Origin of the sequence: Methylocystis sp. (genome assembly GCF_051061225.1) — a bacterium.
Lineage (GTDB): Bacteria > Pseudomonadota > Alphaproteobacteria > Rhizobiales > Beijerinckiaceae > Methylocystis.
In genome coordinates, this window is record NZ_JBPFEB010000045.1 from 57,179 (window position 1) to 114,849 (window position 57,671).

At 63.2% G+C, this 57,671-nt stretch carries 48 protein-coding genes (2 of these 48 running past the window's edge); 24 read left to right on the forward strand and 24 right to left on the reverse strand.

Going from position 1 to position 57,671, the window contains the following annotated elements:
- Together ACR652_RS09150 and ACR652_RS09155 are read right to left on the reverse strand one after the other, a co-directional pair.
- Positions 1-505 carry the 5' portion of a cytochrome b/b6 domain-containing protein gene (locus ACR652_RS09150; RefSeq protein ID WP_434506198.1) on the reverse strand. It extends 143 nt beyond the left edge of the window, so the window shows 505 of its 648 coding nt (coding positions 1-505); it begins with the start codon at positions 503-505; its stop codon lies beyond the left edge, outside the window.
- A gap of 165 nt (positions 506-670) precedes the next feature.
- The gene (locus tag ACR652_RS09155; protein WP_434506199.1) at positions 671-868 is read right to left on the reverse strand and encodes a hypothetical protein; all 198 of its coding nucleotides are present in this window, start codon (positions 866-868) and stop codon (positions 671-673) included.
- A gap of 525 nt (positions 869-1,393) precedes the next feature.
- Here ACR652_RS09155 and ACR652_RS09160 point away from each other — a divergent pair.
- Genes ACR652_RS09160 through ACR652_RS09170 form a run of 3 tightly spaced genes read left to right on the forward strand, consistent with a single transcriptional unit; the run spans position 1,394 to position 7,545 of the window.
- Positions 1,394-4,717 (forward strand): efflux RND transporter permease subunit, encoded by a 3,324-nt coding sequence (locus ACR652_RS09160; protein WP_434506200.1) that lies wholly within the window; start codon positions 1,394-1,396, stop codon positions 4,715-4,717.
- Complete coding sequence (locus ACR652_RS09165; protein ID WP_434506201.1) at positions 4,717-5,919, forward strand: efflux RND transporter periplasmic adaptor subunit; 1,203 nt, start codon at positions 4,717-4,719, stop codon at positions 5,917-5,919. The genes ACR652_RS09160 and ACR652_RS09165 overlap by 1 nt, the downstream gene beginning before the upstream one ends.
- 48 nt (positions 5,920-5,967) lie before the next feature.
- Positions 5,968-7,545: an efflux transporter outer membrane subunit gene (locus tag ACR652_RS09170; protein ID WP_434506202.1), complete on the forward strand. Its 1,578-nt coding sequence runs from the start codon at positions 5,968-5,970 to the stop codon at positions 7,543-7,545.
- Between the two features lie 13 nt (positions 7,546-7,558).
- On the opposite strand, the gene ACR652_RS09175 is transcribed toward ACR652_RS09170, so the two are convergent.
- The 4 genes from ACR652_RS09175 to ACR652_RS09190 all read right to left on the reverse strand — a co-directional run bounded on the left by ACR652_RS09175 (position 7,559) and on the right by ACR652_RS09190 (position 10,679).
- On the reverse strand, positions 7,559-8,392 hold the full coding sequence (locus tag ACR652_RS09175; RefSeq protein WP_434506203.1) for a molybdenum storage protein subunit alpha: 834 nt from the start codon (positions 8,390-8,392) through the stop codon (positions 7,559-7,561).
- Between the two features lie 12 nt (positions 8,393-8,404).
- Entirely contained in the window at positions 8,405-9,217 is an 813-nt protein-coding gene (locus ACR652_RS09180) for a uridine kinase (protein ID WP_434506204.1), read from the reverse strand.
- Positions 9,218-9,785: 568 nt separating this feature from the next.
- Complete coding sequence (locus ACR652_RS09185) at positions 9,786-10,235, reverse strand: hypothetical protein (protein WP_434506205.1); 450 nt, start codon at positions 10,233-10,235, stop codon at positions 9,786-9,788.
- Positions 10,236-10,424: 189 nt separating this feature from the next.
- Positions 10,425-10,679, reverse strand: coding sequence for a hypothetical protein (locus ACR652_RS09190; protein ID WP_434506206.1), 255 nt, complete (start codon positions 10,677-10,679; stop codon positions 10,425-10,427).
- Positions 10,680-10,895: 216 nt separating this feature from the next.
- On the opposite strand from ACR652_RS09190, the gene ACR652_RS09195 reads away from it, so the two are divergent.
- Positions 10,896-11,168, forward strand: a complete 273-nt coding sequence (locus ACR652_RS09195) for a DUF2845 domain-containing protein (protein WP_434506207.1) — start codon at positions 10,896-10,898, stop codon at positions 11,166-11,168.
- A gap of 44 nt (positions 11,169-11,212) precedes the next feature.
- Here the strand turns inward: ACR652_RS09195 and ACR652_RS09200 are convergent, their stop codons facing one another.
- From ACR652_RS09200 to ACR652_RS09215, 4 genes are all read right to left on the reverse strand, one after another.
- Positions 11,213-11,995: a hypothetical protein gene (locus tag ACR652_RS09200; RefSeq protein ID WP_434506208.1), complete on the reverse strand. Its 783-nt coding sequence runs from the start codon at positions 11,993-11,995 to the stop codon at positions 11,213-11,215.
- A 3-nt stretch (positions 11,996-11,998) separates the two neighbouring features.
- Positions 11,999-13,876, reverse strand: coding sequence for a patatin-like phospholipase family protein (locus tag ACR652_RS09205; protein WP_434506209.1), 1,878 nt, complete (start codon positions 13,874-13,876; stop codon positions 11,999-12,001).
- A 231-nt stretch (positions 13,877-14,107) separates the two neighbouring features.
- Positions 14,108-14,770 (reverse strand): YcbK family protein, encoded by a 663-nt coding sequence (locus ACR652_RS09210; protein WP_434506210.1) that lies wholly within the window; start codon positions 14,768-14,770, stop codon positions 14,108-14,110.
- On the reverse strand, positions 14,767-15,459 hold the full coding sequence (locus ACR652_RS09215; protein WP_434506211.1) for a glycoside hydrolase domain-containing protein: 693 nt from the start codon (positions 15,457-15,459) through the stop codon (positions 14,767-14,769). Before ACR652_RS09215 ends, ACR652_RS09210 begins: the two co-directional genes overlap by 4 nt.
- Positions 15,460-15,737: 278 nt before the next feature.
- Here ACR652_RS09215 and ACR652_RS09220 point away from each other — a divergent pair, with 278 nt between their 5' ends.
- The 13 genes from ACR652_RS09220 to ACR652_RS09280 all read left to right on the forward strand — a co-directional run bounded on the left by ACR652_RS09220 (position 15,738) and on the right by ACR652_RS09280 (position 31,915).
- Complete coding sequence (locus tag ACR652_RS09220; protein ID WP_434506212.1) at positions 15,738-16,760, forward strand: DUF1236 domain-containing protein; 1,023 nt, start codon at positions 15,738-15,740, stop codon at positions 16,758-16,760.
- A 105-nt stretch (positions 16,761-16,865) separates the two neighbouring features.
- On the forward strand, positions 16,866-17,222 hold the full coding sequence (locus ACR652_RS09225; RefSeq protein ID WP_434506213.1) for a copper resistance CopC family protein: 357 nt from the start codon (positions 16,866-16,868) through the stop codon (positions 17,220-17,222).
- A 4-nt stretch (positions 17,223-17,226) separates the two neighbouring features.
- Positions 17,227-18,834, forward strand: coding sequence for a copper resistance D family protein (locus ACR652_RS09230; protein WP_434506214.1), 1,608 nt, complete (start codon positions 17,227-17,229; stop codon positions 18,832-18,834).
- A gap of 112 nt (positions 18,835-18,946) precedes the next feature.
- Positions 18,947-19,837 carry a polyphosphate kinase 2 family protein gene (locus ACR652_RS09235; RefSeq protein ID WP_434506215.1) on the forward strand — a complete coding sequence of 297 codons (891 nt, stop codon included), beginning with the start codon at positions 18,947-18,949 and terminating at the stop codon, positions 19,835-19,837.
- Positions 19,834-21,264 (forward strand): MFS transporter, encoded by a 1,431-nt coding sequence (locus tag ACR652_RS09240; protein ID WP_434506216.1) that lies wholly within the window; start codon positions 19,834-19,836, stop codon positions 21,262-21,264. The genes ACR652_RS09235 and ACR652_RS09240 overlap by 4 nt, the downstream gene beginning before the upstream one ends.
- 93 nt (positions 21,265-21,357) lie before the next feature.
- Entirely contained in the window at positions 21,358-24,399 is a 3,042-nt protein-coding gene (locus ACR652_RS09245; RefSeq protein ID WP_434506217.1) for a plasma-membrane proton-efflux P-type ATPase, read from the forward strand.
- Positions 24,400-24,516: 117 nt separating this feature from the next.
- Positions 24,517-25,410: a DnaJ C-terminal domain-containing protein gene (locus ACR652_RS09250; RefSeq protein ID WP_434506302.1), complete on the forward strand. Its 894-nt coding sequence runs from the start codon at positions 24,517-24,519 to the stop codon at positions 25,408-25,410.
- Between the two features lie 5 nt (positions 25,411-25,415).
- Positions 25,416-25,706 carry a chaperone modulator CbpM gene (locus tag ACR652_RS09255; RefSeq protein WP_434506218.1) on the forward strand — a complete coding sequence of 97 codons (291 nt, stop codon included), beginning with the start codon at positions 25,416-25,418 and terminating at the stop codon, positions 25,704-25,706.
- A 187-nt stretch (positions 25,707-25,893) separates the two neighbouring features.
- Positions 25,894-26,178, forward strand: coding sequence for a hypothetical protein (locus tag ACR652_RS09260; protein WP_434506219.1), 285 nt, complete (start codon positions 25,894-25,896; stop codon positions 26,176-26,178).
- A gap of 100 nt (positions 26,179-26,278) precedes the next feature.
- Positions 26,279-27,967: an AI-2E family transporter gene (locus tag ACR652_RS09265; protein ID WP_434506220.1), complete on the forward strand. Its 1,689-nt coding sequence runs from the start codon at positions 26,279-26,281 to the stop codon at positions 27,965-27,967.
- 42 nt (positions 27,968-28,009) lie between these two features.
- Positions 28,010-29,287: a hypothetical protein gene (locus ACR652_RS09270; protein WP_434506221.1), complete on the forward strand. Its 1,278-nt coding sequence runs from the start codon at positions 28,010-28,012 to the stop codon at positions 29,285-29,287.
- Between the two features lie 822 nt (positions 29,288-30,109).
- Entirely contained in the window at positions 30,110-30,475 is a 366-nt protein-coding gene (locus ACR652_RS09275) for an MscL family protein (protein WP_434506222.1), read from the forward strand.
- Between the two features lie 30 nt (positions 30,476-30,505).
- A complete protein-coding gene (locus tag ACR652_RS09280; protein WP_434506223.1) occupies positions 30,506-31,915 on the forward strand; it encodes a TAXI family TRAP transporter solute-binding subunit in 1,410 nt (469 codons plus the stop codon).
- Positions 31,916-31,939: 24 nt separating this feature from the next.
- Here the strand turns inward: ACR652_RS09280 and ACR652_RS09285 are convergent, their stop codons facing one another.
- The 6 genes from ACR652_RS09285 to ACR652_RS09310 form a co-directional block, all read right to left on the reverse strand.
- Entirely contained in the window at positions 31,940-33,037 is a 1,098-nt protein-coding gene (locus ACR652_RS09285; protein WP_434506224.1) for an AI-2E family transporter, read from the reverse strand.
- A gap of 252 nt (positions 33,038-33,289) precedes the next feature.
- On the reverse strand, positions 33,290-35,653 hold the full coding sequence (locus ACR652_RS09290) for a fatty acid cis/trans isomerase (RefSeq protein ID WP_434506225.1): 2,364 nt from the start codon (positions 35,651-35,653) through the stop codon (positions 33,290-33,292).
- A gap of 1,883 nt (positions 35,654-37,536) precedes the next feature.
- The gene (locus ACR652_RS09295; RefSeq protein WP_434506226.1) at positions 37,537-37,803 is read right to left on the reverse strand and encodes a hypothetical protein; all 267 of its coding nucleotides are present in this window, start codon (positions 37,801-37,803) and stop codon (positions 37,537-37,539) included.
- 339 nt (positions 37,804-38,142) lie between these two features.
- A complete protein-coding gene (locus tag ACR652_RS09300) occupies positions 38,143-38,664 on the reverse strand; it encodes a hypothetical protein (RefSeq protein WP_434506227.1) in 522 nt (173 codons plus the stop codon).
- A gap of 390 nt (positions 38,665-39,054) precedes the next feature.
- The gene (locus tag ACR652_RS09305) at positions 39,055-39,396 is read right to left on the reverse strand and encodes a hypothetical protein (protein ID WP_434506228.1); all 342 of its coding nucleotides are present in this window, start codon (positions 39,394-39,396) and stop codon (positions 39,055-39,057) included.
- Positions 39,329-41,779: an RCC1 domain-containing protein gene (locus tag ACR652_RS09310; RefSeq protein ID WP_434506229.1), complete on the reverse strand. Its 2,451-nt coding sequence runs from the start codon at positions 41,777-41,779 to the stop codon at positions 39,329-39,331. The genes ACR652_RS09305 and ACR652_RS09310 overlap by 68 nt, the downstream gene beginning before the upstream one ends.
- Before the next feature lie 334 nt (positions 41,780-42,113).
- Between ACR652_RS09310 and ACR652_RS09315 the strand changes: the two genes are divergently transcribed.
- On the forward strand, positions 42,114-42,485 hold the full coding sequence (locus tag ACR652_RS09315) for a hypothetical protein (protein WP_434506230.1): 372 nt from the start codon (positions 42,114-42,116) through the stop codon (positions 42,483-42,485).
- Positions 42,486-42,712: 227 nt separating this feature from the next.
- Here ACR652_RS09315 and ACR652_RS09320 read toward each other — a convergent pair whose 3' ends face one another.
- Together ACR652_RS09320 and ACR652_RS09325 are read right to left on the reverse strand one after the other, a co-directional pair.
- Entirely contained in the window at positions 42,713-43,207 is a 495-nt protein-coding gene (locus ACR652_RS09320) for a hypothetical protein (protein WP_434506231.1), read from the reverse strand.
- 248 nt (positions 43,208-43,455) lie between these two features.
- Positions 43,456-46,968 carry a PAS domain S-box protein gene (locus ACR652_RS09325; protein WP_434506232.1) on the reverse strand — a complete coding sequence of 1,171 codons (3,513 nt, stop codon included), beginning with the start codon at positions 46,966-46,968 and terminating at the stop codon, positions 43,456-43,458.
- An 86-nt stretch (positions 46,969-47,054) separates the two neighbouring features.
- Here ACR652_RS09325 and ACR652_RS09330 point away from each other — a divergent pair, with 86 nt between their 5' ends.
- From ACR652_RS09330 to ACR652_RS09350, 5 genes are all read left to right on the forward strand, one after another.
- Positions 47,055-47,507, forward strand: a complete 453-nt coding sequence (locus ACR652_RS09330) for a hypothetical protein (protein WP_434506233.1) — start codon at positions 47,055-47,057, stop codon at positions 47,505-47,507.
- Entirely contained in the window at positions 47,504-48,133 is a 630-nt protein-coding gene (gene fixJ / locus ACR652_RS09335; protein WP_434506234.1) for a response regulator FixJ, read from the forward strand. Before ACR652_RS09330 ends, fixJ begins: the two co-directional genes overlap by 4 nt.
- An 86-nt stretch (positions 48,134-48,219) precedes the next feature.
- Positions 48,220-48,381: a hypothetical protein gene (locus tag ACR652_RS09340; protein WP_434506235.1), complete on the forward strand. Its 162-nt coding sequence runs from the start codon at positions 48,220-48,222 to the stop codon at positions 48,379-48,381.
- On the forward strand, positions 48,378-49,895 hold the full coding sequence (locus ACR652_RS09345; protein WP_434506236.1) for an FAD-dependent oxidoreductase: 1,518 nt from the start codon (positions 48,378-48,380) through the stop codon (positions 49,893-49,895). The genes ACR652_RS09340 and ACR652_RS09345 overlap by 4 nt, the downstream gene beginning before the upstream one ends.
- Complete coding sequence (locus tag ACR652_RS09350; RefSeq protein ID WP_434506237.1) at positions 49,896-50,462, forward strand: diguanylate cyclase; 567 nt, start codon at positions 49,896-49,898, stop codon at positions 50,460-50,462.
- A gap of 37 nt (positions 50,463-50,499) precedes the next feature.
- On the opposite strand, the gene ACR652_RS09355 is transcribed toward ACR652_RS09350, so the two are convergent.
- The 6 genes from ACR652_RS09355 to pdhA all read right to left on the reverse strand — a co-directional run bounded on the left by ACR652_RS09355 (position 50,500) and on the right by pdhA (position 56,997).
- Positions 50,500-51,375 carry a manganese catalase family protein gene (locus ACR652_RS09355; protein ID WP_434506238.1) on the reverse strand — a complete coding sequence of 292 codons (876 nt, stop codon included), beginning with the start codon at positions 51,373-51,375 and terminating at the stop codon, positions 50,500-50,502.
- Positions 51,376-51,438: 63 nt separating this feature from the next.
- On the reverse strand, positions 51,439-52,578 hold the full coding sequence (glf, locus tag ACR652_RS09360) for a UDP-galactopyranose mutase (protein ID WP_434506239.1): 1,140 nt from the start codon (positions 52,576-52,578) through the stop codon (positions 51,439-51,441).
- A complete protein-coding gene (locus tag ACR652_RS09365; protein ID WP_434506240.1) occupies positions 52,571-53,728 on the reverse strand; it encodes a glycosyltransferase family 1 protein in 1,158 nt (385 codons plus the stop codon). The genes glf and ACR652_RS09365 overlap by 8 nt, the downstream gene beginning before the upstream one ends.
- A 106-nt stretch (positions 53,729-53,834) precedes the next feature.
- Complete coding sequence (locus tag ACR652_RS09370) at positions 53,835-54,935, reverse strand: dihydrolipoamide acetyltransferase family protein (protein ID WP_434506241.1); 1,101 nt, start codon at positions 54,933-54,935, stop codon at positions 53,835-53,837.
- Positions 54,932-55,912: an alpha-ketoacid dehydrogenase subunit beta gene (locus ACR652_RS09375; RefSeq protein WP_434506242.1), complete on the reverse strand. Its 981-nt coding sequence runs from the start codon at positions 55,910-55,912 to the stop codon at positions 54,932-54,934. Before ACR652_RS09375 ends, ACR652_RS09370 begins: the two co-directional genes overlap by 4 nt.
- Before the next feature lie 8 nt (positions 55,913-55,920).
- Entirely contained in the window at positions 55,921-56,997 is a 1,077-nt protein-coding gene (gene pdhA, locus ACR652_RS09380; protein ID WP_434506243.1) for a pyruvate dehydrogenase (acetyl-transferring) E1 component subunit alpha, read from the reverse strand.
- Between the two features lie 196 nt (positions 56,998-57,193).
- Here pdhA and ACR652_RS09385 point away from each other — a divergent pair, with 196 nt between their 5' ends.
- Positions 57,194-57,671: the beginning of a Glu/Leu/Phe/Val family dehydrogenase gene (locus ACR652_RS09385; protein WP_434506244.1), read on the forward strand. It continues 644 nt past the right edge of the window; only the first 478 of its 1,122 coding nucleotides appear in the window; the start codon lies at positions 57,194-57,196; its stop codon lies off the right edge, out of view.

Sequence of the window (57,671 nt, forward strand, 5' to 3'; positions counted from 1 at the left end):
GGTCGTAGCCGCCGAAAAGCGTCGCCAGTTCCTGAAACTGAACCGGCTTCCATAGTGCGAGGCCGGAGAAGAACAAAAGGATCACGTCGCAAATGACAAGGACGTACAGGCCGCGCTGCATGAGGTTATATTCACCACTGCCGTGCAGGAGCAGATGCCTCATCTCAACCCTGATGTTACGGTAAGCCGACATCGCGCCGATGTTCAGGATCTTCCGGACGAAATGGCCGGACAAAACGCCGTAGGCCAGATAAGCAAGACCATTTACAACCAGAAGCCACATGATCGCGAAATGCCACGCGAGTGCGCCAGCAAGCCAGCCCCCAAGTGTAATGTCGGGCGGAAACCGGAAGTCGTAGAGCGGCGCCGCATTGTAGATCCGCAGCCCGCTCATCAGCATGGCGATCGTGGCGAAGGCGTTGAGCCAGTGCGTGATCCGAACGAAAAGCGGGTGAACGATTCGACCAGGTTTGGCCTGAACGCGATTCTCGACCTTTTGAAGCAAGCCTCATGCCCTCCCCCTTTCCTGATATATCAGGAGGCGTTCTCAGGGAGGGACGTCTGAGACAAAATGCAGACGAAATCCGCCAGGCTCAAAAGAGAGAGGGATAAAGGCGGCCTTTGTCGCTTCCGCGTCATTCTCAAACGCCGAAACAACCGCCGGCAAATCTCAGACGCCGGGCCTGCGCCGGCCCTTGGCGCGAGGCTTGAGCGTCACAAACCAGTGCGCAAGAGAAAGACTCGCAGAGAGGAGGGCAGAGCCGTAAACCAGACTGCCGAGACCTTCGTCCCTTATTGCATAGCTTAGCACGGCCAAAGACAGCCCCATGATCGTGACTGCCAAGGAAATCGTGCTCTGCTCGCTCATCTTGCCTCGCTTCACTCGCCTGGGAGTTTTCGGAAAAATCCACTCGAAGCCCGATTTTCCGGTCAAACAAAGGCATGATTTAGGCAAGCGCGTGCCCCCCTCCAGCCATGACCAGGAGCGGGCCCTGCATACTCCCACGGCGCATCCGCGAGCCAAGATCCCTTTGGAATGGGTGACTGCGATTCCGGGGCTGGCCGAACCCCATCCCGGCCCTCGTCTCCAGGCGATCGGGAGGTGTCCAGCATCGGCAGTTATCTCGATTTCCGCATCACGCGGGCCTGGCTTCACGACATTGTCTCACTCTGAGACAGATTTCCTCCTTCGCCACAATAGCGAAACAGCGAGACACACATTCTGATATTGCGAGACACATCGACGCAACACCCGTCTGATACCTGATCCCACATGAGTGAAAGATCGACATCTTAGACAAAAGGCGCGATGCCCCGCTGGACCAACTGACCCGGGCGCATTTGCATCAGGCCACATCGGCTCTGTCTCACCCACAAAACATGGACGTGTTCAATGAATGGCGTAGTGGTGCTTGCGCTTCGGAGACCCTACACGTTTGTCGTCTTATCGATCTGCATTGTAATATTCGGCGTCATGGCGGTATTCAAAACGCCAACGGACGTCTTTCCTAACATCAAGATTCCCGTCGTGGCGGTTGTTTGGGCGTATGCAGGACTGCTGCCGACAGAGGTCTCCGGTCGCATCACCTATCTTTACGAGCGTCAGCTGACTTCGAATGTCGAGGGCATCGAGCATATCGAGAGTCATTCCTATTACGGCAGCAGCATTATCAAGATTTTCCTGCAACCCGGCGTCGACCTGGCCGCCGCCGAGGCGGATATTGATTCCATCTCTCAAACTGTGACCAAGCAGCTTCCACCCGACATCTCGCCGCCGATGGTCATGCGGCTGGAGGCGTCCTCCGTGCCTGTCGCGATGCTGAAAGTGACGGCCGAGAATCTCACGCCTGCGGATCTCTACAACCTCGCGAAAAACAAGATTCGTCCGTTTCTCGTCACCATTCCGGGGGCCATCCTCCCACATCCCTATGGCGGACAGGACAAACAGCTTCTTGTTTCACTCGATCAGCAGAAACTCAAGGCGCGGCGCCTGACAGCCGCGGATGTGCACAATGCGCTCGGACGGCAGAGTATCGTGCTCCCGGCAGGCGATATGAAACTCAACGCGACGGACTGGATGGTGCAAACCAACGCCACGCCCATGCAAGTCGCTGACTTCAATAATATACCGATCAAGACCAGCGGAAACGCAACGATCTACATGCGCGACGTCGCCGACGTGCGACTCGGCGGCCCCCCGCAAATCAATGCGGTCCTCGTCGATGGCAAGCAATCGGTGCTGATCGTCGTGATGAAGAGCGGCGAGGCGTCGACACTGGATGTGGTCGACGGGATCAAAAAGGCGATTCCACGAATCGAGCAGATTGCGCCACCTGGCGTAAAGGTCGAGCTTCTCAATGACGCATCTGTCTTCGTTGAGGATTCCATTGTCGACGTGCTCCGTGAAATGGCCCTGGCGTCGGCTCTGACCGGCGTCGTCGTGCTGCTCTTTCTGGGCTCCTGGCGCGCCACCGTCATCATCGCAACTTCGATCCCGCTCTCCATACTCTCCGCCATTATCTGCCTGCATTGGGCGGGGCAGACGATCAATGTCATGACGCTCGGCGGACTCGCACTTGCTGTCGGCATTCTTGTCGACGACGCCACTGTGATGATCGAGAATATCGACACCCATCTCGAAATGGGCAAACCGCTTGAGGCCGCAATTATTGACGCGGCCAATCAAATCGTCATCCCCACCTTCGTGTCGACTCTGTGTATCATCATTGTCTGGTTTCCGCTGTTCGAACTCACCGGCGTCTCGGGGTGGTTGTTCACGCCGATGGCTGAAGCCGTGATGTTCGCCATGATGGCCTCCTTCATCCTGTCGCGAACGCTTGTGCCGACGATGGCCAAATACCTTCTCGTCGACCACAATGCGCCGCATGGTCACGCCAATGGCGTCATTCTGGACGACGAGCCGTCACTCTCCGGCGGCCGGAAATACCCCACAGCGGAGGAAATCTACGCTCTTGCGAATCTGGACGCAGAGACAAACGCCCTTGCCGGTGACGGCGGCGTTGCGCACTTTGCGATTCCCGTGCCTGATCCGCTTGATCATCATCATAATCGAATGGGCTTTTTCAATCGGATCCAACAGGGATTCGAAAGGGGTTTCCAGCGCTTTCGTGATCGCTACGCCGCGCTGCTGAGTCGCGTGATGCGGAACAGGACACGCTTTGTTGCTGGCTTTCTCGCCGTCGCGGTGGCGTCACTCGCCCTCTTCTCCTTCAATGGGCAGGAGTTCTTCCCCGAGATCAAATCGGGGACCCTGCAAATGCACATGCGGGCGCCGCTCGGGACGCGCATAGAGGCGGCCGGGCGTATCGCCACGCTTGTTTCCAATGACATCGAAGCGCTGCTCCCAGGCAAGGTGGAAGGCGTCGTCAGCAATTGTGGCCTCCCGGTCGGGCCGCACAATATGGCGTTCATACCGACTCCAACCATTGGCGCGCAGGACTGTGATCTGACGATCACTCTGAAGGAAGACGCCTCGCCGGTGTGGGATTATCGCGCCATTCTTCGCAAAGGCCTCAATGAACGCTATCCTGGCACGGAGTTCACCTTCCAGCCTGCCGATCTCACCGCGAAAATCCTCAATTTCGGCACTCCCTCGCCGATCGACGTACAGATTAACGGCGGCGACCAGACTGCAAGCTATGAGTTCGCGCGAAGGCTCGCGAGCCGTCTGCGCAGAATCAGCGGCGCGGCCGATGTCGTCATCCAGCAGACCATGCGGACGCCCACGCTCCTCGTCGAAGGCAACCGGAGCCTCGGGCTTGGAGTGAAGCTGACGGAGAAGGACATTGCCGACAATTTGCTGATGACGCTTTCGGGCAGTCAACAGGTCGACCAGCAATTCTGGCTCGATCAGAAGACGGGGAATTCGTACCAGATAAATGTTTACACACCGCAGCCGCAGGTGAATCGCGTGCAGGATTTGCTGACGATTCCCGTCAACAAGAGCGAGGGCGAATCCTCCCCCGACGAAATGCAATTGCTGGGCAGCGTCGCGTCCATCACGGCGGTCGGAACACCCGGCGTCGTCACGCACGCGAACATCATGCCGCTGTTCGACGTCTATGTTTCGGCGGAACGGCGTGATCTTGGAGGGGTTCTGGCGGACGTCAAGAAGACTGCGCAGGAAATGGAGCACGAACTGCCGCGCGGCGCGAGCCTCGAGATTCACGGACAGGCCGAACTCATGCACAGCGCCTACGTCGAGCTGATCGGCGGCCTGTTCGCCTCGATCGTCCTGATTTACCTGCTGATTGTCGTGAACTTTCAGTCATGGCTCGATCCCTTCATCATCATCACCGCACTCCCGGGCGCTCTTGCTGGAATCGCCTGGTCGCTGTTCCTCACCCACACCAACATCTCCGTGCCCGCTCTCACTGGCGCCATCATGTGTATGGGAACGGCGACAGCAAACGCGATTCTGGTCGTCGCCTATGCACGCGAACGGATTGACCTGCATGGCGACGCAGTCATGGCGGCTCTCGAGGCAGGCTATGCGCGCATTCGTCCAGTGATCATGACGGCGTCAGCAATGATTATCGGCATGCTGCCCATGTCCATGAGCAACTCGCAGAACGCGCCGCTCGGGCGCGCCGTGATTGGCGGCCTGATTGTCGCGACCTTCGCAACTTTGCTCTTCGTCCCCTGTGTTTACGCAATTGTCTACAAGCGCGCCCCGAAGGGAAGGGAGGCCGTCTGATGGCTACCGCACTGCTGCGATTTGTTCATTCCGATCTGCGGGGAAAGAAGGCGCAATATGCCGCCGCTCTCTCGCTGCTTGTCTTCCTTTGTCTTGTCTTCTACGCGCGCAAGCGCGAGGCGGACACGATCCGAGAAGAGACGCTCGCCAACGCCATTCCGACAGTCTCGGTCACCAGCGCGAAGCCCGGCGCACAGACCGAGACGATCACCTTGCCTGGCAATGTCGAAGCCTGGTTTCAGGCGCCGATCTACGCCCAGGTCTCCGGCTATGTGAAGATGTGGTACAAGGACTATGGCGCGCAGGTGAAGAAAGGCGACGTTCTCGCGGAGATCAACACGCCCGCGCTCGACGCGCAATATTCGCAAGCCAAGGCCGCGCTCGAGGCGGAGCGGGCCAAATACAATCTCGCCGTTGTCACGGCGCAACGCTGGGGCGCGCTCCGCAAGTCACATGCCGTTTCCGAGCAGGAAATCACTGTTCAAGAAGCCAATATGCAGGCTGAAAAGGCTCAGCTCGAAGCGGCGGAGCACAATGTCAATAATTTTGCCGCGCAGCTTCAATTCAAGACCCTTGTCGCGCCCTATGACGGGGTCGTTACCGCGCGAAACATCAACGTCGGCGATTATATCAACAAGGACGGCAATATCAGCGACAAGAACGCCGTGACGAATCTGTTTTCGGTCGCCGACATCCATCAGCTTCGCCTGTTCATTTCGGTGCCTGAAGCCTTTGCGCATGTTCTGAAGCCGGGGCTGACCGCTGAAATTACCGTGCCGCAATTCCCAAAGAAGCGCTTCGTCGCAAAGTTTCTGACGGTCGCCAACGGCTTTGATCCAGCGACGCGCACAGCCGTCACGGAATTTACGATCGACAATTCTGACCGCGCGCTCTGGCCTGGGTCATACGCCTCGGTGCGACTCACAGTCCCACTCGACGGGAACACGCTCACCATCCCTTCAAGCGCCCTGGTCTTCCAGGAGGGCGGCGCGCAGGTGGCCGTCGTGGAGAGCGGCGACAAGATTCATTTCAAGCCGGTTCATATCAATCGCATTCTCGACGGCGTCATGGAGGTTTCATCTGGCGTTTCGCACACCGACCGTATCGTCAACAACCCCAGCGCGGCGCTGCTGGAAGCCGACAAGGTGCGCGTCGTGACCTCTGCCCCCGGCTATGAGATCAATCCCGCCGACCTGAACTAGAGCATGCCCGAGTCCGAACCAAACAGTCCTCGTCGAGTCGTCTCAGCAATGCACGTCATTCGAACAAGATTTGCCTTCCGCTCCCTTTGGCTTCTGCCGTTCCTGCTTCTGGCGGGCTGCGACTCAATGCCCGGCGTCGATCTCGCGCCGGCCTATGAGCCGCCGCAATATGTTGTGCCGGCGTCATGGCATGGCGGGAGCCCTTTCGTGGAGGCGAAGCCCTCCGACGCCGAGATTCGCGGCGAATGGTGGCGATTATTCAAGGACCCGGTGCTCAACCGGCTCGAGGAACAGGCCATGGCGGCCAATGCCGAGCTGCAGGCGGCCGCCGAGCGCTTCCTGCAGGCGCGTGATCTGATGATGAAGGCCAGATCGCACATGCTCCCGCAGCTCAATCTCGGACTCGATGCGTCAAGCAACAAGGAGTCGGAATCCGCGCTGTTTCGCGGGCCTCTCAATCCCATCTACGACACCTCCGTTTCCGACCAGGCCGGCGCCTCGTGGGAGCCGGATTTCTGGTACGCGATCAGAAACGAAACGAAGGCGCGGACCTATCTCGCGCAGCAAAAGGCGGCCGAATTTGCCCTCGCGCGCCTCAGCCTTCAGGCGGAAATCGCCGCCGACTATTTCACGCTGCGGGGCTATGACGCGCAGACCGACATTTATAACCAGTCCATCGGCTACTACAAACAGTCGCTTGCCGTGGTGAATGACCGCTTCGCTGGCAAGATCGCATCGGAGCTCGATGTCGCCCGCGCCAAATCCCTTCTCTTCGGCACGGAGGCGAAAGCGCTGGAGGTGCAGGGAGAACGCGAGGTCGCAGAGCACGCCATCGCCATTCTCGTCAACACCGCGCCGGCGAGCTTCAGGATTTCGCCCGCGTCCAATCTGAAGATGACGCCGCTCAAACTGCCGAGAACGCTTCCATCGACCCTTCTGGAGAGGCGTCCCGACATTGCCGCCTCGGAGCGCGAAATGGCGCAAGCGAACCGCGAGATCGGCGTTGCCCGGTCTGCGTTCTTCCCCCGGGTCGAATTCAGGATCGACGGCGGTTTCGAGAGCCACGGACTCAACCTCGTGAAGCTCGCAAACAGCTTCTGGTCCTACGGCTCCGCCGTGTCGATGCCCGTCTTCGACGGCGGCCTGCGGAGAGCGCAATTGCAACGGTCGTGGTCCGTCTATCGTGAAACGGAAGACAAGTACCGTACGACCGTGCTCAACGCCTTCCGGGAGGTCGAGGACGGACTCAGCCTGACGAACAGGCTCAGCGCGTCGGCGCGCAAGCTTGACGCCGCCGTCGCCGCTGCGCTCGAGACGCAGAATCTCACCATGGACCTCTATAAGGGAGGCCTCAATTCGAGTCTCGACCTCATCTATGCGCAGGTCGCGACATTGACCGCGCGCATCGAACTCGCGCAGGTGAAGACGCGAGTCCTGAAGTCAGGCGTCGATCTTGTTCGCTCGCTCGGCGGCGGCTGGCAGCGCGGCGAACTCCCCCGCGAGGAAGACATTCAGCCCTTCCACGCGCTTCAATATGAGGGCCTCGACAGGCCCGCCGCCGCGGGCGGGATCGATGTTCCGGCGGATAATCATGCGCACGACGCCTTGACCGGGAGCGCGCTGTGAATCGGATCAGGGCTCAGTTGGCCGAAGCCGCGGTGTGGATGATCGTTCCGACATGCTCGCCGCGCAGGGCGGCCGTGAGCCGTCCCGGCGCCAGTCCGTTCACGATCTGAACATGTTCGAGATGCCGAGCTGCGGCCATCACCTCCACAAGCGCACGGTCGAAGGGGAGTGGGCCCTCCATCTTTGCAAGCTCCGCGGCGCTGGTCTCGGGAATGAATTGCGCCTGCCCTGCGGCCGGCCCGTTGGGGTCGGCCGTGAACACGCCGTCAACATCCTCCACAATGGTGAGGCCGGCTGCGCCCAGCGCGTCGGCAAGCAGAAACGCCCCGGTGTCCGCGCGGTGCGGGGGGATACGCGCGGTCGGAAATTCGTGATGATGATAGGGCGGAAAGGCGCTGCCGACGACGGCGCGGGCCGCCGACAGGTGGATGGCGAGCTGATTGGCGATGGTCGGATGCTCAACATAGGAGACGCCTTCCGGCGCCAGCAGCGACGCGAGTATGTGTCCATTCTGGCCTGCCTCGCTCGCGGCGAGCGGCGCCAGCGAACCCACCGGCAAACCGAGATCGAGGCCCACGCCATAGAGATGGCGCGCGCGAATCCCCGCGCCTGTCAGAATGAGCATGCGATGCTCGGGCAGGAGACTCCTGAGTTCCTCCACAATTGGCAGGATCGCATCGGCGCCGCGATCCATGATGGAGCGGCCGCCAATCTTGACGACCTGCAGCCACGGAAGAAGGCGAATGGGCCGTCGTCCGGCGACCGGACGGGTGAGATCGACGTCGAGGAGCGTTTGACGAGCGAGCGGCGAGGCGACGTGCTTGATGCTGTTGGCTGTCTCTGTCATGGCCGTCTTCCCTCAGCTTGCCGTGATGATGGTGCCGACATGTTCGCCTGCGAGCGCACGGGTCAGAGCGCCGGGGACAAGGCCGTTGACCACCTGCACCTGCCGGACATGCCGCGCCGCCTTGAGCAAGTCCAGCACAGGAAATTCGAGGATCGAATCGTGCAGCCCCTGCGCCTTCATCTCGTCCACGGAAATCATCGGAATGAATTTGGCGTCCCTGGACGTCTTCGGATTGGCGGTGTAGAGGCCGTTTTCATCTTTCACGTAAATCATCGCCTTGCAGCCGAATTGCTCGGCAAGGAGAAAGCAGCCGGCGTCGGTGCGATAGGGCGGGATCACGCCGTCGGCCGCCGGACGCATCCAGAGGTTATATGGCGGCATGCCGCTGAACACGACGGCGTTCACTTCCGCAAGGTAGAGCGGCACGGCCGAAAGGCCCGCGCCGTTGACAGCCGAGACGCCATGCTTGGCGAGAAGCTGCCCCAGCATCGCGGCGTTCTGATCCGCGACAGAGGCGCCAAGCTGAGAGAGAACGCCCGCCGGCAGGCCAAGGCCGGCCGCAATGGAATAGAGGTGCCGCGCCCGCGTGCCCGCGCCGGTGCCGATGAGGAGTTTGTGCGCGCTGCGCGCCGCGACAATTTCCTCCACAAGCGGATAGACGGCGGCGCGCCCGCGGTCGATGATGCTCTGCCCGCCGATCTTGATCACGGTCGCGTCTGGCAGAATGCGAAAGTCCGCCGCGTCCTCCGCCGCCGCCAGAAGAACCGGGTCGGTCAAGGACCGCTGCATCAGGAGCGTTTCCAGCTCCGCCGTCGTCGTCGACATGAGACGCCTTTCATGCTTGGCTCTTCACAGCGCGAAGAGAAGGCGCGCGGCGAGCCGCCGCTTTCGGAGGCCGTTCCGGACAAAGACCGGAAATCGCGCGCTGCGTTCAGGTAAAAGACGTATCCGCCTTTGGGCAATATGCGAAACTGCGGTATTTTTTGGCGCCCCCCCCGCCGGCTGGTGAAATTTTCGCCAGTCTCGCAGGCGAACGGGCGCCTCGTTTCAGAGCTGAACACAGAAGCGGCGCCGCTGCCATGATCGTCCGTGCGACCATTGCAAAGCGCCGCCCATGCGCCGACGGGACGCTTCCGTCAGCTTACCTCCGACGCTCACTCGTCATCGGCTTTGCGGAAACCGACGGCGCTCCGTGGTGGGGTAGAACAGATCGAATCTCTTCGGCAGCCCCGGAAAGACAGTCATGAGAAGCTCGAAAGAAGCCAGGCGAATAACTTGAAAAAGGTTATGCTGATCATGAGCCTATCCTGGCGCCGCCTTCGACGCGGGCATTTGCGTGCGCTTCTTTTTCGATGGCGACAATGCCGCCCGATTGCAGCGCGCGCGAAGCGGCTCAGGACGCTTTCGGCCGTTTCAGCTTGTCTCTGATTTCGTCGATCAGGATCGAGAGCACCGCTCCCGTTTCAACGAAGCGACGTTCCGCGCCCGCGGCGCGCCCGTTCATCGCTCCCAGATCCTTTTCCTTGCCTGCGACAAGGTCCTTGAGCTGAGACAGCCGAGCCTGCGCTTTACGCAGTTCTGCGTCGAGCGCGTCTACCTCAGCCATCGCCTGGCGATGCGCCGCATCTGCATCCCTGGCGCGCGCCTCGGCGCTCGCCAATCTTTCACAAAGCGCCTTGAGAATGCGTTCGAGTTCAGAGACGAGATGGGTCGCGTGCCCCTCGCGATTTCTGACCGCCTTTGCAACTTCATGAATCAATTCGACGGCGCCATCATCCGGCTTCGCCGCCTCGGCCAATGAATGATTTTCGTCGTCGGAGGCGTCGGCGCTGCGCTTTCCCATGTCTTCACTCGGCTTTGATCCTGATCACTGCAAATCAAGCCGAGGATGTGGCGCCAAAATGCGCCGCCAAATCGAAATTCTCAGGAAGAAACAATGGCGGCATCAAGCCTTTGTGCAACCCCGACGGTTGCGCCTGGGCTGCTTCCGGGCGAGGGCGGCGGCGCTCAAGCTCGCCGCGAACTCTCCAGCTTAATCCTTGTCGTTCTGATCGGTGAACACCTGGCCCACCGGTTCGCCATTGCCGCCGTAAAAGAAGTTATCGCGAATGGCTTTCTCGTTCTCCGCTTGTCCACGGGGCCCTCTGCGGCCATCGAAGAATTTATCCTTCTTTCCGGATTGGTCGTCGCCGATATATTGCCCGCCGCCCGTTATGATGGATTCGGTTTGAGCAAGGGCCGGTGACGCGGCCAGCATTGCCACAAGCATGAATGTCCGAGCGATCATGTTTCCTGCCTCCGGAAATCTGAAACAATCTGGTTATAGCGTGTGCGGTTTTATTGCTCCAGTCACGCTTGTCAATCCGCTCGCCATCCAATTATCTTGAGCTTTACAATAGGGCGCTTTACGCAGCCTCTCGGTCGGCCCCTTTCACAGACGACAGGAACAACGCGCCCGGGCGCCCGTTGAACCTGCTTCCGCAGGTCGGCAGGGTGGAACAAAATGTCGCGCAAGCTGGTCGTCGCGCTCGTCGCCTGGTTCGGAGCCATTCACGCGGCGTTCGCTCTGAATTGCGGCACGCGCATCGTAACCGAGGGTCTCAGCGCATATGAAGTGTTGCGCATCTGCGGCCCGCCCGCGTGGGTCACCGCCCCGGTCAACGCCTTTCAGGACGAAGAGTGGATTTATGATCTGGGATCCACAAAGTTCATGAGACGCCTCACATTTCGAAATGATCGGCTCGTCCGGATAGAGGAATTGGGTCGCGGCGGCTGAACAGCCTCGCGCGCGCGAGCCGCATAGGCGCTCGCGGGCCGCCGCTAGTCGGCGAGCAAGCCTGCCGGCTGGGCAGGAGAGAGCCCTCTCATGGCGTTGCGCAGCGTTCGAAGCGCCTCGACTCGCGCCTCGTCGTCCTTGCCGGGAGGCGCGGCAATCGCGAAATTCGGCGGCGGCGCGTCCCCGCGGCCCGGATTCAGAATTTCGTGCACCATGTGGAATCCCAACGCGCGATAGGCTTCCAGCTGCTCCTCGCCGAAGAACTGGTCGATCGTGGTCTCATGCGGAAAATCGGGGTAACGCCGCTTGTAATCATAGATGACGTCATTCTCGTCGCCTGTCAGGGACGATTTGAAGTAGAAGAGCAGCCCGTCCTCCGCCGGATCACGCGAATAGACGATCTTCCCAACCGCGCAGTGAGGCCCTTGCCTCTTTTCGACGATCTTGCTCGGATCCTGCGCCGCCGCCGAGAAGGCGTTGTTGACGGCGAGGGAGGAGAGTTTGATTTTCTCCCAGGGAAGATCAATCACGACCCCGAGGTCGGTGCGGGCATATCGCTGCAATGTCACCAGCGAGGGGAACTCCAGATTTGGGTCGGCTTCCGCGTCGATCGCGATGATGACCTTGCAGCGCCGCCGCAACAATTCGTAAAGCCCGAGGTTTTCGAGATTGCCCCCGTCGGTGAGATAGATGTCGGAACTCGTCTCGTTGATGCGGCTGAAGACCTCGCGCCAGAAGAGCAGGACGCTGCGCAGGGCGCCGCTCCAGATATCGCCGAGGATCAGTTCCGATCCGCTCCTGCTGCCGACCCAGCGGGGGTTTTTCATCCATTACCCGAGACGGACATTCAGCAGCGCAAGGGTTGCGACGAGCGGACGCACGGTCGACGAGCCCATGTTCGGCGAAACGGCGGCGCCGGAAATCGCCATGGCGGTCCCCAGATCGAGGTCGCGTTCCTCCGTCCACATATCCCTGGCTGAAACATAATTCGTGGCGAGACTGCCGACATAGAGCGGCGAGAACATGAAGAAATCGGCGTTGCGCCCGCGCTTGTTGGCGAACTGCGAACCTTCGAGATTGAGGGTCGCGTTGATGATCGGATAGGGACATTCCGCGGTCTGGATGTCGTGCAGCTTGATGGGAGCCGCGCGCAAGTCGTTGCGGCTGTCGCGCGCGCCTTCCGGATCGAAGACGAAAGCCTTGTTGAGCCGGTCGCGGTAGAGCCTGAAGAAGGAGGTTCCGTTGGGATTGATGAACAATGCCCCGACGAAGAAGATCAGCAGCAGTCCGAAATAGACCACTGTTTCGTCGGTCGGGAAAAACAGGCCGAGATCGAGATGCGTAACCCGTTCACGAAGTCCGGCCGCGACATCCTTGGCCTTTCCGCCAAGGAGCTGCGAAATTTGCGATCCCTCGCCATCGTGCTGCAGCCCCCCCTCCACGAGGGAGAGGTAAAGATACCAGATGAAGGACGGGATGATGAGGCCGATGAAGAACCAGATCGTCTTGGTGAAGAGGGACAGCGCCCGCACCCAAAGCTTTCCGGAATGACTGGCCAGGACCTCGATCTTGAACAGGAACTTCGAGAGGAACGCGAAGGCGGCGCCGAGAGGCGCGAGGGTCGGCGTCACCGAAGCGAGCCAATGGGTGATGAGCTGGAGGGCGTCACGCCATCCCTCGACGGAAGCAGGCGGAGTGGTCTTGGCTTCCGCGAATTGTTGCAGGATGAACGGCTGAAGCTCAAAAAAGGCCGAAATCGCCGTGACGATGAACAACATCCGCGCCAGGGAGGGGAAGAAGCCTGTCAGTTCCGCGCTTTTGTCGGCCGTGTTGCGGTAGTCGTCAACCGTGCCGATGTCCCATTGGCCGAAAGTCAGTTTGAGCACCACCGCCCGCAGGCCCGACCAGCCCTTCGTTTCTCTGAGTTCCTCCCACAGTTTCCACTCCTTGAGAGATCGCCAGCTCGACGACGTGGCGATGGATTTTCCGAACATCCACAGCACGAGGATGACAAGCCCGATGAGCAGGAGGTTCTGCGTCACCGCGAAGCAGCTCGTCCGCCACAGGGGCGCTGCGCCGCCGATGGCCCAGGCCGGAGCGACGTCCGCCAGGTCCCACCACAGGATTTTCTGGTGCGAGAGCGAATGCCAGTTTGGGTAAATCGAGAGTGTGAGCCAGGCCGCGAGCAGCAGGAGCGGCGCGAGGAGAATGGCGTTGGCGAGCAGGCCGCGCATGAAGATCGCGCCGCCCGTGAGGTAATCCGGCCAGCCGTTGGGAACCAGATATTTCGAAAAGTCACGAATATGCCGGACCGCGTCGGTGTCGCGATAATCCATCGTCGAGGAGAAGGGAAATTTCCCTCCGCGACATTGCAGGCCGGCCGTCAGGCAGCAGCCCAGATAGCCGCCGCCCGAAACCGTTGAAAGATAATCGACGCCTTCTATGCCGACCGCGTCGTGAAGCGCCTGAACGGCCCCGAGACTGACCGAAGCCGAGCGCACGCCGCCGCCGGACAGGGCGAGTCCGGTCAGCGGCGCCGAGCCTCCCGTCGGCTCTCCGGCCTCGTTGATCGCGCCACGGTCGCACAGGCCGCGCGCCTTCGCCGTCGCTCGCCGGGTGTTGATGATGCGGGCCTCGTCAGCGCGGATTTTCGCCAGCGCTTCATCTTCGCGAGGCGACGCAATTTTCGTTGGAGTTGAATTTTCCATTTTCGAAACCCGCAACCTTAAAATGCCAGACGTGCAAAAAAATGCCGGCGGGACGCAGCCCGCCGGTCAAGGATGCTATAGAGCTGGCGATGTGGCAAGCCCGCTCACACAAGCGAAAGGGTGAGGGCGGCGCCGGCAAAAGGACTTGCCGCGAGCCAAGCGGCCTGGCCCTTCGCTCTGGCGACTCCCTATCCTTGGCCGCCCGCTTGGGACGGCCAAGCGGTTCGCGCCTTACCAATCGGCGACGTAACCCCGGGTGTCGATGTGGATGAAGTTCTTGTCGGGGTAATAGCCGATCCCCCCGGTGAACCGGCCATCCGAGGCGCGAACCTGCCGCGCCACGTCGCGCCACTCCGACGCCGACCCCGAGGCGCAGGTCCAGTCGATGGCGTTGAAGCTCTTGTGCCGGCTCTCGCTCGCGCCGCTGACACAGCGATTATAGGCGTCGCTGCGATAGGCGGAGAGGATGCGGATCGGAGCCGCGAGGCGGCGCCGGATCTCGTCGAGCATGAGGGCCGTATTGGCGAGATTTGGCCATTTCTCTCTGGGCGGCAGCTCGTTCGTATTCGCGCAGCGGCCCGACTGATTGCCGGCTCCGAGGTAAAGAAACTCAATCGGCTCGAAATAGCGAAGGCCAAGGGCGCGAATGAAACTGTCGAAGCCGGCGTAATCGAAGCCGGCGACCTCCGCATTGCCGAAGAGTCCTTGCAGCGCGGTAAGGTTGCGCGCCGTATCGGCCCCGAAAACAGTCGCGTCGAAGGCCGGCCCGATCCTTTCCGAGCTGAACTCCTCCACGTCGTTTTGCGCGTCGTTCCCCACTGCCCGGGCCAAATTCCGCGCGATGCCGACAAGGGCGATCTGCCGCGCCTGGTCTGAAGCCGCCGCCATCATCATCTCAGCGCCGGCGAGGGCGATCTGCGGCCCGCCCGCTTTCTCGACGACCCAGAAGGGCCCATTGCCGAACGCGTCGCGCTTGGTGACGTTTCGGTCGATGGGGACGCCGCCGACGCTGTCTCCAGGCACGATGCGCTGGACCATGCAATACCGCGCTCGGGAATGTCCGGAACGTTGCTGCCGGATTTCCAGTAGGAACGCGTCTTGAGGCGCCAGTAGAGCTGGTCGCCGCTCAGATTGCTGTTGGCGCCGACATAAATCCCCGTGACATAGCCCGCCTGCTGGACCTTCGCGAACCACGCGTTGCAATAATCGATCACCGTCTCGGCGGACGTTGTGTGATTGACGCCCTCGAGATCGAGCCAGATCGTGACGCCCTTGAGAAGGCCGGCGGCGGCGGCGTTGGCGGCGGCGTTGGCGCCATATTCGCTGCCAAGCGCCTCCGAGGGCTCCCACCCCGCCCGCTCCACATGCTGGACAGCCATCAGCGCAAGACCCGAAGCGAGGATGATGTCCGCTTCATCCGCCGTGAGATCGCTAGACGCAGGGTCGCGGCGGGAGAGATAGCGAATGGCGAAGGAGAAGCCCGCGGCTTTGAGCTTGGCCGCGCTGCTGGCGGTGAGTGTGGTGTTGGCGTCGAAGCCCTGGAGGCCCATGGCGGCCTGTTCAACAATTCTTTGAGCACACATCGAAACGCTCTCCCGTAAAACATTTTGGCGGCGGGCGCGAAAAGCGCGGGGCGCCTCGGCCGGGGGTGCGGCGCAAGCCATCATCCGCCTATAGCCAAGCTTTGGCAAGGCGTCTCCGCAGGAGGCGCGGGAAGCACGGGAATTGGGCCGACGCCGCTCCATGCGAGGGCCGCCCCAAGCGCCTGTCCTGCGCGCCTCGACCGAAATTGATCGCGCACGGCGTGCCAAGCGCGCCGCGCGCGCCTATTTGTTTCGATCCAACCTGCAGGAATCGGGAAGTGGCCACCTACCTCTTTGAAACGCCTGCGTCTCAATCGCAGGAACCGCTCGCATTGCAGTGGCGCCGGGCTGAAGCGCTTGGCGTGACAGTTGACCAGGCGCTGGGCTCCGACGCCGCGCCGTCCCGGGGCTGGCGACGGCGAAAAACCCCCCACGACAAGCTCAAGGCCGGCGATACGCTTGTCGTGAGCGAGGTTGGCTGCCTCGGTGAAACCTATGCGGAAATCTCGGATGCGATCACGGCCCTCATGCGCCGGCGGGTCTCGCTGCGTTCAGTGAAAGACAACCTCACCTTCGATGGCGCCGTCGAAGACGTCGGCGCGTTGGCCTCGAGGGATGCGCTCATCGCCTACGCAGCGGCGGCTGCGGAGACCGCCAAGGCCGCCCGGCGCGCTGCGGAGGCTCGCCAGGCCCTGCTCGAGGAGCCGCCCTGGTCGCATCGCGTCGACAAGGACAGCAATAGCGCCGTTCTGCAAATCGGAGTGATCGCGGCCCAGCTCGGCGCCCTGGCGCTCGCCGCATATCTTCTCGGCTTCGTGGCGCCTGACCTGAAGCGACATGCGCCAGCGGCCCCGTCCGCCCAGATCGCCGGCGTGGAACAGACGGTCGAGCCGCCCCGCTACGCCACAAAGGAATTTCTGTTCGAGGTGAAGCCCACGACAACCGAACCAAAGCCGAAGGAGCAGGAAAGCGCCGCGCCGCCGCAGACGGACAAGGCCCCGGGTGAAACGGCAAGCGCGGCGCCGCCGGAACGCGCCGCCCAGGCAACAGGATTTTCTCCGCAGGAGGAAAGCCAGATCGTCTCGGTCGTCGGCGACTGGCGATCCGCCAGGGTCAGAAACCCGAATTTCTCCATCGCGATCGGAGAAACCATCCCGGCGGGGCTTCATCTCGCCACGTTCCCCCGCCGGCTGGTGCGCCAGCAGCCCACTCTCTCCCGATACAAATTCATCACCGTGGACGGGCGAATCGTTCTCGTCGACCCGGCGGCTCGCCAGATCGCGGCGGTGTTGAGCAGGTGAGAATCTCGTGGCTCCGGGGGCCTGTCACGGAGCGAATGTAACGCTTGCCACGCAGCTTGGGAGCGCTAGCTCGAAGTCTCATGCAGCCTGCGCGGAGCCTGATCGATGCATGCGATGTCGATCCCGTCCTTGACCCTCCTTCTGATCTGCTGCGCTTCGGAGGCTGTTGCGCATGCGTCTCTCCTTGAGGCCGTTCCCGGCCCCGACGCGCGCGTCGGCGGGGACAGCGTCTCCATCGAGCTTCGCTTCGACAGCCGCCTCGATCCGAGGTTCTCCCGCCTGAAACTGGTCAGATCGGACAACAGCCCCGCGACGCTGATCCTGCGACGAGGGATGGCGCCGAGCGTGCTCAGCGCGACGAGCCAGGGCCTCGACGAGGGACAATACATTCTGCGCTGGCAAGTTTTGAGCGTCGACGGCCACGCCAATCAGGGCGAGATCAAGTTTCAGGTGGGACGATAGGATCATGCAGTCATTTCTTGCGATTTATGGTCTGATCGAATGGTTCCTGCGCGGGCTCTCGATGGCGGCGCAGGCCGCGGCTGTCGGAGGCGTCGCCTATTTCGTCTTCACGATCCGGCCGTTCAGACCCGCGGAGCGTGGCCAAGGCTCGTCCTTCGAGCGCCTTTGCATGCGGCTCCTGTTCTGGTCGGCCTCCGTTTTATGCGTCGCGAAACTGCTCTCGGCGCTGGCGCTGATCGCTTATCTCGTCGGCTCGGCGGGGGTTGATGTCGAGACCGCCGCCAGCGCCGACGCGGTGACGTTCGACGTCATTTCCGCCTGCGCGGGCTTCGCGCTGGCCTGTCTTGCCCGCGCGCCCGCATTTTCCGCTCCGTTGCTGCAAGTCACGCTGTCATGGATCATCGTTGGCGCGCATGCGGGCGTGACCCACGCCGCGAGCAGGGTCGCGGCCTCTCCCATGCTGCTCGGGGCCGAGACGCTTCATCTCTATGCGCTGGCGGCCTGGATTGGCGGACTGCCCTATTTCATCGCCTCGCTGCGCATGCTCAGGGAAAGCGACGCGCGCGCGCTCCTGGCCTTGCGCTTTTCATTCACCTCGCTCGTGTCGGTGGCGGTCATCGTCGCGACGGGCGTCTTCATGGCTCTGCCCTATGTGGGGACGCTCGACGGCCTCTACCAGACGAACTACGGCCTGCTGCTCAGCACGAAGCTTGTGCTGCTGCTGTTCCTGATCTGCCTGGGGGCCGCGAATTTCCTCGCGATCCGCAAGCTGCGGCGCAAGGGGTCGGCCATGCCGCAGCATGTGCCGGTTCTCGCGGAAGCGGAAGTCGGCATCGGGATCATTACCGTTCTTTGCGCCGTCGCTCTGGCCTCTTCGCCCCTCTCGGCCGAAAGCCGGGCCGCGAGACCGGAGACGACCGAGATTTCGAAGCGCTTCGAACTTGCGTGGCCGCGCCTGGAGGCGCCGGCCTTCGCCCAGCTCTCCGCCGCGCAGGCGCCTGAAAGCGCTGCGGGGGCGACCGCGGTCGAGCGCACGCCCTTCGATATCGCCTGGTCCGAAGCGCTGCATCACTATGCTGCGCTCGTGGTCGTCGCCATGGGCCTGGCCGCGCTTGCCGCGCAAACCCGGCGCGTGAAGCCGCTCACCCGGCACTGGCCCCTGCTGTTTCTCGGCCTCGCGGCCTATCTCTTCGTCGTCGCTGACGAAGACGCGTGGCCCCTTGGCAAGATCGGCTTCTTCGAGAGTCTGGCGGTTCCGCGCATCGCGCAGCACAAGCTGATGATCGCGATGGTGGCGGGCTTCGCGTTGTTCGAGTGGCGCGCGCGGCTGAACAAGACGAAGGCGGCGTGGCCATCCTATATGTTCCCGCTGACGATCGCGGCGGCGGCGGCGTTCCTGCTGACCCACTATGGCCACACCGGCGACAAGAACGAGGTGCTGATCGAGATCAGCCACACGCCTGTCGCGCTGCTCGGAGTGATCGCGGCGACCGCGCGCTGGCTCGAAATCCGCCTGCCCGCCTCGGCCATCAGCCGCGTCGCCGCCATGGTCTGGCCGCTGGCCTTCACAGCCGCGGGCGCGTTCCTCTTGCTGTACAGGGAAACCGCGTGAAGCGCCGCTGACCTGTCCATTTTGGCCAGGCGGCTGCTTGACGGCCAAGTTTCTGAGCGAAACAATCGGACGTTTTCGACGCGCCTCGGGCGCAAGAGTTTGGGCGCGCGCCATGAACTTCACAAAACGCTTTCGGGTCGAGGCCGGCTCCAGGGTTGATCTCTCCGCAATCGACGCCGCTTTCCATGGGCCGCACGCAAACGACGCGGAGGCGGCCGCCGAGCTCCAGCACCATTTGCAGCGCATCACGAACTCCCAGCGCGCCCTTTACGCGGAGCGCAACCATTCGCTTCTGATCGTTCTTCAGGGCATCGACGGCGCCGGCAAGGACGGCACGTGCTGGCACGTCATGAGCGCCATGGACCCGCAGGGCGTTCAGGTCCGGGGCTTCAAACAGCCGACGGCGGAGGAGCGTGACCACGATTTTCTCTGGCGCATCCATCCCCATGCGCCGGCCCGCGGAAATGTGGCGATCTTCAACCGCTCCCATTACGAGGATGTTCTCGTGGTGCGCGTGCACAAGCTCGCCCCGAAGGAAATCTGGAAGCCGCGCTACGACTTCATCAATGAGTGGGAGAAGCTTCTCGCCGTGGAGAACAACACCACGATCCTGAAGTTCTTCCTCTACATCTCCAAGGACGAGCAGCTGGCCCGCTTCAAGGAGCGTCTCGACGATCCGTCGCATCAGTGGAAAATCAGCGCTTCGGATTATACGGAGCGCAACAGATGGGACGATTACATCGAGGCGTTCGAGGCCGCTCTCTCGCGCTGCTCGACGAAGCAGGCGCCCTGGTTCATCATCCCCTCGAACCACAAATGGTTCCGCAATCTGGCGGTGTCCGCGATCGTCGCCGACGCGCTGGAGGACATGCAGATACAGGTCCCCAAGCCGACGGTCGATATAGAGGAAATTCGGCGCCTCTATCATCAGGCGAGCGAGGCGGAGCACAGAACGAAGAAAGGCAAGGCCGAGAACGCGACGCCAGCGGCGGAGGGAACTTGAGCGCCCGACCGGCCAATCCGTCTACGGCCTTTTTCGCGGCGATCGACCAGGCGCCGATGACATGGCGCCATTACGAGCTGTGGCTGGTGGCCAGCGGCGGCGCCTTTCTGGATGGATTCTCGGTCGTCTCGCTGGGGCTTGGCCTGCCGCTGCTGAAGCATGACTTCGCCCTGAGCCCTCTGATCGTCGGACTGATGGGCTCCGCCCTCGTGCTCGGCGCCGCCGCGAGCGCCTGGCTCGGCGGGGTCCTCGCCGACAGGCTTGGCCGCAAGCGCGTCATGATGCTCGACATGGCGACGATCGCGGCGGCCGCCCTGCTCGGCGCCTTCGCGCCGCAGCCCTGGCTTCTGGTCGTCGCGCAGTTTCTCACCGGCGTGGGAGTCGGCGCCGATTTTCCCACCAGCTCTTCCTATGTCTCGGAGATGATGCCCCGGGCGGCGCGGAGCCGGATGACGGTGGCGACGATCGCCATGCAGTCGGTGGGCATGTTCGTCGCCGCGCTGGCCGGCATGTTGGTGCTGACGTTTCATCCGGACGTCCACGACTGGCGCCTCTTGTTGGGCGCGGGCGGCGTCCTCGCGCTTGCGTTTCTTGTCGGACGCGCGCGCGCCCCCGAGAGCGTCCGCTGGCTCGTCTCGAAGGGCCGGATCGAGGAGGCGAGGGCTCTGCTGACAAAGCTGACCCGCGAGTTCCACGAACCCGAACGGGCGGCGCCAGCGCCCGAAGCGCCCGCGGCGCAGCCTGGCGTCGCAACGCCGCCCGCGCAGCAGGGCGCGGGATTGCGGACGCTCTTTGGCGCAAGATTCCGGGCGCAGACGCTGCTGGCGTCCTTGCCCTGGATGCTGATGGACGTCGCCACCTATGGCGTTGGCCTGTTTACGCCGGTGATCCTCGGCGCCCTGCATTTCGGCGGCGCAGGGTCCGGTCCCGTTGCGGCGGATGTCGCGGACGCGCAGGGAAGCGCCGTCGTCGATCTGTTCCTGTTGATCGGCTTTCTCGCGAGCCTGTGGGCCGTTCCGGCCTTCGGACGCATTCCGATGCAGGTCGCGGGATTTTGCGGAATGGCCGTCGGCATGGCGCTGCTGCTGTTCGCGGCCGTGGCGAATGACGGCGCGAACGCGCATATGGGTTTCATCATCGCGGGCTTCGTCCTGTTCAATTTTTCGATGAATGTGGGTCCGAACGCCACGACCTTCACGCTCGCCCCCGCGCTGTTTCCGACAGCCATCCGCGCGTCGGCGAGCGGCTTCGCGGCCGCGGCGGCGAAGGTCGGCGCAACCTTTGGGACCTTCGTGGTTCCGCAATTGCAAGCGGCCTGGGGACTGGACGGCGTGGTGGCGCTGATGACGCTCGTCAGCATCGCCGGCCTGATCGCAACCGCCGTCCTGGCCCATGCGGTCAATGAAGAAGGGGCGCTCGTAGAGTAGCGGAAGCAACTTTTCAGGAATGAACCACATGCATGGCGTCAGCCTCGCGGCTTGGATTGGCGCGCGGATCTGATTTCAGGAAGGAGCGTCGCGATGGATGCGCCCGTAGATTTGTCGAAATCCCCAATTCCCGAAGTTCTCGCGGCGCTCGCGACCGATCCGCACAAGGGGCTCGACGCGAAGGAGGCGGCCGTCCGGCTGGGCCGATATGGTCCGAACGCCCTGGAAGAAAAGAAAACCAGCGCATGGGTTCTCTTTTTCCGCTTCTTCTGGGGGCCGATTCCCTGGATGATCGAGGCCGCCGCGCTGATGGCGGCGGTTGTGCGCGACTGGGGCGATTTCACCATCATCCTCGCCCTGCTCCTGTTCAACGCCGCGCTCGGATTTTTGGAGGAGCATCAGGCGTCCAACGCCCTTCAGGCGCTGAAGAACGCGCTCGCGCTGAAAGCCAAGGTCCTGCGCGACGGCGCCTGGAGCGAAATCGACGCCAAGGACATCGTCCCCGGCGATATCGTGCGGGTGCGGCTCGGCGACGTCGTTCCGGCCGACGCGCGCATCGTCTCCGGGGAGTATCTCAGCGTCGATCAGGCCGCGCTCACCGGTGAGTCTCTCCCCGTTTCGAAGAAGCCCGGCGACAGTCTCTATTCCGGCTCGATCGCCAAACAAGGCGAGGTGCAGGCGGTGGTGACCGAGACGGGGTCGCATACGTTTTTCGGCCGCACCGCGTCTCTGGTGCAGAGCGCGGGAGCGACCTCTCACTTCCAGGCCGCCGTCATGCGCATCGGCGATTTCCTGATCGCCGCCGCCGGCGTTCTCGCCGTGATCCTCATCGCCGTGCAGCTCTCGCGCGGGGCTGACGTGCTGCGGCTCGCCGAATTCGTTCTGATCCTGCTCGTCGCCTCGGTTCCGGTCGCCATGCCGGCCGTTCTCTCCGTCACCATGGCGCTCGGCGCGAAACTGCTGGCGCGCGAGAAGGCGATCGTCTCCCGCCTCGATTCGATCGAGGAAATGGCGGGGATGGAGATCCTGTGCTCCGACAAGACCGGCACGCTCACGCAGAACAAGTTGACGCTCGGCGATGTGAGCCCCTGGCGGGGCGCCGATCGAACGGAGATTCTTCTCGTCGCCTCGCTCGCCTCCAGGGCCGAGGATCGCGATCCGATCGACCTCGCCGTGCTGGCCGGCCTGCATGACGATGGGGCGCTGAAAGCCTATACGCAACAGGCCTATCAGCCCTTCGATCCCGTGACCAAGCGCACGGAAGCGACCGTGAAGGGGCCGGATGGCGTGGTTTTCCATGCCGCCAAGGGCGCGCCGCAGGTCATGACGGCGCTGGCCAAACTCGAAGGCGCCGATCTCGAGGCGGCCAACAGGGCCGTCGACTCCTATGCCGCAAAGGGTTTCCGCACGCTCGGCGTCGCGCGGACGGACGCGAGCGGCGCGTGGCGCTTCCTCGGCTTCATCCCGCTCTATGATCCGCCGCGCGCGGATTCGAAAGAGACCATCGCCCGGGCGGAGGGCTACGGCGTCCGCGTCAAGATGGTGACGGGCGACGACGTGGCCATCGCCCAGCAGATCGCCGGCGATCTCGGCCTCGGGACCGGCATTCAGCCGGCGACGGACCTTTTCAGCGGCGGAGTCGGCAAGGGCGACATTCCTGCGGACATCGCCGAGCGCATCGAGGCGGCGGACGGTTTCGCCCGCGTCTTTCCCGAGCACAAATATGCGATCGTCAAAGCGCTTCAGCAGCGCGGCCACATCGTCGGCATGACCGGCGACGGCGTCAATGACGCGCCGGCGCTCAAGCAGGCCGACATCGGGGTCGCGGTCTCCGGCGCCACGGACGCGGCGCGCGCCGCCGCCGCGCTCATCCTCACGGCCCCGGGCCTCTCGACCATCATCCGAGGCATCGAGGAGGCGCGACGAATCTTCGAGCGGATGATGAGTTACACGCTCTACCGCATCGCCATGACGCTGGACATCATGGTGTTCATCGTGCTCGCGACGATCGTGTATGGCTTCTTCCCGCTGACGCCGGTGATGATCATCATGCTGGCGCTGCTCGACGACATCCCGATCATGACCATCGCCTTCGACAGGGCGCAGGTTCCGGGCCGTCCTGTGCGCTGGCAGATGGACCGCGTGCTCGTCGTGTCCTCGGTGCTGGGCGCCCTTGCCGTGGTGCAAAGCTTCGGACTCCTCGTTGTCGGACAGAATATGCTGCGCCTCGACGCGCCGCATCTTCAGACGATTCTCTTCCTCCAGCTGGTCGTGGGCGGGCATTTGATGCTGTTCGTCACCCGCACCAAGGGTCCGTTCTGGATGCCGCCCTTCCCCGGGATCGCGCTGTTCTGCGCCATTGTGGCGACCCAGATCGTGGCGGCGCTGCTGTGCGTCTATGGCGTGCTCGTTCCCGCCTTGCCATGGGAGCTGATCGGCCTCGTCTGGGCCTACAACATCGCCTGGATGTTCATTCAGGACCTCGCGAAACTGGCGATCTACCGCGAGCTCGGCCTGCGCGCCGACAGGGCGACAACCTTCCTGTCGCGGCTGCACCAGCGGCTGGGCGCGGCGCAGAGGCGCGAGGCGCAGCGGCCCGCCGGCCCGTCGCCGGACCCTCACGCCGGCCCCGCCGCCAGTTTTGTCGCGACGGCGCTTGGCCTCGGCGCCCTCGCGGCGCTTCTCTGGACAGGCCATCTGGCCAGCGGCGAAGGGGCGCCGCCGGCGCTCGCAAGCGCGGCGCGCTCCGCCGGGGAAGCCCATCCCGAGACGAGCGCCAGCGTGCACGCCCCCGCCCCGCAGCCGCCCGCGTCGACCGCCGCCGCCGAGCGCCCCGATGAGCCGGCCGCCCCCGCCGCAACGACTGCCGCCGCGTCTGCGCGAGCTGCGAAAGCCTCCGTGCGGCTGGGGGGCTTCCCAACCGAAGCCCGCGCCGCCGCCAGGTGGCGCCAACTGCAAAAGCGCACGCCAGCCCCAATCGCCAGCAGCCGGGTGGCGATCCGCAAAGCCGCCAGAGACGGCAAGGACGCGTGGTTCGTCGAAATATCCGAGTTCGCGAGCCAGTCCGAAGCCGCCGCATTCTGCAAGGACATCGGCGCCAGGCGCGCGGACTGCGAGGCCGCCACGGGAGAGTGACGCGCGGCGGGGGAGCGCGATCGCGTCGGATCGCCCTCCCCCCTTGCCCGGAGCGTCCGCTCACATTGAGCGCCGCGGACGTTGACCGGTCGCCGGCCGCGTCTATCCTTGCGGTTCATGAAAGACCCCTATGAGACGCTCGGCGTCGCCCGCACCGCTTCGACCGAGGAGATTCGGAAGGCCTATCTGCGGCTCGCCAAGAAGCTTCATCCCGACCTAAATCCCGGCGACAGCCATGCGGAGGACAGGTTCAAGGAGGTTTCGGGCGCCAATGATTTTCTGTCCGATCCCGAAAAGCGCCGCCGCTACGACGCGGGCGAAATCGACGCGACCGGCGCGGAGCGGCCGCAACAGCGCTATTATCGCGATTACGCGAGCGCATCGGGACATCCCTACGACTCCCAGGCCGCCTATTCCGATTTCGAAAGCGACGATCTGTTCGCGGAGCTCCTGAGACGGCGAGCGCAGGAGGCGCGCCGCGCGCGCGGCGCCGATCTTCACTACCGTCTCGAAATTGATTTCCTCGACGCGGTCAATGGCGCGCAAAAGGAGATCGTCCTTCCGCAAGGCGGGGCGCTGAGCGTGACGATCCCGGCCGGCGCGGAAGAAGGGCAGATCCTGCGTCTGCGCGGGAAAGGCGCGCCGGCTCCCGGAGAGGGCGAAGCCGGCGACGCCCTGATCGAACTGCTGGTCCGCCCGCACCGCTTCTTTTGGAGAGACGGCGACACCATCCATCTCGATCTGCCGATCACCATTTCGGAGGCGGCTCTGGGCGGCGAGGTCAAGGCGCCGACGCCCAGTGGGCATGTGCTCCTGAAAATCCCGAAAGGGTCGAACAGCGGAACGGTTCTGCGCCTGAAGGGCAAGGGCGTGCAGCGCAAGGACCGGCGCGGCGACGAGTTGGTGAAACTCAAGATCGTGATGCCGGCGCAGCCGGAGCCCGAGCTGGAGGCGTTTCTGTCGGACTGGACGCCTCAGCGGCCCTATGATCCGCGCCGGGACATGGAGTGAGGCTCATGAAAGAACAGGAGTTTCTCCAGCAGATCCGGCTCGACCGCGTCACGCTGAAGGCGTGGATCGAGGAGGACTGGCTGATCCCCGCAAAGACCTCGGGCGAGCTGGATTTCACCGAGATCGATCTTGCCCGCGCCCGGCTGATTGTGGAGTTGCAGACGGATATGGGCGTGAATGATGAAGGGATCGGCGTCATCCTGCACCTTCTGGATCAGCTTCACGGATTGCGCCGCGCGATGAAGGATCTGCTCGGAGCCGCGCATGCGCCGGGAACGCCCACTCGGGAGAGCTGAGGGACAGACACGCCCGCCTGGCGGGTTTGCGCAAAGAGTTGCGTTCGGGGTGGCCCCGGTCTGGAACCAGACGCCGGCCAACAAGTTGAAAAGCCAATCGCCAATCCTTCCCGGCGCGTCAGACGGGCGCAGGATATGGCGAGCAGGGAACGGCTTTCGCTCCGTCGCAACAGGGAAAGACACCGCGATGCGCTACAGCTCCGCACATAGCCTGACTGCGAAAGAGCTCGCTCTGTCGGCGGCCCGGCGCCTTGCTCTGCTCGCGCTGACCACGCCGCCGGAAGATTTCGAAAAACTGTGCCCGGCCGAAATTGAGGACTTCGAGAACCAGCGTGACCTCGCAGCCGAGGAAATGCGGCTCGGCCACGGAAAGCTCAGGTCCCTGTTCGAAGAAGACGCGCTTGTCGCCTTCGAGGCTGAGACGAACCGGATTCGTTCGTCGATCATGTATCCCACCTCGGTCCAGCAATAGAAACCGCCTTCCGGCGTCGGGCAAAGGGCCAGCCGCGCGAAAGCCGATCCCGACAGGGAGGCGGCGTCCCTGACGGCCCTGTTCTCCAGGCGCAACGCAAGTGGCGGACATTCTCGTAACAGCGGTCGTGGTGGTCGCCATCGTCTATGGGCGCGAAGTGCTCATGCCGCTGTCGCTCGCCGCGGTGATCGCGTTCATGCTGTCGCCGGCCGTCGCCTGGCTGGCGAGACGCGGCGCGCCGCGCGCGGTCGCGATGGCAGTGGTGCTGTGCGCCTTTGTCGGCGCCGCGCTGCTGTCGGCGACAGTGTTCAGCTCCCAGATCATCAGCCTCACGGGAAGCCTTTCGACCTACAAGAACAATCTCGCCGAGAAGGTGCGCTCGCTGAGCCCCGCGACCGGCGGCGGCGCGTTGCAGAGGGCGGTGGATTCGCTCGAGGCGTTGCAGCGGGAGGTCGACAGGGAGACTCGCGGCGCGGCCCCGGACGATCACATTCGCGTCGTTGTGGAAAATGAGCGCGCCGCCGGCCTGCAAGGCATGGTGGAGACGCTGCGGGCGGCGCTCGGTCCTGCGGAGATGGCGCTCCTGACCCTCGTCTATGTCGCCGTGCTTCTCGCGGGCCAGTACGATCTGGTCGACCGTGTCGTGCGTCTCGCCGGCGTCGAGAACATGTCGGAATCGACAGCCGCCCTGAGCACGGCGGGGGAGCGCCTGTCACGATTTTTTCTCGGCCAGGGCGCCATCAACCTGGCTTTCGGCGTCGCGACGGGCGCCGTGCTGGCCGCGCTCGGCATCCCCAACCCCATCCTGTGGGGGATGGCGGTCGCGCTGCTGCGATTCATTCCCTTCCTCGGGGTCTTTGTCGCGGCGCTTCCGCCAGTGCTGCTCGCGGCCGCGGTTTCGCCCGGGTGGGGATTGCTGACCGGCGTGCTGGCCTGGTTCGTGATCGCGGAGCTCGTGACGTCCAATATCGTCGAGCCCGTTCTGATGGGGCGTCACGTCGGACTGTCGCCCCTCGCCTTCATCGCGGCGGGCAGTTTCTGGTGGGTTGTCTGGGGACCCGTCGGCCTCCTGCTGGCCGCGCCGTTGACGACCACACTGGTGGTCCTAGGCGATTTTTTCCCGTCGATGAACTTCATCAGCCTGCTCTTCGGGGACCGGCCGCCGCTCACGCCCGAGCAGGAATATTATCATCGCCTGCTCGCGCGGGACGCGGCGACGGCGGCGGAGGCTCTGGAAAGCGAGACGGCGGCGAGCGGCTTGGTCATGGCTTGCGACGCGGTCGCGCTGCCCGCCCTGGCGATCGCCGCGAGAGACTTTCGCGAGCGTCGCATCCCGGCTGATCGCGCCGAGGCGATCGCCGAGACCATGCGCGAGGCGACGGCCATCGTGGTGGGCGAGACCGCGACGGACGCCAGAACGATCGTCGTTCCCGGGCTCGGCCCGATCGACGCCGCCTCCGGCGCGCTCGCGGCGGCCGTCCTCTCGGAGACAACCGGGAAGCCTTGCGCCTGCGTGCAGGAGTCGACCGGCCTCCTCGCCCTCGCCTCCCTGAAAGATGAGGAGAACGGCGAGCCGGAAGCTGTGGTTCTGCTCACGGTCGGCGGTCTTGGGCGCGTCCAGATGACCCACATGGCGCGGCGCGCGGGCGCCCTGTTCCCCGACAGTCGGGTGATCCTCCTCGACATGCAGGACGGGGCCGCCGCTGTTTCGGGCCAGGACGAGGGACCGATCATCCGCTGTTCGTCTCTCGGCCGCGTCGATCAGCTCCTGCGCTTCGCCCCGACGTGAGTGCGGCGGTTTCCCGCGCAATCTGGACGCGTCCCACCATAAATGTCACAAACGAAACGCCTGACGTCCGCCAGAAGGACGGCGAACCTATCCTCTGGTAACGCCAAGTTTTTCGGCGAAGGGGCGGCTTCGGATCGAACGCGCGTGGAACGAATGAAAAACCTGTTGTTTGGCTTCATCGCAAGCGTGATGTTTCTGGCTCTGGCCTTCGTGATCGTGAACATCGGGTCGTTCGCTTTCCTGAAATCCCGGCGAAACCTCGACATGTTCGACCCTGCCTCGTTTTCTGCCTATCTGGAAAACAAGATCAGCAAGAAAGGCTTCGCCAAGCCGACGATCGTCCACCCATTTTTTGGGAAAATGCAGCTTGGCGACGTTTTGTTCTCCAGTGAATTGTCACAGGAACCACTGTTCAACAGAATAGACGGACCGACCTCCGGCGATACCGTGAAGGTCCTGATTCTGGGAGGCTCCGTCTCGATGGGGCTGTCCACCGATGGGAGCGGAGGCATTTTTGCACGCAAATTGAACGAGGTCTTTGGACCGGGCAAGTTCACCGTCTACAACGCGGGAATTGGCGGAGGAAAACAGCCAACACAATACTTCAAGGCAGTCTATCTCGACTTGCTGGGATTCCACCCCGACATCGTCATCAACGTCGACGGCTACAATGAGGTCGCTCTTCCGTTGACGGAGAACTACGCCCTGAAAAATCCCGCGATTTTTCCCCGGTATTTCTCAGCGCATATCGAGACCTCAACAAATTCGACGCACGGCTGCATGGAAGAAGCGGAACCGCGGCTTAAAGCAGGCGGCAGATTGCCTGTTCAGGCCCTATATGCCGACCTTCGTTACGATTACTGCAAATCCCTCTTCGAAAGGCTTGAGACCCCCTGGTGGGCGAAAATGTTCCCTGACGAGAAGCTGGATGAGGTCGTCAGACAGGCCCATTCGATCTGGCGGGAGTCGTCCAACAAGCTCTTCGCCTTTCTGGCCCAGCAGGACATCGATTACATTCACGTCCTCCAGCCTAATCAATACCTTGATGGCAGCAAGCCGCTTTCCGACGAAGAGCGCTCGTACGCCTTGTCGAATGAAATTTACGGGAAGTGGATCAGGAAATATTACAACATTCTCTCCCAGGACGGACTGAAGACCCCCCATTTTTACGACCAGCGATTGCTGTTCCAGACGACGCGCGACACGGTCTACAGAGACAGTTGTTGCCACTTCACGGAACGCGGCAACGAGATCGTTTCGTCGGACATCATTCAGAGATTCAAGGATGTTTTCGAGAAGCGCCTGTCCGCGAAAAAGTAGAGCCGCCACGCTCGAAGCTGCGGTCCGCGCTTCTCCGATCGCCAGAAATTTGCCATTTTTACATTTCCGGAGCAGATTTTGGTCGCATTGGTTCCTTTGCATGGGAAGGAATGGCCAATGAGAGACTTCTTGCTTGGTATCGTGGCTCTCACGGCCTTCGGATTCCTGGTGTTGTGGACCTTATCGCCGCTCCCTCATGCGCCGGCCGAACTGGCCGGCGCCAGGTCGGCGCAGTCTGAACCGAAATTGGCCATGCCAGTGCCGAAGCCGCCGGCGCCAGAGCCGGCCCCCGCTCCAGCCAAAACCGCGCCGCCGCCTCCCGTCTCACCCGCGCCTGTTGTCGCTGGCCCCGTCGCCTCTCCCGCACCGTCGCCCGCGCCTGTTGAAGCCGCCGCCGCCACGGTCTCCCCCGAGGCGCCGGGCCGCAAAATGGAGTCGCCGCAACCTGTGGCCAGCCCGAACAGAGGCAGGCGCATTCGGGAAGTGGGGCAGCCGAAGCCTGCGCGGGCGAGTGCGGCAAAGGCCCCCATATCCCGCCCAGCGCAGAAACCGGCGCCAGCACACCCGGCGCCGGCCGGGAAGAAGCCCATTCGTCATTGACCCACATGAACGGAGAGAGCGACGGCGCGCCTTTCTCGATGGCGCCTCGCTTGTCTCGGCGAGGGATTGATCCACGCCCTTCCTGGCCGCATTCTGCGTGTCGGACAGCCTGACGCCGAATGCAGGCGATTCGAAACAAGGCTTGGCGATCGTCGCAGCGGGTCTCAACCTGCGCGCGCACAGGTGGTGAAGCGGGTCGGATTTCGCGGGAGAGTGGCTCTGGTGCGCAACATCAAGGACGACAAAGCCCGATCGGGCGTGCTCGATCTGGCGCTGGTGATCGTGGCGGCGCTGGCGATCGTCAAGCTCGTCGACTCCCTCGTCGTCGACATCCTGACGCCGCTCATCAGCCATTTTGCCGGCGACGCCCGCACTATGGCCAATGCCTTCATTCCAGTCGGTCCCGGCGTCCATTCGGACATGACCTCCGATGAGGCCAGGCAGATTGGCGCCGTGATCGGCTATGGCCAATTCGTCGTCGCGCTTGCCGATGTCATTATCGCAGCGACGCTCTTCCTCCTGATGTCGCGCGGGCTGCGCGCATGGCGCAGGCAAGACGGAGCCGAGCCGGTCTCTCCGACCGAGTGACGGCCGCGACGCGGATCGCAAGACACAGCCATGGCGAGCCACGAATTTCGATTTCGAGAGAAGCTTCACGCCTTTGCGCAGGCGGCGCGAGAGGAGTTCTTCAGCGACTTCGAACTCATCGTCGAACATCGCCATCTGGTCATCGCTCTGGCGACGACGCTCGTCTGCATTGTGCTCTTCTCCAACCCGCCGCCGTCCAGCCCCGTCGTCCTTGCCACAGGCGCCCCCGGCTCCGCCTACAGCGCATTCGCCGAGGACTACAGGAAATTCTTCGCGACGCGCGGGATCGCGCTCGAGATTCGCCAGACGCAAGGGGCGCTCGAAAATGCGCGCCTCATCACCGATCCCACAAGCGACGTGGAAGTGGCCTTTATCCAGGCGGGGCTGATCGATCCGCCGGCGGCGGCGCACATCCGATCCCTGGGCAGTCTCAACTATGCGCCGGTCTGGCTGTTCTTTCGCGGCTCCGACAATGGCGGGAAGTTGCAGAAGTTCATGGAGCTCGGCCAAAGGCGCATCGCGATCGGGCCGGAGGAGAGCGGGTCTTACGCCGCCGCCATGCGCCTCCTGGCGCTGAATAAGCAGCCTGTTTCAAGGAATCTGGTGATCATGCCCTCGGCCGAAGCCGTCGCGGCGATCAACCGCAACGAACTGGACGCTGTCCTCCTCGTCGACGGCGCCCATTCCGTCAACATTCGGGCGTTGGTTCGGAACCCCGAGCTGCAACTGGCGAACTTTGCCCGAGCCGCCGCCTACGCCCGCATCGTCAATCACTGGCAAGCCTTGGTGGTCCCCATGGGCGGCCTCGATCTTGCCCACAACGTTCCGCCGCAAGATACGCATATCATCGCAACGACCACCGACCTTGTGGTCAAGGACTCCGTTCATCCAGCGATCCAGATGCTTCTCTTGCAGGCTGCGGAGGAGGTGAACGGGAAAGAGTCGTTTTTCGAGAAACGGGGAGAATTCCCTGCCTTCAAGAACGACGACATCATGGAGAGCGACGAGGCGAAAATCTTCTACAAGCGCGGCGCGCCGATCCTGATGAGATATCTGCCCTTCTGGCTGGCCGAGTTCTTCAGCCGCATGTCATTCTACCTTCTGCCGCTCTTCCTCCTGTCCTATCCGACGATCAAGCTGCTCTTCGATTATCGGTTGAAACAGGGGCGGATCAAGATCAACGCCGTCTACCGGCAGCTTGCCGAGCTGGAACGACAGGGCGCCCGTTCCTTCACGGACGGCAATCGCGAGGATTGTCTGGCGAAGTTGAACAGGATGGAGCGCGCGGCCATGGCCCTGAGACTGCCGCGCGAACTTGCCGGTGAGTATTTCCTGCTGCGCTCCAACATCGATTATATCCGCACCTGCCTCATGCGCGGCGCGCCTTACGCGGACGCGCAAGCCTCGCTTTCTCCCGAAACGACCTCGCCAAAGTCCTGACGCGGTGAAGCGCCACTGATCCCGTCAGCCTCTTGCGGCGCCGCGCTCGTTGAGCCAGGCGTCCGCCAGATTCCAGGCCACGGCCACGACGATCGGTCCGACGAACAGGCCCAATATGCCGTGCGCCAGGATGCCGCCGATGACGCCGATGAAGGTGACGATCACGGGGGTCGTGAGTCCATGGGAGAGAAAGAATGGCTTCACCAGCGCATCGGAAAGGCTGACGGCGCCCAGACACAGGCTGAGCGCGAGCGCTGGCGCGACAGGCCGTTCGGCCCAGGCCCAGATCATGACGGGCACGGTGACGAGGCCCGGTCCGATCTGAACGATCCCCAGGATCAGCACCAGGAGGGTCAGGACGCTCGCGGCGGGAACGCCCGCCACGGACATGCCGATCCCCGACACGATCGCCTGGAGAAGCGACATTCCAATGACCCCGCGGGAGACCGCGCGTATGGTGGCGCCGGCCAGCTCTACAAAGCGCACGCCATGCCCCCTGTCGATCTTGCCGGCAAGATTTTCAGCGACGGCGACGAGCGGCTTCGCATAGAGAAATAGAAACCCCGTCACGAGCACGGACACGAGGAATTTCAGGCTGCCCACGCCCGCGCTGCTGACGGCTTCGATCAGCTTTTCTCCCAGCGGCCGCAACTGCGGAAGAAGAGGCGCTAGGGCGCTCCGCGCATTGGTCGATGCGAGGGCCCAGAAATCATACAGAGGCTGTCCGACAAGAGGCCACGACTTCACCGACTCCACAGGCGGCGGAACGGCGAGCCGCCCATTGCTGGCGCTGTCGATAATGCGCGTCGACGCCTCGATCAGATCGATGCCGAGCCAGGTGACGGGACCGACGACGAGCAGCAGACTGACGCAGGTCAGCATCGTCGCGGCCGCCCGGGGCCTGCCGCCGAACGTGGCGGAGAGCCAGTCGAAGGCAGGATAAAGCGCGACCGCCATAATCACGCTCCAGGCGATGATCGGCGCGAAGGGGAAAACGATGACCGACGTCCAATAGATCAGAATGGCGATGAGGCAGAGCCGGATGGCAAGCTCGATCGCATTGTGGTCATCGCGTTCCGCAGCGTCCGATGTTCGGCTGGCCCTCGCGGGAGGCCAGAACATGTCGGTCCATCTCCGACTTGGGGAAGCAACGGATCGTTCGTTCCTCGACGCGCTCATGTGAGGCCGTTCGTCATGCGCTGAACCTCGACTACTCTTGCGTCTGAGCGGAGACTTGGCAAGTCCCTTGGCGACTCCTGCAGACGCTCGGGCGCTCAAATCGAGCAGGCGCCTCATTGGTCGGCTTGTGGGCGGCAGGATGCTTGAAAGTCGTAACGGTGGGATGACCCTCGGCGAAAGAGATGGCGGAGGCCGCTAATACGTCGTGTCGAGCAGATCGTAATAGGAAAGGTCGAGATACCCCGCCTGCTCGCCACGACGCCTGAAGTTCCATTCATTGAACCAGTCGAGCGTGGCCCAGAAACGCGCGCTGTTGCGCAGCACGCCATAGCGGTTCCGCAACGCGTTCCAGTCGTCGAGCGTCTGAACCGCGCGCAATTCCTTCAGGAACGCGGGCGCCTGGGCGAGATCGAGATCGATGAAGAGGTTGGGAAAACCGCCGACAATTGTGGGGTAGACGCTCATCGTGTCTTCGTCGGGGAGCGCCTCGCCATTCTGGAAGAACATGTTGAACTGCGTCTTGTAGACGCGATTGGCGACCAGCGAATAGACCCGCGAGTCGCGGCCGTGGTTCAATCGCAGCAGCACGACGCTCGGCAGAAAGCGGGGGAATCTATAGGCCGTCGTGTCGGTCAGCAGCGAGACGGCCTCGGCCCAGCGCCGATAGCCGTCGATCGGGCTTTCCAGTGAAATCTTCGGCTTGATCCTGGGGTTGAGTCTGTCGACCGGCCCGCTGATCGCCGGCCCCATGCGCGCCTGGATGCGGTCGACAATTTCGAGCAAGGGCTTCGACGGGTCTTGCGCGCCAGCGCCGGGCAGGGTCCGGTCGGGAAAGGGCACAAGCAAGCGCCCGATTGCGCCAAAGACGCCCTGTGCCCATTGGCGGCGGATCGGCTCGCGATCCGTATCCGGCAGCAGGAGCAGGAAATTGTCCTCCATCTCCTGTCGAAGGAAATTGAAGAAAACAAGCGTCTCGAGCTTGCCGGTGTCGCCCTCCCAATATTTGTAGCTGGCGACCGTATCGTAATAGAGGCGCTCCAGCCCGCTATAGCTGACCAGCCATTGGCTGGGCGGCATGCCGCCCTGTCGGCCCTTCATCACCGAGACATTGGTCTCATGGCGCAGAACGGTCAGCCAGGCGTTCGGATTCCTGCCGCCGCCGTTCCAGATCGCGTCGACGGTCAAACCTTCGGGCGTAAGTTTCTTCTGGGCCTTTGCGTAAGCGTCCGCATATTTGGCGTCGCCGATGGGAGAGCGGTCCATCATCGCGGACCATGTCTCCAGACCCAGTTTCGGGTCCTGCACCGAAGGGTCGTAGCGAGGGTCGAGGAAATAGACCCAGAAATGGTCCTTGACCGCATAGGTCGCCGTCTGTCCGAGGCATACGGGGCCATAAGTGATGCCGCCGACGATGACCTCGGAGTTTTCGAGCAGAAACAGCGAGCGCGCTTCCGCCGGGATGGCCCGGTAGATCCGAAACGGATTGCCGACCCCCCAGGGCGGGTTCATGTCCTGCGTCTTGTCCCAGTCGCGCCCCAGAAAAAGCGCCTTGAGACGCGCGAGCGACTCCTTGTTCAGACTCCAGACGAAATGGTTCTTCTGAACCCTTGGCGTCGTGACCTTCTGGAGGCGGTACGAGAACTGCTCGACCTTCGCATGTGCGTAAGGATCGTCGTAGGGGAGCGGCGTATCGATGACCTTGATCGGCTGCTCTTCGGCCAGGGCGGTCCTCGCAGCGGCCGGGGTCGAAGATCGAACCAGACGGAAAAAGTCTCCCGGGCTTTCCTCCAGAACAATGCTGGCCTGATAGACGTGATCGAAGATGTAGCGGGCCACCAGGCGGTTGCGCGGATCGAGGTCGTTGAGGAAATCCTCCCATTCCGCGACAGCCGCCTTGCCGCTCACCGTCGCGGCGCGTCGAAGCGCCTCCGGCGTCGGACCCGGCGCGCCATTGGCGATCCAGTCCGCCAGTTTCCCGAGGTCTGCGTCGGAGACGGCTGGCAGGCCGAAGGGCATGCCGGCGGCGGGATTCGCCTGCAGATAAGCGTCCAGAGCCTCGGGGCTCCCCGGGCACTGGTGGTCGAAGCGCTTGGCGTAGAGCGGCATCGTCGCCGCGCGCGAGAAGCCTGGCTGGTTGTGCCGATGGCCGGCGAGCGCCATCTTGTAGAGCAGCGAGTGGTCCTGGCGGTCCGACTGCGTCCCTTCGCGATCGAGAATGGGGAAGAATCCGCGCCGCCGCCAGTCTGCGGTGGTCTCGACCACATCCATGCCGACGCGCGGGCTGGATTCGATGTGGCTGCTGTAGGGGTTGACGCCGAATCCGCTGCGGTCGGCGCCGCGAAAGGAGTCGAGCTTCACATTGCAGGGCGAGCCGAGACAGCCGTGACAGGCGATGCAGCGGCGGATGAAGATCGGCTGGATGTCGGTCGTGTAATCCACGGAGGGGACGGTCTGCGCCACCGCGGTTTCAGTCTCGGCGAATCCGGCCAGCAACAGGAGCCCCGCGACGATGGCCGCAAGGAGGCTGGAAGAGCGGTCGAGACGTCTCTCCGAATGCATGAACCACCCCTGTGCTTGCATCCTGCTTCACAAGACAAGAGGCGAGTGTATGGCGCAGAACAAGCCAGGGTCAACGCAGCGCAACGCTCTCGCCGCCTCGAGCCCCATGTTCTTGTCCAGTCGCTGTCGCGTTGGAAGCCAAGCCTACCTTGGCCATTGTCTGATTGCGCACCCCAATTCCCGCTGCGCTTCATTTCGAAGCGCGCGCTTGCGGCCGAACTTGCTCGATGGGATGGACTGCAGAGCGATCAATTTCGTGGCCGCACGCTTCGCCATCTGCGTGGCGTCCACTGCGAGTTGAGCGCCTTGCGGTTTGAATGGTTTCGTCATTGGCTTGGCCCGCGCCTTAAATCACACCCGACAGCCTAACCAACGCCGAGAGACTTGGTGACGTGGCAACTTGCCTCAGGCGCCGGGGCGAGTGGGATACAGTGACTGCTGATCTCGCGAGAGCGGCGGTGCACGCCGCAGGCGTCCGACGCCAGGCGACTGTTCGCGTCAGCTTGGGCAGCGCTGCATTCGAATGCGCTCCACCGATGCGGTCGATGACTCGTGGGTGACGCGCACATCGGCCGCATATCGTACGGGATATATCTATGGCGCTTTCCCATAATTGGCTTCTCTTCTGGATATCTGGAATCATACCAACTGTTTTTGTTCGCGACCACATTATCAATCATCATCGCATCCGCTTCGTTTCACATCGTCGAATTACGAGCGCTGCGAATGAAGAGACTCTTCTCTGCCGATGCACGCGGCAGCACTACAATGCGCGGATGAGCATCCGTTCGTGGAGGGATGCGCTATGGGCCAGGTTCTCCACCGGAGCGCGGTGGCGAAGGTCTGGCCGATGATCAGCGCCCTCTCCTTAGCCCTGTCTGGCAGCCTGAAATTCGTGTCGGGCGGCGCTTTCTTTGCTTTCGCGCCTGTCCGCGAGGCTACCGGCGCGCCAGCGAGCCCCTGGCGTCGCTCATGATATGAGCGTCGCTGGATCGGAGCGGCCGCGTAATCGCCATGGTTGTTCGTCTACTCTCGCACGGGGGAATCAGCAGGCGCCGAATGTCCCGTGAATTATCCGATGTCGACATTGCCCTCCTCTGCGAGAGAATCGCTGCGGCAGCAGATCACCCTGAACTGACGTGCCATGAGGCGGAGGCGCTGGACTCGATAAGCGTCCGGTTGCGCCGGTATGGCTCCAACCTGTTTTTGAGCGCTGGGGAGCGCCACCGGCTGTATCGAATTTTTGAGAAAGCGGGTTGCCTGCCTCGGCTACGACAGCCGTGAACGCCGCAGCGCCTCAAAGGCGCGGGCGTGGCCGTTTGTTACCGTGCAGACATAGCTCAGAAACGATTGCGGGATATTGCGGCTGCGCGCGACGGCTGCGCACCGGGTGGCCCGCGCGGGGCGGCTCGCTCGCTCCGCCAGGATTCGGCGGGCGGGCCGTCTTCACCCCAGCCCGAAAAAATAGGGCAAGATAACGGTCCACGAAAGCGATGCGACGTTTGTTCGCTTGTACCGACACGACTGTGTGGCTACCGCGATGCGACTGAGGGATTCGCGACGCGCCTGGATGCGCCATGGTCTCAGCGCCGATCGCAATGATATCATCGATAATACCGATACGTTGCCTATGCTCGAATGCTTCTTCGATCCGCTCCTCCGCAGATAGCGGAACCAAGAAGACGAATCTTCCAAATCGACAACTGTCCACGAAAGCACTTTTTCATTCGGTTATTTCAAAGCTATCCTCCGCAATTCACGAAGAAGGTTTTTGAGCTGATTCAAAAAGAGACCGCGCCACAGGCCGTCGAATGCTATGAGCCCCGACGGCTCTGCAGAAAGATCGACCAACTCTGGCCGCCCACTATCTCCACGCTTCCCTGCTAAAGTTCATGCTGTGATTTCAAGGCATGAGAATCTTGCAGGCCGACGAGAAGGGGCCAGCCGATGCCCAAGCTCTCCGACAATTTCGCCTGCTCCGCCTTGCCCCACGCCACGGGTTCAAGCTGGAACAACGGAACGCCGCTCGCGTTGCACGCGTGGCCGAGGGGCTTTGTCACGCAGGGACCCGGAGAAGCGGCAATGAGAAATTCGAGCAAGATGCTTACAACGGCGCTCGCCGCAATCATGCTGGTCAGCACAGTGTCCATTTCAACCCCTGCCTCGGCATGGAGCCGTTGGGGTTGGGGCGGCGGATGGGGCCGTCATATGGGTTGGGGCGGCGGTTGGGGTGGTCGCTGGGGCTATGGTGGCGGATGGGGCCGCTGGGGTTATGGTGGATTGGGGCTGGGAGCTGGCCTGGCCACTGGCTTGGCGCTCGGCGCTGGCTACCCATACGGCGGCTACGGCTATTATGGGTCCGCCTATCCATACGGCGGTTATGGCTACTACGGGTCTGGGTATGGCGGCTGCGGCACTTACGGAATGGCCTCTCCCACTTATTCATACCCAGCCACTTATGGCTACGGCGGCGGGTGCAACTGCAGCTGCTAGCGAATTTGGCAGCCGCTCGCCAGTTTGCCCGGCCCGGATTTAGCCACGTCCGCGGGCCGTCGCAAAAGTGCAACCGCGCTATCGCGCGGTTGCACGACGCCCTCGGCTCGGAACTTGGTATTTCCCTTCAGTCGAGGGGGACACGGCAACCCTTGTGATTTCTGCAGCGACTGTCCCCCGCCTCCCTCACTGTCCGATGAACTTGAACGGCTCGGCCAGCGCGAATTTGTCGGAGGCCTCGCCAAAACCGCGCGCCAGATCGTCGAGGCAATGTTCGGCTGCTTGGGATCGGCGAGGCCGAGCGGGACGGAAAGCGCGCGCACCAGCGAGAAAACCTCCGCAGTCGCGAGCAACGGGTTCCCCTTCACCTTGGGCGCCGCGTAGAGGTTCCAGCTCATGCGGGCGAAACGGTCCGACGCGCGGGCCGTGCCTGGCAGGAACTCTAGACCGCCGACCGTCTTCCAATAGGCGTTGACAATAGCTTCGAGCATTGTTGTGGAGATCACAACAACGCTCACGAGCGAATTAAAGACCGCTTCCGTAGAATCCGGGCGCTGGTCCTGACAACCATCAGAACACGCCGCCCGGCCCTGTCGTCCCTCCCGACGACCCGGGAGAAGTCGACTGGTCCTGACGAGTGGAGGCTGCCGACGGCTTCGTTGAGAGCAACAGCGTCATCATGACGGGCGGAGTCCATTTCGCCGTCGCAAGCAGAAGCGCGCGCCGCTCTGCGATGCGCGCATCGCAGCCCTCGCCATCGTCGGCAGGGATTTGTCGGGGAGAGCCTACCCTCTCTGTCTTTCCTTCTCCGGCACCCATGCGTCCCACCTCGAATGACCAAGTTTTACAAGGAGCCAGGGAGCCTCGATGGCCACCGGCCATGAATTGAGACTGCCTTTCGTCCGCAGTCAGGAGTTCTTGCAGACGAGCTGCATCGACTTGTCGGTGCTGTCCATCGTGACGCTCACACCCGCGAAGAAGTCCGCCATGCTCAGTGGGTAGCCTCTGTTCGCCGAGACGTCGTTGAGCACGCAGTTCGCGAAGGTTTGCTTGTCAGTCTGCATCCGAATGCGCACAGTCGCGCCGACCAGGTCGCTGTGGATGACGAAACTCCACGCGCTGACGCCGGTCGCTGACGGCGTGCGGTAGTCCGAGACATAGTCTCCCGCCTTCGCGCCCCAGTCAGGGTGCGGAATGGTGACGTAGAGAAAGTTCGACGTGACGAAGTCGGGCTTGGGAAAATACGCCACGTCCTTGCCGTCGTAGCCCGGAAGCGATCACCGTGCCGACACTCGCCGTTTGCTCCGAGAGGCGACGTGCGTCGTCATAGACCTCGAGCACAGCAGACCACTCGCGAGCCGTCTTGCCCGCAGCCGCCGGCGAAACCCGCCTGGTGGTCGCGCTGGACGACGGGGCGCCAGGGTTCACTGTCACCGCGCCAGGTCCAACAAACGGCGGACGCGACGATGAAGCCGCCGGGATCAGCAGCACGACATCGCTTCTGCCAATGACGCCGTCGCCAACGTTGACGAAGAAAGACTGGAAATATCCAAGATTCGCCGAAACCGTGGCTGGCTGCAGATCATTGAACGTGTGATAGGCGCCCGCCTTCGGGTTGAAGATGCTGATCGCGTTATCGGCGAGCAAGACGGGATTCGCTTTAGTGCCTGTGCAGCTCGCGTCCGTACTGTTGGCCGCCTGGCAAGGCGTGTAGGCGGCCGTGCAGGTTCCTGCCGACGCATTATATCCCGCGCAGACGCGCACGCTGCTCCAGTCCACCGGATAAGGCAGAGGATTGGGAGCAAGATTCCAGGCGTTGTTTCCGACGCCGACTGCGCGGGGATTGGAAAGCGGATAGACGAAGCAATTTCCGGAGGGGCAGTAGGTCGTGTTGGCGAAGGTTCCCTTGGGTTTCGATCCGCCAGCGTTGGAGCACTTGACCGACATCCTTCCAGCATTGGGCTGTTGGTAGCTCTTGATCCAATAGCCGCCGCCCAGGGGCGTATTGCCCTGATTATTGTAATTCAGCTTGTCGCCCGCATTGACATAATCATATGTCCCGGGGGTAGAGGTGTTGCTGATCTTGTAGAAGTCGACGACCCAGCCCTTTCCGGAGCAGTTCACGCCGCCGTTTGTGCCGGAGTTCAGCTTATAGCAAGCGGCCGGGAAATTGCCGCCGAGAGCCGACGTGACCTCTTGTGTGCCAATTGGATTGCACGGCAAAGCGAACATTTGCCATGACACGGCCGTGGGATTCACCACCTGGCCTGGGCCGCCGAGCGGAGCGCCGGCGAGCAGATAGCCGTCTCCCGTCGCCATCACGGTCACAGCCGCGCCGTTGAAAATCGAGGTCGACGGCGTCGGGCCCTGAAGCGAGAGAATCGCGTAATCCGAACTGGTGGTGTTGCCGTTGCCCCATTCGCCGTTGGCGTTGGCGCCCCAGCAATAGAGCGTGCCGTCGTAACGAAGCGCGCAGTTGTGGTCCGAGCCGACGCTCAGGTCAATGACATTGGTCAGCGGCGTGGCCGCCGCCGTCAGGACCTTGACAGGCGTGTAGGAACTGTTTGTGTTTCCCGACGTGCCGTTGCCGAGGCGCCCGGTGTTGTTGTTGCCCCAGCAATAGGCCGTTCCGTCGGTCGCACGCGCACAGGGCCCGCCGGAGGTCGAGCCGGATCCATGATCGACATCCGCGATCGTGGCCGTGAACATCGACGTGTTCACAGCGGAGGGGCAACTGATCTGCGCCGCTGTGCCGGAGGCCACCATACCGGATTCGCCGTTGTTGTTTTCACCCCAGCAGAAGAGCGAACCGGCGCTGTTCACTCCGCAGGTCGATCCACGCGCGGCCGTGTTCCCACGGCCGACGGACACATGCAGAAAATCCATCGTCGACGTAATCTGACTTGTCGTCGTCGCCGCGCCGCTCGACGTGTAGGCGTTCGTGGCGCATGTGCCGGTCTTAACCGCTGTCGGCGTCGGCTGAGGCGATGGACTGCCCTGCGTGGAGACGCCATTGCCAACCTGGCCTGCAACATTCGATCCCCAGCAGTAAATCTGATGCACGGATCCGCCCATGGAGGCGGAGGCGCAGCCATGCTGTTGTGTCACGTCGATGTCGACCACCCCGGTCAGAAACGAAGTCGCGCTGGTTCCCGGCTCCACGGCGGCGCTCGACGCATAGGTCGCTGCTGTGAATGCGGGGTTCCCCAGCTTTCCGGTGGTGTTATCGCCCCAGCAGCGCGCCGTGCCGTCGTTGAGAATGGCGCAGGTGGCCTGGTAACCCGCGTGGATGAATGTCGCGGGCAGGGGCAGCGAAACCTGGAGAGGCGTCGTTTGCGGATTCAGGGCTCCGCTTCCGACCTGGTTCAAGGCGTTCGAGCCCCAGCACCAAACGCCGCCGTCCTGATCGAGTCCGCAGGCATGATCGAAGCCCGCGCTCATCTGGATGAAGCTGACGTTGGTTCCCAGCAACATGTTGACCGGGCTCGTCTGGTTGGTGGAGCTGGACGAGCCCCCATTCGCCAGCACGCCGTTGAGCTCGGCGCCCGAGGCCCCGAATACGCCCACGGCGCTTTGAGCAAAGGCGTGCTGGGCCATGAGGGCTAGCATGAACGTGACAATAATCCGCAACATTCCGTTGACCAGCCTCTTGGAATTGTCAATTGAGGGATAATGCTTACGTATAATCACGTATTTTGCGAGACGAAAAGCATGCGACCCCAAGAGAAAATTGCAGATATCTGAAAAGTCTGGGTATTTTTTCGTTCGCTGTTTCGGCATTGAAATTTGGAATTACTGTATGTTACGTTACGTTACATCAAGCCCAACATCCCGGCGCTGTTCACGTTGGGTCGATTCGGGGCAACGAGCGTCTCAACTTCGCATAACGAGGCGAGGCGCTACCTAAGGCTTGGCTTATCGGCCGCCCGGCGGTCTTCACGACCGCCGCGGGACGGGATCTGTTTGATTGCAGCGGGTGACCGGCGCTCTTCTCCCGCTTTCCGACAATGTCACTTTTCATGCACGCCAGCTCATTGTGCGGCTGCCGTCATTGGTACATGGTGCCGCCAAACGGCGTTTTTTTGGGAAGGGATTCCGGATGACCAGATGGCTGGCTGCGAACAAATGGATGGCGATCTTCGCGATCAGCTTTCTCGGTCTCTCCGCGGTCGGCGGCTGGGCGTATTTGTATCAAACGCTTCCGGGAGGCGTTTGGCACCGTAACCGTCTCACCGGGGCGACCTGCTATAAGACCGTTTATTGCTGGACCAGCACGAAGGATCCCTTCGGCAAGGGTCTGAAGTTGCCAAACGAGCCCTTTGGAAAAATCGAAGAGTAGGAGAGGCCGCGCAACCACGCGCGAGAGGGATGCGCCCCGCGGCACTGCAACCGCGCGCGGCTGCATGTCCTTGTCACAGTCCGGATGGAGATGGATGCAGCCGCACCCGCCGCCGGAATAGCCGTAATAGGCGGGGTATGAATAAGTGGGATCGGCCGAGCCATAATAGCCGCAGCCGCCGATCGTCCGGGATCATCGACGCCCGCCTCGATGGCGGGTTCAGCGTTTCATGACGTGACGGCGGACACGATCGGAAGATTGACGCGGATCGAGGCGCTGACTCTTTCCAGAGATTCGTGCAGATCATGCGCGCGCTTTTCGGCGCCGTCGGCCCGCGCGCTGGTCCCTTCGAGATCGTCCAGCTTCACGGCGACGAGTTCCTGCAAGGCTTTCGCGCTTTCATGGGCGCGGTCGAGCTCCAACAGCAGTTCCTCGATCCGCGCCTGCGCTGCTTCGGTCATCGCCTCCGCCTTTTCGACGCGCTCGCTGGCGTCTCGTAACTTGTCCTGCAAAACCCTGGTCGCGCCGTGCACGCGCGTGACGGCTTGGGTCGATTGGGTCTCGCGTTCCCGAATGGCGCGCGACGCCGTCACCACGAGATCAATCGCGGCGGTCGCCTCATCCGTCTCCGGCGCGCGGCCGGCGGAGTGGCGCTCCCGCTTTCCTGTCGCGGTCGAATTGCGAACCATTGCAGCGTCATTCGTGACAGTCGCGGGCGCCATGTCCTTCTCCCGGTTCCGGCGGATCGAAGGCCGCCCCGAATCACATCCAGTAATTCTGCCGTCTCATTAGGATGAAAATGCAAAAATGTAACATCAAAGAACCATCCCCAAGCCGCCAATCCACAGATAATCCCGCCTCCGCCTCAATATCAATCTCAAAAACAGAGGCTTAAATGCCATCAGGCGGCCTCTCAAAGACGATCGCACACGTCACATCACGTAACGCGTTTCCGCTCGCCACGCCCGGATCAGGCCAAGGAGTCGAGCAACGCCTGAAGATCCTCGAAACTGGCGGGCTTGGTGAGCTGACGATCGAAGCCCGCCTCCCTTGCGCGCCCGCTGATCTGCTCCTGGCCCCATCCCGTCAGCGCGACGAGCATGACGTCGCGCCCTTCCGGGAGGGCGCGCAGGCGCTCGGCGGTCTCGTAGCCGTCCATCTTCGGCATTCCAATATCGAGAAAGACCAGCCGCGGCTTGAAGTCCCGGACAGCCTCCAGCCCGGCCGCGCCGCTGTAGGCGACGCGCACCTCGGCGCCGAACGTCTCCAGGAACATGACAAGGCTGTCGGCGACGTCGTGGTCGTCGTCGATCACCAGAATGCGGTGCGCCGCGCGCGCGGCGCTGTTGTCGGTCATGGGCATCCCCTCGTCGCCTCCCTCATTTGTGCGCATCGGCAGCCGGACCACGAAGGCGCTGCCGCGCCCAAGTCCCTCACTGTGCGCTTCGACCGTTCCGCCATGCAGGCTCACCAGGCTTTTCACCAGCGACAAGCCGATGCCGAGACCGCCTTGAGCGCGGCCGAGGCTGCGGTCGACCTGCGTGAAGAGATCAAAGACATGCGGCAGCATCTCGGGCGGTATTCCGACGCCGCTGTCGCGCAGCGTGACGACCGCCTCGTCGCCGTCCTGTTCCGCGGTCAGGCCGATGAACCCGCCCGGCTCCGTGTATTTTGCAGCATTGTGCAGGAGATTGGTGAAAATCTGCGCGAGGCGCACGGGATCGGCGTGCAGCCTGATCGGACGCGCCGGAAGATCGACGCTCAGGCGATGCCCGCCCTTCTCGATCATCGGCTGGGCGGTTTCGATGGCGTGACGCAGCACCTCGGCCAGATCGACCGGCTGAATCCGCAGTTCGATCTTACCGCGCGTGATGCGGGAGACCTCCAGAAGATCATCGACGAGACGCACGAGATGTCTCGACTGGCGATGGATCATCGACAGCAAGGCGAGCTCGCGCGGCGGCCGCTTCGTCGCCTTGTCCTGCAAGAGCACGTGTACCGCGTTGCGGATCGGCGCCAGCGGATTGCGCAGCTCATGCGCGAGAGTCGCGAGAAATTCATCCTTGCGTCGGTCCGCCGCCTTCAGCGCGTCCTCCACGCGCTTGCGCTCCGTGATGTCGCGGCTGACGGTCGCAAGGCCGACCGGCTCGCCGGCGGCGTCACGCAGGAAAAACACATTGTAGAGCATCCACACGGCGTCGCCCGTGTCGAAGCGACGAAAACGGATTTCGACATTGGCGTGGCCATCCCGCATGACCGCTGGAAAGAACTCGTGGAGGATGTACGCCTGATCTTCGGGAAAGAAGAAATCCGCGACCTTGACGCGCGCCGCCTCCTCGAAGCTTTCGAGACCCACCAGCCGAAGGCCGGCGGGATTGACGTAGATCGGGCGGAACGACAGGTCGCAGATGCCGATGAATTCGACGCTTTGCTCGGCGAGAGAGACGAAGTTCTGACGCTCCATCTCGGTGCGCTTGCGCGCCGTCACATCCTGCGCCGTCCCGATCATCCGGACAGCGCGGTTGTTTTCGAAGAACACCGACCCGGTCGCGGAGATCCATCGCTCGGGTAGGCCTGGCGCGAGCACGCGGTATTCTGTCTCGATGCGCCCGCCTTCCACCGGATCGAGCGCGCGACGAACGTCCGCCTCCACATGGGCGCGATCGTCGGGATGCACCCCGGCGAGCAAAATCTCATAGCTCGGGGCGGCGCCGTCGGGGAGTCCCCATATCCCGCGCAAGCGGTCGTCCCAGACCATTTCTCCCGTGTCGGGACGCCAGTCGAAAATGCCCGTGTCGCCCGACTCGAGGGCGAGCTGGAGGCGCAGCTCGCTTTCCCGCAGAAGCGCCTCGGATTTGCGACGGTGCGTGACGTCGCTGAACAGAACGGCGACCCTGTTCTCGCCAAGCGCCCCGATGCGATAGGCGTAGACGTCGAAATAACGTCCCATCGCCTTCGAGTAATCCTCGAAGCGAATCGGGCGGCCTGTGCGGGCGACCTCGCCATAGACGGCGAACCAGCCCGACTCGATGTCGGGGATGAAGTCGCGAATCGTGCGGCCCACGGCCTGCGTCAGGCCTGACTGTTTCTCGAAGGCGGGATTGGCCTCGATGAAGCGATAATCGCGGGCGCGTCCGTCCTCGCCGAACAGCACCTCGATGATGCAATAGCCCTCGTCCATCTGTTCGAAAAGCGTGCGGTAGCGCTCCTCGCTCGCCCGCAATGCGGCTTCGGCGGTCTTGCGCGCGTCGATGTCGATGTTCATGCAGGTCCATTTGACGAGCGCGCCCTCTGAATCAAGGATCGGCGTCGCCCGCATATTGGTCCAGCGCCAGCAGCCGTCGCGGCCTCTCAGGCGAAATTCGGCGTCGAAATCATCCCGCGCCTCGACCGCCTGCGCCCAGCGCCGGCTGACGCGCTCGCGATCCTCTGGAGACACCGCATCCAGCCAGCCGTCGGCCTCTCGCTCCGCCTCCGTCTGCCCGGTGCAGGCGCGCCAGGACGGACTCTCGGCGACGACACGGCCGTCACGGTCGGTCTCCCAGACCGCCTGCGCGGAGGATTCGACGAGACTGCGAAACCGCTGCTCGCTCTCGCGCAGCGCCGCCTCGGCGCGTCTCATCTGGGTGATGTCCATGAACGCGCCGACGGCGCCGCGCGGGACGCCGCCTTCATCGAAGAGCGGCATGGCCGTGGCCATGACGGTGATCTGACGCCGGTCGGCGCGAACGACATCCAATATCTCGCCGCTGACCGCTTCGCCGCGCGCCGCGCGCTGCATCGGCAATTCCAGGGGCGCCAGCTCGCGTCCGCCGCGCAAGGCGCGAAGAGCCGGGGCGTTGGGCGCGGCCATCGAAAACTCGCCGTGCCGCGCAACGCCGAACATCCGCTCGAGCGCCGGATTGCCCCGAATCCGCTCACCGTGCGAATCGAGGGCGATGGACAGCCCGATCGGCGCCGCGTCGAGGATCGCCTGAAGCTCGGCTGCGTGACGCCTTTCGCGTTGCGCGCTGTCCGCGAGAGCCGCCTGAAACTGGACGCGTTCGGCGCCCGGCTCAAGCAGGCGGAGCAGAATGGCGCGCGGCTCCCCGGGCAGGGCGCGCGCGTCCAGCAAGACGGCCGGCCCGCGCCCATCGTCGAGCACGGCAGCGTCGAGCTGAAGCGTCTCTCTTTGACCCGCCAAAATCTCTTCGAGGCCGGCAAGGAGACGGCCGGCTTGGAGACGGCCGGCCTGCTGGAGACGGCCGGCTTGCGCGTCGTCCCGCAGCCGGGCGCGCAGCGCCGCGAACAGACTGTCTCCCGGGCCGAGCGCGCCGAGACCGCCATGGATCGGCGCGGGGCTCTCCGCCCAGCTCATGTTGATGGCGACAATCGCGCCGTCGGGGCCAAGGATCGCGATTCGTTCGGGGACAGCGTCGAAGGCTGCTCGAAGAAGAGCGAAAGCTTTGCCGTCGTAGCTACTGCGAGAATCCGTAAAAATCAAAGAACAGGACTCCCGATAATCGACCGGTTGCACGCGGGGCCGCAGCTTTGTTTACCAGCTTTTGCGTATAAGACGCCACACGCACTTTGGCGCAGCCCCGCCAGGGGCTTGCCGACTACGGGTTTTTTCTTAGTTCCAGCAAAAGGCGGTCCGCGCGGCGTCTGATCAAGGGACGGGTTTCGTTGCTGATTTGTAAGTTTGACCCTGAAACAACGGTTCTTTGTCCCCCGCATCCCGGGCAAAACGCGCTGATCGGGGAGGAATGCGCGCGGGTCTTGCAAAAGTCGAAAAAACCGATCAGGGTCTGCCACCTTCACACAGGCTGCAGCCTGCCTGATCTCGCAAGCGAGACCGGGCCAAAACCGTTTTACGCGAGAAAAATGCACACCATGGGCGTAGATTTGATTGCGGCGCGTACAATTATGAAAGGCGCGCGCAATCAGATTTTGGGCGACCATATTTTGTCTCCGCCGGCGCCCTCGAGCGACGTCTCTTCCATTTCTAAGCTTGCGCTTCAGGATTCGGATTTCGCCTCATGACCGACCCGCGAGTGGTGCACCTGATCGATGACGACGCGGCCGTCAGGGACGCGGTCGGGCTCCTTTTGCGCACCGAAGGCTTCAAGGTCCAGTCCTACGACTCAGCATTGGCCTTTCTGAAGGCGGCGCCGACGCGCGCAGAGGGATGCGTCGTCACCGATGTGCGCATGCCGGAGATGAACGGGATGGAGCTCATCGCCCAGATGAAGGAGCAGCACATCTCGATCCCGGTCGTGGTGCTGACGGCCCACGCAGACGTGCCGCTCGCCGTCGAAGCGATGAAGCTCGGCGCGGTCGACCTTCTCGAAAAACCGTTCGAGGACGACGCGCTGATCGCGGCCGTCAGCGCCGCGCTGGAGCGGCGCAACGCCGAAGAGAACAGGAGCCGCGAGTCGCAGGAGATCAAGAGTCGCCTCGCCAGCCTCACGCGGCGCGAGAACGAAATCCTCGCCGGCCTCCTCAAAGGGCTCTCCAACAAGGTGATCGCGCACGATCTCGGGATCAGCATTCGCACGGCCGAGGTGCATCGCGCCAATATCATGGCCAAGATGCGCGCCGGCAATCTCGCCGAACTGGTGAAGATGGCGCTCGCGGCCAACACCGCCACCACGACCGGCAACGAATAAGGCGCGTCGCGCGCGCGGAACATCACGCCCTCCCCCCGGTTCATCCAGCGCCCTTCTTCCGTGAAAGGGTCGCCCGGGAGGGCCACATGCGTCCGCGTCCGCTCGCCGTCGTCACCGGCGCCTCCACCGGAATTGGTCTCGAATTCTACGACCTCATCCGGCGGCTCGCACGGCCGGTCGACGTCTTGATCGCCAATGCGCGTCGAAACCGGCAGATGTCCGCCCCCGAGCGTGGAGCCGCGCAATGAACGTCGGAGCGGAACGCAGCATCTCGATCTGGGGCGCGCCCCGCATCGACGCGCCGGCGCTGACCGGAGCCATCACCACGGAAGTTGCGATCATCGGCTCGGGCATTGCCGGGCTGTCCGTCGCCTTCGAGCTCGCAAGCGCGGGCCGGGACGTTGTCGTGATCGACCGGGGACCCATTGCCGGCGGCATGAGCGCGCGCACCACGGCGCATCTCTCGTCCTACAGCGACGACGGCTTTCGCGAGCTGATTCGCATGCGCGGGCTCGACGTCGCACGCGGCTGGCAGGAGAGTCAGGCGGCCGCCATCTCCCGCATCGAGGCCATTCAGCGGCAGCTCAACGCGGACTGCGATTTCAGACGCCTCGACGCCTGTCTCTTTCTTGCGCCGGGAACGGACCCCGGAATCATCGACGCGGAACTGGTCGCCAGCGCGCAGGTCGGCATGATCGCGGTGAAGCATAAGGGCGCGCCCTTCGCCGGCCATGAGGCGACTCCCTGGCTGCGTTTCCCCGACCAGGCGACGTTTCATCCGCTGAAATATCTCGCGGCGCTGGCCAAAGCGGTGCGGGGCGCGGGCGGGCGGCTGTTCGCCAATTCGCCGGTCATGTCGATCGAGGAGACGGGCGGCTCGGTTCAGCTCACAACAGGCGACGGCGCGCGGGTGACGGCGGCAAAGGTGGTCGTCGCCACCAACGCGCCGATCAATGATCGTCTTGCCGTGCACAGCAAGCAGGCCCCGTATCGCACCTATGCGGTCGCTTTCGAAATCCCGCGCGGCGCCCTTCCCGACGCGCTCTACTGGGACACGCTCGATCCCTATCATTATGTGCGTCTGCAACCGGGAACGGACGACGTCGATACACTGATCGTTGGCGGCGAGGACCACAAGACCGGCGAGAGCAACGACGGCCAGGACCGCATCCTGTCTCTCGCGCGCTGGACGCGGGAGCTTGTGCCGGCCGTCGGGCGTGAGATCACACGCTGGTCCGGGCAGGTTCTGGAGCCCATCGACGGCGTCGCCTTCATCGGCCGCAACCCCGGCAATGAGCGCGTCTTCATCGCAACCGGCGACTCCGGTCAGGGCATGACGCACGGCGCCGTCGCGGGCTTGCTGATCGCCGACCTCGTTCAGGGGAAGGACCATCCCTGGGCGCCGGTTTACGAGCCGAGCCGCAAGCCGATTAGGGCCATGGGCGAGATGGTTCGCGAGAACGCCACCGCGGCGAAGAACTTCGCCGAATATCTCACGCCGGGAGAAAAATCCTCCGAAGCGGAGCTTGCGCCGGGCGAAGGCGCGATCATCCGTCGGGGCCTGGGAAAGGTTGCGGTGTATCGGCGGGCGGACGGGTCGCTGTGCGAACGCGCGGCGATCTGCACGCATCTGGGCTGCCACATCCACTGGAACAGCTTTGAACAGTGCTGGGACTGCCCTTGCCATGGCTCGCAGTTTTCGCCGGATGGCGAACCGCTCAACGGCCCCGCCACGACTCCGCTCGGTCATCTCGACAGCTAGATGCCGCGCGACCCGCCAGCGCTGCTCATGATGTTCTTCGTCGTTCCCCTGTGGCTGCTGGCGGGTGTCGCCGACTGGTCGTGCCATCGGATGACCCATATCGAACGGACCAGCGGCTCACGGGAATCGCGCCTGCACCTCCTGCTGTTTGCGGAGATGGGGCCGCCCTTGCTGGCCGCGCTGTTTCTCGACGTTAACGCGCTCATCATCGCCTTCATGATCGTCATGTTCGTGCTGCATGAGCTGACATCCTTCTGGGATGTGAGCTACGCCATCGGGCTTCGCCGCGTGACGCCTTTCGAGCAGCACGTCCACAGCTTTCTCGAAATCATCCCGCTGCTGGGGTTGTCGTTGATCGCCGCCCGACACTGGCCGCAATTTCTCGCACTATTCGGCGCCGGGCTGGAGCCCGCGCGTTTAGACATCGCATTGAAAGCGGAGCCGCTGCCCTTGCCCTATACAGCGGCTGCGCTGCTGGGGGCGGGCGTCGTCGCCGCGCTCTATCTTGAGGAGCTTCTGCGCGGATTGAGCGCGGAGGGCCGCGTCCCACACCTTTTCTCAAGATAGACGGCGCGCCGCATGCAGCGGCGCGGCCGCAAGGCGTTCACGCTCTGCCCGACTGACCGAGTTCGGCGCCGGTGGTGGGATTGGCGGTCGGGTTCGACATGGTGCGCGCGGCGAAGCTCGACAGATCGCTCTGTTCCGAACTCGTCAGCCCCACGCTGGCGTCGCCGTCGCCGCCGTCGACCGGAATCCCGCCAATCACATCGTCCATGCGCCGCCATTGCGCGCCCGTGTTCCACGGCCCCTCAGCGTCGCCCTCGCCCTGCGAGGCGTTGACGTAGAGATTGGCGTATTCCGGAATGCCCTGCAGCTTGCCGGGCGGGAAATTGCCTTCGATCGCGTACAGCGCTTTCTCGAAGGACTTCTGGTGCGCAATTTCACGAGTCATCAGGAAGCCGAGCGCTTCCTTCACGCCTGCGTCGTCCGTGACATTGATCAGCCGCTCATAGACGATCTTGGCGCGCGCTTCCGCCGCGATGTTGGAGCGAAGGTCGCAGGCCGGATCGCCGATCGTGTCGATATAGGCCGCTGTCCAGGGCACGCCCGACGAATTGGTCAGCGACGGACCCCCGCCATAGAGGATTGCCTGTGTGTGGCTGTCGCCGCCCTGCGTCAGCGAGCGATAGAGATCGGCCTCGGTCTGCGTCGCTTCCGCCAGTTCGCCTTTCACGCCCTTGTTCAGCATCGCGACAATGCTGCCGATGACCTCCAGATGGCTGAGCTCCTCCGTTGCAATATCGAGCAACAGATCCTTTCGCCCGGGGTCGTCTTCGGCGAGAGCCTGTGTGAAATAGCGCATGGCCGCCGCGAGTTCGCCCTGCGGCCCGCCAAACTGCTCGAGGATCAAGCTCGCGAGCACCGGGTCGGGCTCGGAGACGCGCACGGTATATTGAAGCTTCTTGTTGTGCGTGAACATTCTCGACTCCTGTCGGAAGCGTTAGTCGCTAACGCTTGCCGACAGGCGAGGTTCCTCCTGGGGTCACTCGGCGGCGACCTGTGTGCGCACGCGGGCCGACCGGTCGACCGGAACGTCCTGGCAGATCCGACGGAAGGTCGAGAGCGCCTGCCCCACGACCTGGTCCATATTGTAATAGCGGTAGGTCGCGAGCCTCCCGACGAACCAGACGTCCGGTTCGGACAGCGCAAGCTTCTCGTATTTCTTGTAAAGCTCCATGTTCTCCGCGCGCGGAACCGGGTAATAGGGGTCCCCGACGTCGCTCGGATATTCGTAAGTCACGCTGGTCTTCTCGTGACGCTGGCCGGTAAGGTGCTTGTATTCGGTGATCCGCGTATAGGCCTGCGTCTGCGGGTAGTTCACGACGGCCACGGGCTGAAGCCATTTGCGATCCAGCGTTTCGTGCCGGAAATGCAGCGAGCGGTAGGGAAGCTTGCCGTAGCAGAAGTTGAAATATTCGTCGATCGGTCCCGAGTAGATGAGGCGCCGATACGCCACTTCCTGTCGCGCCTCCTCGAAATCCGTCTGGAGCATCACCTTGATGTTGGGATGCGTCAGCATGCGCTCGAAGAGCCGCGTATACCCATGCTCCGGCATATATTGATAGGCGTCCGTGAAGTAGCGGTCGTCGCGATTGGTTCGCGTGGGAACGCGGGCGGTCACGGATTTGTCGAGCTGCGAGGGGTCGACGCCCCATTGCTTCGTCGTGTAGCCCTTGAAGAATTTTTCATAGAGATCGCGACCGACGGCGCTGACGACGACGTCCTCGGACGTGCGGATTTCAGCACGCGGCTCGGCCCGTTCCGCAAACCACGCGGCGAGACCGTCCGAGTCGAGATCGAGCTTGAACAGCTTGTTGACCGTGTCGAGATTGATCGGGATCGGCGCAAGCATGCCGTCGACCTCGGCGAGCACGCGATGCTCGTAAGGCCGCCAATGCGTGAATCTGGAGAGATAATCGAAGATCTGCTCCGAATTGGTGTGGAAGATATGCGGCCCGTACTGGTGGATCAGAATGCCGGAGTCGTCATAGCGATCATAGGCGTTGCCGCCGATATGCGGCCGCTTGTCGATCACAAGCACACGCTCTCCGCGTTGCGACGCCAGCCGTTCTGCAAGCACGCTTCCGGCGAAGCCCGCGCCGACGATGAGCCAATCAAACACGACGCGCCTCCATCTTCGTGGCCTTGCGACCGGGAATGAAAGCGTCGAGCTGACGTCGCATGGCGGCCCAGGTGTCGTCCCAGGACATGTCGGCCAGGAACGCGTCGACGGACTTGAGCCACGGTCCGCGCTTGCGCGCCAGCAGCGCTTCCGCCTTCGCGACGAAGCCTGCCGCGTCCTCCGCGATTTCGACGAGTCCCGCGCGTCCGTACGGCTCGACGACATCCGTGATCGGAGTGGATACGACAGGCACGCCGGCGGCGAGGAATTCGGGCGTCTTCGTGGGGCTGATGAACCGCGTGGCTTCATTGATCGCAAATGGCATGACGCCGACGTTCCACCCTGCGAGGTAATGCGGCAGCTCCCTGTAATCCTTGCAGCCGAGCCAATGAATGTTCGCGGCGCGCGGCAGTGACTGAGGATCAATCTTCGCGATTGGTCCGATCATGACGAGCGACCAGTCCGGACGCAGGGCCGCCATCTGCTGCACCAGATCGAGGTTCATGCGCTCGTCGATGACGCCGAAGAAGCCGAGCCTCGGATGTGGAAGATCGCGCTGGTCGGCCGGATCGTCGAAGAAGCCTCTCGCCTGGCGGAAATGCGCGGCGTCGACGCTGCTGGGAAAGACATGAATGTTTTCGTGCCGGTCACGCTTTGCCCTGTAAAGCGAGTGTCCGCCCACATAGACCACGTCGCATTTCGCAAGCAGCCGTTCTTCCCATTCGAGGAGGCCCGGCGGGGCGCCGACAAATGTCGAGAGCTCGTCCATATTGTCGTAAACGCAGCGATCGGGCTCGAGCGCATCGGTGAAGCGGAGCGCCATCGGCGTATAATACCAGGCGATGAGACGCCTCGGCCGCAATTCGGAAACGAGGCCCGAGAGCATCTTTCTCAGCAGACTGTCCCGGTCGTCCGCGCGATGGCGCGGCAGAAGGGGCGTGACGACGGAGACGTCGGAACTGTCGCGCTTGATGCGGAGGAAGGGAGGGCCGTCGAAATATTCGGGTTCCTCGACATACCAGGTCTTGAACTCCTGCGCCGCCCGGCTCATCAGATGCTGCGGACGCTGGTAAACGAAACTCCATCGCAAATGTGAAAAGCAAAAAAGATGTGTCGATACGCCTGAACCCTGCTCGGAAACATACGCCATTTCTGTCCTCCCGGCGGGCGCTCGACACGCTCGCGCCCGCGGCCCTTGGCCCCTTACCGTAACGGAAGAAAATGCGCTTTTGTTCCAGCCTTGCTTTTGCGCAAGCCTAGGTTGCCTTTGCGAGATCAGCCATCACCGTCGCAAGAAACCTGCCCGCCTCGCCGCCTGACACCACCCTGTGATCGAAGGTGAGGCTCAGCGGGATGACGCGGCCGACGCGAATCTCGCCGTCAGTCACGACGGCTTCCTGTCGCAGACGGCCGGCGCCGAGGATCGCAACGGTCGGCGGCAGGACCACAGGGGCCGCATAGCGGCCGGCGATCGTGCCGAAGTTAGACAAGGTGATGGTCGCTCCGCGCATCTCCTCGGGAGGGACGCGACGCTCAGCCACATCCGCCCGCATACGATTGAGCCCCTCCCTGAGATCGGCCACGCTGCGATTGGCGACGTCGCGCAAGACAGGAACGAAGAGCCCGTCGGGCGTGTCGACTGCGATGCCCAGGTCGATCTTGCGCAGCACGCGGCGGGACAAGGTCGCGCTTTCAAACCAGCAATTGAGGACGGGCTCCGCCTGACAGCCCTTCACCAGCGCCCGGATCAGGCGCATGGTGATATCGCTTCCCGGCGCCCAGGCGTCGACGCGGGCGTCATCGACGATGGTCGCGGCGGCGACCTCGGCCTGCGCAAACGCCATGTTCTGCGCCATGGCGCGGCGGAAGCCGCGCAGCGGCTCGGCCGGCTCCGTTTCGCTCAGCACGCGCGCGACGCGCTGCACGTCCTCCGCCGTAATGACGCCGTCCGCGCCTGAAGGCGTCACCATCGACAGATCGACGTTGAGCTTGCGCGCGAGGGCGCGGACAGCGGGCGTGGCGCGAATGGCGCCGCCGCCGCGCGCGACCGTCACCGGCGCGTCGGTCATCACGCCGGCGCCCGTCTCCACGGCGCCGACGACCGTCCCGGCGTCTTCTTCCTTTTCGCCCTCGAAGGTGACCAGCGGCGCGCCGACCCGAATGATGTCGCCCGATTTTGCAAAGATGCGCTCGATCCGGCCGGACTGCGGCGACGGGATTTCAACGACGGCCTTTGCCGTCTCGACCGCTAGCAGCGGTTGATCGACCGCAACTTCGTCTCCAGCGTGCACACGCCATTCGACGAGTTCGGCTTCCTGAAGACCTTCACCGAGATCCGGCAAGCGAAAAGTTTTCATGTTCCCTCCATGAGTCCGCGAACAGCGTCGACAATGCGCTCGAGACCAGGGATATATTGCTTTTCGAGACGGGACAGCGGCACGACCACGTCATATGCCGTCACGCGCTTGACGGGCGCCACCAGCGAATAAAGCGCGCGCTCCGCGATCTCGGCGGCGATCTCCGCGCCGACTCCAGCGGTACGCGGCGCCTCGTGCACGATGACGCATCGCCCGGTTTTCTCCACCGATCGCAAGATCGTCTCGACATCGAGCGGCTTGATGGTCGCCACGTCGATCACTTCCAGATCGATTCCCTGCGCCTCCAGCGCTTCGGCCGCGCGCATCGCTTCGGGAATCATCGCGCCCCAGGCGACGAGAGTCGCGTCGCGGCCCTCCCGGCAGAGGAAGCATGTATCAAGCGGCAGACTCTCGCCGTCGTCCGCGACCTCCTGCTTGAACAGGCGATACAGACGCGTGGGCTCCAGAAACACAACGGGGTCGGGATCTCGCATGGCGGCGAGGAGCAGCCCATAGGCGCGCGCCGGCGAGGACGGGATGACGACGCGCAGCCCCGGCATATGTGCAAACAGCGCCTCCGGGCTTTCCGAATGGTGTTCGGGCGCATGGATGCCCGCGCCATAGGGAGACCGCAGGACCATGGGGCAGCTCAACCGCCCGCGCGTTCGATTGCGCATGCGCGACGCGTGGTTGATGATCTGATCAATGGTTGGATAGATGAAGCCGGTGAACTGGATTTCCGCTACCGGCCGCAGACCCATCGCCGCCATGCCGACCGCGACGCCCGCGATGCCGCCTTCGGCGAGCGGCGTGTCGATCACCCGCCCGCGGCCAAAGCGCGCCTGCAACCCGTTTGTGGCGCGAAACACGCCGCCATTGGCGCCGATGTCTTCGCCGAGCAAGAGGAGATTCTCGTCGCGCGCCATCTCATGGGCGAGCGCGGCGTTGATGGATTCGACGAGATTGAGCTGGGCCATCGCGGGCCTCACTTCGTGGGTGCGTAGCGCCGCGCGATCTCGCGCTGCGCCTGCAGCGATTGCGGCGCTTCCTGGTAAAGATAATCGAACATGGCGTCGCTCGCCTGCGTCGGCGTGGCGAGATAGGCCGCGACGGCTCCCTCGACCTCTTCGGCGCACTGCTTGAGCAACGCTGTCTCCTGCTCCTTGGACCAGAGCCCCCTGCACAGGAGATAGGCGCGCAGCCGCGCGATGGGCTCGCGCATCCATTCGCGCTGCACGACCTCGGGATCGCGATAGCGCGTGGCGTCATCGGCGGTCGTGTGGTCTCCGAGACGGTAGGTCAAGGCCTCGATCAACGTCGGGCCCTCGCCGGCGCGCGCCTTGGCGATGGCGCGGCGCGCCGCTTCATGCACGGCGATCACGTCATTGCCGTCGACCTGAAGGCAGGCGACGCCCGCCGCCACGCCCTTCTGCGCAAGCGTCGCGGCCGCGCTTTCCAGCGACCGCGGAGTGGAAATCGCCCATCCGTTGTTGTTGATGACAATGACGACGGGCGTGTTCCAGACGCCCGCGATGTTCAGCGCCTCGTAGAATGCCCCGTTCGAGGTGCCGCCATCGCCCACGAAGGTCACGGCCACGCGCTCTTCCTTGCGAAGAGCGAAGGCGTAGGCCGCGCCGACGGCGTGCGCCACCTGCGTGGCGACCGGCACGCAATTGGGAAAATCCTCGCGCGGTCCCGCGAAATCGCTCCCGCGCTCGTCGCCGCCCCAGTACAACAGGCATTCGGTCATCGTCATGCCGCGCAGAAACTGCGCGCCATGATCCCTATATGATGGCACGAGCACGTCTCGCGGCGTCATCGCCGAAGCGACGCCCACGCCGACGGCCTCCTGTCCCAGCGCCGAGGCGAATGTGCCGAGCTGCCCGGTGCGCTGCAACGCGATCGCCTTGCCGTCGAACATGCGGGTTCGCGTCATCTCGCGATAGAGAAAGAGCAACCTCTCGTCATCTATCGGCAAGGGCGCGGTCTCGCAGGGCGCGCCTTCCGGCGTGAGAAAGCGCAGCAATTCGATCCGGCCGTCCGTGAGGGTATGCAAGCCCATGTTCGACTCCGCCTCGTCGCAAGCGCGTCTGAGCGCAGCGAAGCAGTTTGGAGGTAGCGCGCCCAGCGGGGAAGTCACGCGGGACGACGCAAATTTGACCGACGCCCGCCTGCTCCGCGCGGGCGCGGTAGCATGATCGAGCCCACGGCCCGAAGACGACCCTTGAAAGAACGCGCCTGCGTACGAACTAATCCGCATGAGCACGTATCGTGACTCGGACCCCCTCGCCTTCGGCGATGATCTCGGCCCGGAAAAAATCGTCTATCTTCGCACCCCCTCGGTTGGACTTCGCGCCATCGTCGTCATCGACAACACCGCCGCCGGTCCCGCCATTGGCGGCACGCGCATGGCGCCGGATGTGAGCGCGATCGAATGTTTCCGGCTCGCACGCGCGATGACCCTCAAGAACGCGACGAGCGGGCTGCGGCACGGCGGCGCAAAATCCGTGATCTTCGGTGATCCGGGCATGCCAACCGCCCAGAAGGAACAGTTGATCCGCGCCTTCGCGACGGCTATCGCGCCCCTTGAGACCTATATTCCCGGCCCCGACATGGGCACGGATGAAACGGCGATGGGCTGGGTGCATGATGAAATCGGCCGCTCCGTCGGCCTGCCGGCTGAGATCGGCGGCATCCCGCTCGACCAGATCGGCGCAACCGGTTTCGGCGTGGCCA

Bases quoted from the DNA above. Each gene is read 5' to 3' on its own strand.
- ACR652_RS09270 (WP_434506221.1), top strand. From the start codon at position 28,010: ATGTCACAAACGAAACGCCTGACGTCCGCCAGAAGGACGGCGAACCTA.
- ACR652_RS09245 (WP_434506217.1), top strand. From the start codon at position 21,358: ATGGATGCGCCCGTAGATTTGTCGAAATCCCCAATTCCCGAAGTTCTC.
- ACR652_RS09200 (WP_434506208.1), bottom strand. From the start codon at position 11,995: ATGAAAAACCCCCGCTGGGTCGGCAGCAGGAGCGGATCGGAACTGATC.
- ACR652_RS09365 (WP_434506240.1), bottom strand. From the start codon at position 53,728: ATGGCGTATGTTTCCGAGCAGGGTTCAGGCGTATCGACACATCTTTTT.
- ACR652_RS09255 (WP_434506218.1), top strand. From the start codon at position 25,416: ATGAAAGAACAGGAGTTTCTCCAGCAGATCCGGCTCGACCGCGTCACG.
- ACR652_RS09170 (WP_434506202.1), top strand. From the start codon at position 5,968: ATGCACGTCATTCGAACAAGATTTGCCTTCCGCTCCCTTTGGCTTCTG.
- ACR652_RS09230 (WP_434506214.1), top strand. From the start codon at position 17,227: ATGCAGTCATTTCTTGCGATTTATGGTCTGATCGAATGGTTCCTGCGC.
- ACR652_RS09165 (WP_434506201.1), top strand. From the start codon at position 4,717: ATGGCTACCGCACTGCTGCGATTTGTTCATTCCGATCTGCGGGGAAAG.
- ACR652_RS09235 (WP_434506215.1), top strand. From the start codon at position 18,947: ATGAACTTCACAAAACGCTTTCGGGTCGAGGCCGGCTCCAGGGTTGAT.
- ACR652_RS09310 (WP_434506229.1), bottom strand. From the start codon at position 41,779: ATGTTGCGGATTATTGTCACGTTCATGCTAGCCCTCATGGCCCAGCAC.
- ACR652_RS09195 (WP_434506207.1), top strand. From the start codon at position 10,896: ATGTCGCGCAAGCTGGTCGTCGCGCTCGTCGCCTGGTTCGGAGCCATT.
- ACR652_RS09375 (WP_434506242.1), bottom strand. From the start codon at position 55,912: ATGGCCCAGCTCAATCTCGTCGAATCCATCAACGCCGCGCTCGCCCAT.
- ACR652_RS09320 (WP_434506231.1), bottom strand. From the start codon at position 43,207: ATGGCGCCCGCGACTGTCACGAATGACGCTGCAATGGTTCGCAATTCG.
- ACR652_RS09260 (WP_434506219.1), top strand. From the start codon at position 25,894: ATGCGCTACAGCTCCGCACATAGCCTGACTGCGAAAGAGCTCGCTCTG.
- ACR652_RS09290 (WP_434506225.1), bottom strand. From the start codon at position 35,653: ATGCATTCGGAGAGACGTCTCGACCGCTCTTCCAGCCTCCTTGCGGCC.
- ACR652_RS09210 (WP_434506210.1), bottom strand. From the start codon at position 14,770: ATGATGATGGCGGCGGCTTCAGACCAGGCGCGGCAGATCGCCCTTGTC.
- ACR652_RS09190 (WP_434506206.1), bottom strand. From the start codon at position 10,679: ATGATCGCTCGGACATTCATGCTTGTGGCAATGCTGGCCGCGTCACCG.
- ACR652_RS09215 (WP_434506211.1), bottom strand. From the start codon at position 15,459: ATGTGTGCTCAAAGAATTGTTGAACAGGCCGCCATGGGCCTCCAGGGC.
- ACR652_RS09345 (WP_434506236.1), top strand. From the start codon at position 48,378: ATGAACGTCGGAGCGGAACGCAGCATCTCGATCTGGGGCGCGCCCCGC.
- ACR652_RS09340 (WP_434506235.1), top strand. From the start codon at position 48,220: ATGCGTCCGCGTCCGCTCGCCGTCGTCACCGGCGCCTCCACCGGAATT.
- ACR652_RS09175 (WP_434506203.1), bottom strand. From the start codon at position 8,392: ATGACAGAGACAGCCAACAGCATCAAGCACGTCGCCTCGCCGCTCGCT.
- ACR652_RS09350 (WP_434506237.1), top strand. From the start codon at position 49,896: ATGCCGCGCGACCCGCCAGCGCTGCTCATGATGTTCTTCGTCGTTCCC.
- ACR652_RS09205 (WP_434506209.1), bottom strand. From the start codon at position 13,876: ATGGAAAATTCAACTCCAACGAAAATTGCGTCGCCTCGCGAAGATGAA.
- ACR652_RS09155 (WP_434506199.1), bottom strand. From the start codon at position 868: ATGAGCGAGCAGAGCACGATTTCCTTGGCAGTCACGATCATGGGGCTG.
- ACR652_RS09160 (WP_434506200.1), top strand. From the start codon at position 1,394: ATGAATGGCGTAGTGGTGCTTGCGCTTCGGAGACCCTACACGTTTGTC.
- fixJ (WP_434506234.1), top strand. From the start codon at position 47,504: ATGACCGACCCGCGAGTGGTGCACCTGATCGATGACGACGCGGCCGTC.
- ACR652_RS09225 (WP_434506213.1), top strand. From the start codon at position 16,866: ATGCATGCGATGTCGATCCCGTCCTTGACCCTCCTTCTGATCTGCTGC.
- ACR652_RS09250 (WP_434506302.1), top strand. From the start codon at position 24,517: ATGAAAGACCCCTATGAGACGCTCGGCGTCGCCCGCACCGCTTCGACC.
- pdhA (WP_434506243.1), bottom strand. From the start codon at position 56,997: ATGGGCTTGCATACCCTCACGGACGGCCGGATCGAATTGCTGCGCTTT.
- ACR652_RS09370 (WP_434506241.1), bottom strand. From the start codon at position 54,935: ATGAAAACTTTTCGCTTGCCGGATCTCGGTGAAGGTCTTCAGGAAGCC.
- ACR652_RS09185 (WP_434506205.1), bottom strand. From the start codon at position 10,235: ATGGGAAAGCGCAGCGCCGACGCCTCCGACGACGAAAATCATTCATTG.
- ACR652_RS09295 (WP_434506226.1), bottom strand. From the start codon at position 37,803: ATGGACACTGTGCTGACCAGCATGATTGCGGCGAGCGCCGTTGTAAGC.
- ACR652_RS09280 (WP_434506223.1), top strand. From the start codon at position 30,506: ATGGCGAGCCACGAATTTCGATTTCGAGAGAAGCTTCACGCCTTTGCG.
- ACR652_RS09285 (WP_434506224.1), bottom strand. From the start codon at position 33,037: ATGTTCTGGCCTCCCGCGAGGGCCAGCCGAACATCGGACGCTGCGGAA.
- ACR652_RS09355 (WP_434506238.1), bottom strand. From the start codon at position 51,375: ATGTTCACGCACAACAAGAAGCTTCAATATACCGTGCGCGTCTCCGAG.
- ACR652_RS09180 (WP_434506204.1), bottom strand. From the start codon at position 9,217: ATGTCGACGACGACGGCGGAGCTGGAAACGCTCCTGATGCAGCGGTCC.